Source organism: Micromonospora sp. NPDC051924 (assembly GCF_055586005.1).
Genome location: NZ_JBVJJA010000031.1, coordinates 1 through 55,943, shown reverse-complemented (window position 1 = coordinate 55,943; position 55,943 = coordinate 1). Strand labels below are relative to the sequence as shown.

At 73.4% G+C, this 55,943-nt stretch carries 49 protein-coding genes, 2 tRNA genes and 1 pseudogene (1 of these 52 running past the window's edge); 22 read left to right on the top strand and 30 right to left on the bottom strand.

Features of this window, described 5'->3' with window-relative positions:
- Positions 1–1,552, bottom strand: partial view of a helix-turn-helix transcriptional regulator gene (locus ACZ6S5_RS23375; RefSeq protein ID WP_466003653.1) — the 5' portion only. The gene continues 1,265 nt to the left of window position 1, outside the view; 1,552 of the gene's 2,817 nt are visible here — the first part of the coding sequence; the start codon lies at positions 1,550–1,552; its stop codon lies beyond the left edge, outside the window.
- 152 nt (positions 1,553–1,704) lie between these two features.
- Between ACZ6S5_RS23375 and ACZ6S5_RS23370 the strand changes: the two genes are divergently transcribed.
- The 5 genes from ACZ6S5_RS23370 to serS all read left to right on the top strand — a co-directional run bounded on the left by ACZ6S5_RS23370 (position 1,705) and on the right by serS (position 7,038).
- A complete protein-coding gene (locus tag ACZ6S5_RS23370; RefSeq protein ID WP_466003704.1) occupies positions 1,705–2,136 on the top strand; it encodes a hypothetical protein in 432 nt (143 codons plus the stop codon).
- Positions 2,133–3,281, top strand: a complete 1,149-nt coding sequence (locus ACZ6S5_RS23365; RefSeq protein ID WP_466003651.1) for an alcohol dehydrogenase catalytic domain-containing protein — start codon at positions 2,133–2,135, stop codon at positions 3,279–3,281. Before ACZ6S5_RS23370 ends, ACZ6S5_RS23365 begins: the two co-directional genes overlap by 4 nt.
- 31 nt (positions 3,282–3,312) lie before the next feature.
- The gene (locus ACZ6S5_RS23360; RefSeq protein WP_466003649.1) at positions 3,313–4,500 is read left to right on the top strand and encodes a saccharopine dehydrogenase family protein; all 1,188 of its coding nucleotides are present in this window, start codon (positions 3,313–3,315) and stop codon (positions 4,498–4,500) included.
- A 47-nt stretch (positions 4,501–4,547) separates the two neighbouring features.
- Positions 4,548–5,627 carry a DNA polymerase III subunit beta family protein gene (locus ACZ6S5_RS23355; RefSeq protein ID WP_466003702.1) on the top strand — a complete coding sequence of 360 codons (1,080 nt, stop codon included), beginning with the start codon at positions 4,548–4,550 and terminating at the stop codon, positions 5,625–5,627.
- A 124-nt stretch (positions 5,628–5,751) separates the two neighbouring features.
- Positions 5,752–7,038 carry a serine--tRNA ligase gene (gene serS / locus ACZ6S5_RS23350; RefSeq protein WP_466003648.1) on the top strand — a complete coding sequence of 429 codons (1,287 nt, stop codon included), beginning with the start codon at positions 5,752–5,754 and terminating at the stop codon, positions 7,036–7,038.
- Here the strand turns inward: serS and ACZ6S5_RS23345 are convergent.
- From ACZ6S5_RS23345 to ACZ6S5_RS23330, 4 genes are read right to left on the bottom strand one after another with little or no spacing between them, the layout of a single operon-like run.
- Entirely contained in the window at positions 7,022–7,906 is an 885-nt protein-coding gene (locus ACZ6S5_RS23345) for a cytochrome c biogenesis CcdA family protein (protein ID WP_466003646.1), read from the bottom strand. The two genes, serS and ACZ6S5_RS23345, sit on opposite strands and share 17 nt — an antisense overlap.
- Entirely contained in the window at positions 7,903–8,493 is a 591-nt protein-coding gene (locus ACZ6S5_RS23340; protein ID WP_466003644.1) for a TlpA family protein disulfide reductase, read from the bottom strand. Before ACZ6S5_RS23340 ends, ACZ6S5_RS23345 begins: the two co-directional genes overlap by 4 nt.
- Positions 8,494–8,513: 20 nt before the next feature.
- A complete protein-coding gene (locus ACZ6S5_RS23335; RefSeq protein WP_466003642.1) occupies positions 8,514–9,980 on the bottom strand; it encodes an NADH-ubiquinone oxidoreductase-F iron-sulfur binding region domain-containing protein in 1,467 nt (488 codons plus the stop codon).
- Positions 9,977–11,506, bottom strand: coding sequence for a hypothetical protein (locus tag ACZ6S5_RS23330; RefSeq protein ID WP_466003640.1), 1,530 nt, complete (start codon positions 11,504–11,506; stop codon positions 9,977–9,979). Before ACZ6S5_RS23330 ends, ACZ6S5_RS23335 begins: the two co-directional genes overlap by 4 nt.
- 278 nt (positions 11,507–11,784) lie before the next feature.
- Between ACZ6S5_RS23330 and ACZ6S5_RS23325 the strand changes: the two genes are divergently transcribed.
- On the top strand, positions 11,785–13,230 hold the full coding sequence (locus ACZ6S5_RS23325; protein WP_466003638.1) for an alpha-amylase: 1,446 nt from the start codon (positions 11,785–11,787) through the stop codon (positions 13,228–13,230).
- Positions 13,231–13,311: 81 nt separating this feature from the next.
- Here the strand turns inward: ACZ6S5_RS23325 and ACZ6S5_RS23320 are convergent, their stop codons facing one another.
- The 5 genes from ACZ6S5_RS23320 to ACZ6S5_RS23300 all read right to left on the bottom strand — a co-directional run bounded on the left by ACZ6S5_RS23320 (position 13,312) and on the right by ACZ6S5_RS23300 (position 18,413).
- Entirely contained in the window at positions 13,312–13,935 is a 624-nt protein-coding gene (locus ACZ6S5_RS23320) for a response regulator (protein ID WP_466003636.1), read from the bottom strand.
- A 4-nt stretch (positions 13,936–13,939) separates the two neighbouring features.
- Positions 13,940–15,097, bottom strand: coding sequence for a sensor histidine kinase (locus ACZ6S5_RS23315; RefSeq protein ID WP_466003634.1), 1,158 nt, complete (start codon positions 15,095–15,097; stop codon positions 13,940–13,942).
- 22 nt (positions 15,098–15,119) lie between these two features.
- Positions 15,120–15,923 (bottom strand): ABC transporter permease, encoded by an 804-nt coding sequence (locus ACZ6S5_RS23310; protein ID WP_466003632.1) that lies wholly within the window; start codon positions 15,921–15,923, stop codon positions 15,120–15,122.
- Positions 15,924–15,952: 29 nt separating this feature from the next.
- Positions 15,953–16,843, bottom strand: a complete 891-nt coding sequence (locus tag ACZ6S5_RS23305; RefSeq protein ID WP_466003630.1) for an ABC transporter ATP-binding protein — start codon at positions 16,841–16,843, stop codon at positions 15,953–15,955.
- A gap of 115 nt (positions 16,844–16,958) precedes the next feature.
- Positions 16,959–18,413 carry an MFS transporter gene (locus ACZ6S5_RS23300; protein ID WP_466003628.1) on the bottom strand — a complete coding sequence of 485 codons (1,455 nt, stop codon included), beginning with the start codon at positions 18,411–18,413 and terminating at the stop codon, positions 16,959–16,961.
- Between the two features lie 106 nt (positions 18,414–18,519).
- Here ACZ6S5_RS23300 and ACZ6S5_RS23295 point away from each other — a divergent pair, with 106 nt between their 5' ends.
- Complete coding sequence (locus ACZ6S5_RS23295) at positions 18,520–19,260, top strand: TetR/AcrR family transcriptional regulator C-terminal domain-containing protein (RefSeq protein ID WP_466003626.1); 741 nt, start codon at positions 18,520–18,522, stop codon at positions 19,258–19,260.
- Positions 19,261–19,301: 41 nt separating this feature from the next.
- Entirely contained in the window at positions 19,302–20,150 is an 849-nt protein-coding gene (locus ACZ6S5_RS23290) for an alpha/beta hydrolase (protein ID WP_466003624.1), read from the top strand.
- Here the strand turns inward: ACZ6S5_RS23290 and ACZ6S5_RS23285 are convergent.
- Positions 20,128–22,230, bottom strand: coding sequence for a prolyl oligopeptidase family serine peptidase (locus tag ACZ6S5_RS23285; RefSeq protein WP_466003622.1), 2,103 nt, complete (start codon positions 22,228–22,230; stop codon positions 20,128–20,130). The genes ACZ6S5_RS23290 and ACZ6S5_RS23285 overlap by 23 nt on opposite strands.
- Before the next feature lie 145 nt (positions 22,231–22,375).
- Here ACZ6S5_RS23285 and ACZ6S5_RS23280 point away from each other — a divergent pair, with 145 nt between their 5' ends.
- Positions 22,376–23,539 (top strand): site-2 protease family protein, encoded by a 1,164-nt coding sequence (locus ACZ6S5_RS23280; RefSeq protein WP_466003621.1) that lies wholly within the window; start codon positions 22,376–22,378, stop codon positions 23,537–23,539.
- On the opposite strand, the gene ACZ6S5_RS23275 is transcribed toward ACZ6S5_RS23280, so the two are convergent.
- Positions 23,508–24,149: a maleylpyruvate isomerase family mycothiol-dependent enzyme gene (locus ACZ6S5_RS23275; RefSeq protein WP_466003619.1), complete on the bottom strand. Its 642-nt coding sequence runs from the start codon at positions 24,147–24,149 to the stop codon at positions 23,508–23,510. The two genes, ACZ6S5_RS23280 and ACZ6S5_RS23275, sit on opposite strands and share 32 nt — an antisense overlap.
- A gap of 73 nt (positions 24,150–24,222) precedes the next feature.
- Here ACZ6S5_RS23275 and ACZ6S5_RS23270 point away from each other — a divergent pair, with 73 nt between their 5' ends.
- Positions 24,223–24,663: a MarR family winged helix-turn-helix transcriptional regulator gene (locus tag ACZ6S5_RS23270; RefSeq protein ID WP_466003618.1), complete on the top strand. Its 441-nt coding sequence runs from the start codon at positions 24,223–24,225 to the stop codon at positions 24,661–24,663.
- A 17-nt stretch (positions 24,664–24,680) separates the two neighbouring features.
- Here the strand turns inward: ACZ6S5_RS23270 and ACZ6S5_RS23265 are convergent, their stop codons facing one another.
- The 3 genes from ACZ6S5_RS23265 to ACZ6S5_RS23255 form a co-directional block, all read right to left on the bottom strand.
- Positions 24,681–25,946 (bottom strand): FAD-binding protein, encoded by a 1,266-nt coding sequence (locus tag ACZ6S5_RS23265; RefSeq protein WP_466003616.1) that lies wholly within the window; start codon positions 25,944–25,946, stop codon positions 24,681–24,683.
- A complete protein-coding gene (locus ACZ6S5_RS23260) occupies positions 25,943–26,680 on the bottom strand; it encodes a hypothetical protein (RefSeq protein ID WP_466003615.1) in 738 nt (245 codons plus the stop codon). The genes ACZ6S5_RS23265 and ACZ6S5_RS23260 overlap by 4 nt, the downstream gene beginning before the upstream one ends.
- An 80-nt stretch (positions 26,681–26,760) precedes the next feature.
- On the bottom strand, positions 26,761–27,690 hold the full coding sequence (locus ACZ6S5_RS23255; protein ID WP_466003613.1) for an LLM class F420-dependent oxidoreductase: 930 nt from the start codon (positions 27,688–27,690) through the stop codon (positions 26,761–26,763).
- Positions 27,691–27,788: 98 nt separating this feature from the next.
- Here ACZ6S5_RS23255 and ACZ6S5_RS23250 point away from each other — a divergent pair, with 98 nt between their 5' ends.
- Together ACZ6S5_RS23250 and ACZ6S5_RS23245 are read left to right on the top strand one after the other, a co-directional pair.
- Positions 27,789–28,097 (top strand): ArsR/SmtB family transcription factor, encoded by a 309-nt coding sequence (locus tag ACZ6S5_RS23250; protein ID WP_466003611.1) that lies wholly within the window; start codon positions 27,789–27,791, stop codon positions 28,095–28,097.
- Between the two features lie 2 nt (positions 28,098–28,099).
- Positions 28,100–28,636, top strand: a complete 537-nt coding sequence (locus tag ACZ6S5_RS23245) for an SRPBCC family protein (RefSeq protein WP_466003609.1) — start codon at positions 28,100–28,102, stop codon at positions 28,634–28,636.
- An 84-nt stretch (positions 28,637–28,720) separates the two neighbouring features.
- Here ACZ6S5_RS23245 and ACZ6S5_RS23240 read toward each other — a convergent pair whose 3' ends face one another.
- Positions 28,721–29,914, bottom strand: coding sequence for an FAD-dependent monooxygenase (locus tag ACZ6S5_RS23240; protein WP_466003607.1), 1,194 nt, complete (start codon positions 29,912–29,914; stop codon positions 28,721–28,723).
- Positions 29,915–29,985: 71 nt separating this feature from the next.
- Between ACZ6S5_RS23240 and ACZ6S5_RS23235 the strand changes: the two genes are divergently transcribed.
- Positions 29,986–30,567 carry a TetR/AcrR family transcriptional regulator gene (locus tag ACZ6S5_RS23235; protein ID WP_466003605.1) on the top strand — a complete coding sequence of 194 codons (582 nt, stop codon included), beginning with the start codon at positions 29,986–29,988 and terminating at the stop codon, positions 30,565–30,567.
- A gap of 41 nt (positions 30,568–30,608) precedes the next feature.
- Here ACZ6S5_RS23235 and ACZ6S5_RS23230 read toward each other — a convergent pair whose 3' ends face one another.
- From ACZ6S5_RS23230 to ACZ6S5_RS23220, 3 genes are all read right to left on the bottom strand, one after another.
- Positions 30,609–31,568 carry a TIGR03560 family F420-dependent LLM class oxidoreductase gene (locus ACZ6S5_RS23230; RefSeq protein WP_466003603.1) on the bottom strand — a complete coding sequence of 320 codons (960 nt, stop codon included), beginning with the start codon at positions 31,566–31,568 and terminating at the stop codon, positions 30,609–30,611.
- Between the two features lie 131 nt (positions 31,569–31,699).
- Positions 31,700–32,317, bottom strand: coding sequence for a biliverdin-producing heme oxygenase (locus tag ACZ6S5_RS23225; protein ID WP_466003601.1), 618 nt, complete (start codon positions 32,315–32,317; stop codon positions 31,700–31,702).
- 47 nt (positions 32,318–32,364) lie between these two features.
- The gene (locus tag ACZ6S5_RS23220; RefSeq protein WP_466003599.1) at positions 32,365–33,072 is read right to left on the bottom strand and encodes a helix-turn-helix transcriptional regulator; all 708 of its coding nucleotides are present in this window, start codon (positions 33,070–33,072) and stop codon (positions 32,365–32,367) included.
- A 629-nt stretch (positions 33,073–33,701) separates the two neighbouring features.
- On the opposite strand from ACZ6S5_RS23220, the pseudogene ACZ6S5_RS23215 reads away from it, so the two are divergent.
- The 3 genes and pseudogenes from ACZ6S5_RS23215 to ACZ6S5_RS23205 all read left to right on the top strand — a co-directional run.
- Positions 33,702–34,871 (top strand): annotated as a pseudogene (locus ACZ6S5_RS23215) (quaternary amine ABC transporter ATP-binding protein); the annotation flags it as partial.
- Positions 34,872–34,942: 71 nt separating this feature from the next.
- The gene (locus tag ACZ6S5_RS23210; RefSeq protein ID WP_466003597.1) at positions 34,943–35,836 is read left to right on the top strand and encodes an ABC transporter permease; all 894 of its coding nucleotides are present in this window, start codon (positions 34,943–34,945) and stop codon (positions 35,834–35,836) included.
- A 76-nt stretch (positions 35,837–35,912) separates the two neighbouring features.
- The gene (locus ACZ6S5_RS23205) at positions 35,913–36,800 is read left to right on the top strand and encodes a glycine betaine ABC transporter substrate-binding protein (RefSeq protein ID WP_466003594.1); all 888 of its coding nucleotides are present in this window, start codon (positions 35,913–35,915) and stop codon (positions 36,798–36,800) included.
- A gap of 112 nt (positions 36,801–36,912) precedes the next feature.
- Here ACZ6S5_RS23205 and ACZ6S5_RS23200 read toward each other — a convergent pair whose 3' ends face one another.
- Positions 36,913–37,299, bottom strand: a complete 387-nt coding sequence (locus ACZ6S5_RS23200) for a hypothetical protein (RefSeq protein ID WP_466003592.1) — start codon at positions 37,297–37,299, stop codon at positions 36,913–36,915.
- A 68-nt stretch (positions 37,300–37,367) separates the two neighbouring features.
- Positions 37,368–37,880: a cupin domain-containing protein gene (locus ACZ6S5_RS23195; protein WP_466003590.1), complete on the bottom strand. Its 513-nt coding sequence runs from the start codon at positions 37,878–37,880 to the stop codon at positions 37,368–37,370.
- 169 nt (positions 37,881–38,049) lie between these two features.
- Here ACZ6S5_RS23195 and ACZ6S5_RS23190 point away from each other — a divergent pair, with 169 nt between their 5' ends.
- Complete coding sequence (locus tag ACZ6S5_RS23190) at positions 38,050–38,559, top strand: SigE family RNA polymerase sigma factor (RefSeq protein WP_466003588.1); 510 nt, start codon at positions 38,050–38,052, stop codon at positions 38,557–38,559.
- Entirely contained in the window at positions 38,556–39,416 is an 861-nt protein-coding gene (locus tag ACZ6S5_RS23185) for a hypothetical protein (RefSeq protein WP_466003586.1), read from the top strand. The genes ACZ6S5_RS23190 and ACZ6S5_RS23185 overlap by 4 nt, the downstream gene beginning before the upstream one ends.
- Positions 39,417–39,709: 293 nt before the next feature.
- Here the strand turns inward: ACZ6S5_RS23185 and ACZ6S5_RS23180 are convergent, their stop codons facing one another.
- Positions 39,710–40,297: a TetR/AcrR family transcriptional regulator gene (locus ACZ6S5_RS23180; protein WP_466003584.1), complete on the bottom strand. Its 588-nt coding sequence runs from the start codon at positions 40,295–40,297 to the stop codon at positions 39,710–39,712.
- Positions 40,298–40,444: 147 nt separating this feature from the next.
- Between ACZ6S5_RS23180 and ACZ6S5_RS23175 the strand changes: the two genes are divergently transcribed.
- Both ACZ6S5_RS23175 and ACZ6S5_RS23170 read left to right on the top strand, forming a co-directional pair.
- Positions 40,445–41,464 (top strand): aldo/keto reductase, encoded by a 1,020-nt coding sequence (locus ACZ6S5_RS23175; RefSeq protein ID WP_466003582.1) that lies wholly within the window; start codon positions 40,445–40,447, stop codon positions 41,462–41,464.
- Positions 41,465–41,578: 114 nt separating this feature from the next.
- Positions 41,579–42,466: an LLM class flavin-dependent oxidoreductase gene (locus ACZ6S5_RS23170; protein WP_466003580.1), complete on the top strand. Its 888-nt coding sequence runs from the start codon at positions 41,579–41,581 to the stop codon at positions 42,464–42,466.
- Positions 42,467–43,156: 690 nt separating this feature from the next.
- On the opposite strand, the gene rph is transcribed toward ACZ6S5_RS23170, so the two are convergent.
- Both rph and ACZ6S5_RS23160 read right to left on the bottom strand, forming a co-directional pair.
- A complete protein-coding gene (rph, locus tag ACZ6S5_RS23165; RefSeq protein ID WP_466003579.1) occupies positions 43,157–45,754 on the bottom strand; it encodes a rifamycin-inactivating phosphotransferase in 2,598 nt (865 codons plus the stop codon).
- A 450-nt stretch (positions 45,755–46,204) separates the two neighbouring features.
- Positions 46,205–47,611 carry an aminotransferase-like domain-containing protein gene (locus ACZ6S5_RS23160; protein WP_466003577.1) on the bottom strand — a complete coding sequence of 469 codons (1,407 nt, stop codon included), beginning with the start codon at positions 47,609–47,611 and terminating at the stop codon, positions 46,205–46,207.
- Here ACZ6S5_RS23160 and ACZ6S5_RS23155 point away from each other — a divergent pair.
- Positions 47,610–48,683: a DMT family transporter gene (locus tag ACZ6S5_RS23155; RefSeq protein WP_466003700.1), complete on the top strand. Its 1,074-nt coding sequence runs from the start codon at positions 47,610–47,612 to the stop codon at positions 48,681–48,683. The two genes, ACZ6S5_RS23160 and ACZ6S5_RS23155, sit on opposite strands and share 2 nt — an antisense overlap.
- Positions 48,684–48,799: 116 nt before the next feature.
- On the opposite strand, the gene ACZ6S5_RS23150 is transcribed toward ACZ6S5_RS23155, so the two are convergent.
- From ACZ6S5_RS23150 to ACZ6S5_RS23125, 6 genes are all read right to left on the bottom strand, one after another.
- Positions 48,800–48,876, bottom strand: a tRNA-Ile gene (locus ACZ6S5_RS23150).
- Between the two features lie 145 nt (positions 48,877–49,021).
- A complete protein-coding gene (locus ACZ6S5_RS23145; protein ID WP_466003575.1) occupies positions 49,022–50,566 on the bottom strand; it encodes a M16 family metallopeptidase in 1,545 nt (514 codons plus the stop codon).
- Complete coding sequence (locus ACZ6S5_RS23140; RefSeq protein WP_466003573.1) at positions 50,563–51,510, bottom strand: hypothetical protein; 948 nt, start codon at positions 51,508–51,510, stop codon at positions 50,563–50,565. The genes ACZ6S5_RS23145 and ACZ6S5_RS23140 overlap by 4 nt, the downstream gene beginning before the upstream one ends.
- 43 nt (positions 51,511–51,553) lie before the next feature.
- Positions 51,554–52,795, bottom strand: a complete 1,242-nt coding sequence (locus ACZ6S5_RS23135; RefSeq protein ID WP_466003571.1) for an NAD(P)/FAD-dependent oxidoreductase — start codon at positions 52,793–52,795, stop codon at positions 51,554–51,556.
- Positions 52,785–54,923, bottom strand: coding sequence for an MMPL family transporter (locus ACZ6S5_RS23130; protein WP_466003569.1), 2,139 nt, complete (start codon positions 54,921–54,923; stop codon positions 52,785–52,787). The genes ACZ6S5_RS23135 and ACZ6S5_RS23130 overlap by 11 nt, the downstream gene beginning before the upstream one ends.
- Positions 54,924–55,078: 155 nt before the next feature.
- Positions 55,079–55,151 (bottom strand) — tRNA-Asn (locus ACZ6S5_RS23125).
- A gap of 284 nt (positions 55,152–55,435) precedes the next feature.
- Between ACZ6S5_RS23125 and ACZ6S5_RS23120 the strand changes: the two genes are divergently transcribed.
- Positions 55,436–55,837 (top strand): hypothetical protein, encoded by a 402-nt coding sequence (locus ACZ6S5_RS23120; RefSeq protein WP_466003567.1) that lies wholly within the window; start codon positions 55,436–55,438, stop codon positions 55,835–55,837.
- The last annotated feature ends 106 nt before the right edge of the window (positions 55,838–55,943 follow it).

Genomic DNA, 55,943 nt, shown 5'->3' with positions numbered 1-55,943 from the left:
CCGCGGCCCGGCGTACCTCGTCGTGGTCGCCGGTGAGCCGGGCCAGGGTGAGTTCCACCGCGGTGGCCAGCCGGCGGAACCGGTCCCGGTGCGGCGCGGGCAGGTCGCGGCCGGCGTCGACGGCGCGCCGCAGTTGCCCGGCCGCCGCGTCGACGTCGCCCGCGTACGCCCGCTCGGCGGCGCAGGCCAGCGCGAGTTCCGGGTCCCGGCGGACCGCCTCGGCGGGCGGCTCGGCCGGAGGCGGGCCGGCCGGCACGTCCCGCTCGTACGGCACCAGCTCCGGCCAGCGGGCGATCAGCAGCTCGGTGGCCCGGTTCCACTCGCCTCCGGCGAGCGCGTGCCGCAGCGCCTCCGCCGGCCGGCCGTTGCCCGCGTACCAGCCAGCGGCCCGCAGGTGCAGGTCACGCAGCTCGTCGGCGGGCAGCCGGCCCAGCTCCTCGCGGAGCAGATCGGCCAGCAGCGGGTGGCACCGGTACCAGGGCGGATTGCCGCCGTCCTGCTCGAGGAAACCGCCGGCACGGACCAGGTCGGCGAGCAGCTGGCCGGCGTCGGGACGTCCGGTCACCGCGTCGGCCAGGTCGGCGCAGACCACCGTCGCCACGGCGCTGCGCCGCAGCACGTCCCGGACGTCCGGGTCCAGCGGCCCGAGCACCTCGTCCCGCAGGTAGCCGGCGATGTCCGGCTGGTCGCCCCCGAACCGCTCGACGGCCCGCGCCGGGTCGGCCTGGGCACGTAGCGCCAGGGCGGCGAAGCGCAGCCCGGCCGGCCAACCACCGGTACGCTCCCGCAGCCGGGGCACCGCCGCCGCGGGCACCGGGACGGCGTGCGCCACCAGCAGGTCGGCCACCTCGTCGGCGGTGAAGGCGAGTTCGGCCGGGCCGAGTTCGGTCAGCTCGCCGGCCAGTCGCCACCGGTGCAGCGCCAGCGCCGGTTCGGTCCGCGCCCCGACCACCAGCCGCAGCCGCCCCTCGGCGTGCCGGAGCAGGAACTCCAGCCCGGTCAGCGCCGCCGGCTCGGTGATCCGGTGCAGGTCGTCCAGGACCAGCAGCACCGGACGCTCCCGTGCGGCGAGCGCCGCGGCGAGCAGTTCGAGCTGGTCCGGCCGGGGCGGGAGGTCCGGCACCGGCGGCTGGGCCGGATCGTCCGGCTCGCCCGCCACGGCGGCCCGCAGCGCCGCCGCCAGGTACGCCCAGAACCGCTCCCCGGTGTCCCCGTCCTCCACCGACATCCAGGCCGGCGGTGGCTCGGCCCGGGAGGCGCGGGCCCAGGAGGCGAGCAGCGTGGTCTTGCCCCAGCCGGCCGGGGCGGAGACCAGCGTCACCGGGCCGGCCACCCCCTGGTCCAGCCGGTCCAGCAGCCGTGGCCGCACCAGCACCGGTTCGGGCGGCGCGGGCGCGGCCAGCCGCGACGCCAGCAGCGGCGGGACCGCCGGCCCGGTCCCCCCGCCAGGCTCGATCGCGTCGGTGGGCTCGACCGGGGCGGCCCCGCCCACCGGCGCCGTGACGTCGTCCGGCGCCTCGGCGACCTCGACGCGGTCAGCCTGTTCCGGCATGCGGCCCTCCCCCGTCGCGTCCGCTCCCCCGGTGCGGGGAGCGGTTACCCGGCGCGGACGGTTTCACCCCTTCGGGGCGAGCCCGCTTCACCCGCCGCCACCGGATCCTCGAGGCAGCGGACCCGCGACGACGGGAGGGCCGGGTGGCACGGATGGGACGGCTGACCGGTGCCGGGATCGCCTTCGCGGCCGGCGCGACGGCCGCGCGTGCGTTCGCACGCCGGCGGGAGCGTCCACCCCGCGCCGCCGCGACCGACCCGCGACCCGGCCGCTGGCAGGTGGTGACGGTGGCCGGCCGGCCCGAGGAGGTGCTGCCCCTCGGCCGCTGGCCGGAGCCGCTGCGCCGGCTGGACGGCGCGGTGGAGCTGTACGCCCGCCCGGCGCCCGGCGGGCGCGGCACAGAACTGGCCGCCCGGCCGCTCGGCGGCGACCGGGGTTTCCCCGGCCTGGCCGCCCACCTGGTCGGGGACGATCCGGGCCGGCTCATCCGGCAGGCGTTGCGGGAGGCCAAGCAGCTCGCCGAGACCGGTGAGGTGCTCCGGGCGGACCGGTCCCGGTTCGACCGGCCGGAGGCGTCCGGGTGAGGGCGCTGTGCTGGGAGGGCGCCGACGAGCTGGCCGTCCGCCAGGTGCCCGATCCGGAGTTGCGCAACGCGCAGGACATGATCGTCCGGGTCCGCCGGAGCGTCACCTGCGGCGCCGACCTGCCGCTGCTGGCCGGGCGGATCCCGCACCTCGCCGCCGGGGACGTGCTCGGGCACGAGTTCCTCGGCGAGGTGGTCGAGGTCGGGCCGGAGGTCCGCCGGCACCGGGTCGCCGACCGGGTGGTGGTCTGCGCGGCGGTGTCCTGCGGCGCCTGCTGGTTCTGCCGGCAGGGCCTCTTCGCCTGCTGCGACAACGGTACCGCCGGCGGGCCGGAGACCGAGTCGGCCTGGGGCCAGCCGGTCGGCGGCTGCTACGGCCACCCGGCCCGGACGGGCGGCTTCGCCGGCAGCCACGCCGAGTACGTCCGGGTGCCGTACGCGGATGTCGGGGCGTTCACCGTGCCGGAGGCGGTCAGCGACGACCGGGCGGTGTTCGCCTCGGACGCCGCGCCGACCGGCTGGCTCGGCGCCGAGCTGGGCGAGGTGGGCCCCGGTGACGTGGTGGCGGTCTGGGGCGCCGGAGCGGTCGGCCAGCTCACCGCCGCCGCGGCCCTGGCGCGCGGCGCCGACGGGGTGGTGGTGGTCGACGACCGCGACGACCGGCTGCGCATGGTCGAACGGCACGTCGGGGCCGAGCCGCTGAACTACCGCTACGTGGACGTCACCGCCGAGTTGCGGGAACGCAGCGGCGGCCGGGGCCCGGACGTGTGCGTGGAGGCGGTCGGCATGGCGGCCGGACCACCGCGGCTGCTGGGCCGCCTCGGCGCCGGCGCGGAGCGACCGTTGGCGCTGCGCGAGGCCGTGCACGCCTGCCGCAAGGGCGGCACGGTGGTGGTCCTCGGCACCTGGACCGGGACCGTCGACGCGTTCCCGCTCGGCGCCGTGATGAACAAGGGGCTGACCGTGCGCAGCGCCCGCCAGCACGGGCAACGCTGGATCCCGACGCTGCTGGACCGGATGGCCCGGGACGAGCTGCGTACCGAGCACCTGGCCACCCACCGGCTGCCGCTGGAGCGGGGCGCCGACGGGTACGCGTTGTTCCGCGAGCGGACCGACGGCTGCGTCCGGGCGGTCTTCGCCCCGTGATCCGCGCGGCCGGGGGTGGCACACTCGGCGGATGCGCGACGACCGCCCGTACGACCTTGTCCTCTTCGGCGCCACCGGGTTCACCGGCGGCCTCACCGCCGAGTACCTGGCCCGGCACGCCCCGGACGGGCTGCGCTGGGCGCTCGCCGGGCGCAACCCCGGCAAGCTGGCCGGGGTACGTGACCGGCTCACCGCGATCGACCCGGAGCTGGCCGGGCTGCCGCTGCTCACCGCCGACGTGACCGACCCGGCGTCGCTGCGCGCCGTGGCGGAGAGCGCCCGGGTGGTCGCCAGCACCGTCGGGCCGTACATCCACCACGGGGAGCCGCTGGTCGCGGCGTGCGCCGCCGCCGGCACCGACTACCTGGACATCACCGGCGAGCCGGAGTTCGTCGACCTGATGTACGTGCGGCACCACGCCGAGGCGGTGCGCACCGGGGCCCGGCTGGTGCACGCCTGCGGCTTCGACTCGGTCCCGCATGACCTGGGGACCTGGTTCACCGTCAAGCAGCTCCCCGCCGACGGGCCGGTCGCCGTGGACGGCTACGTCCGGGCCGGCGGCCGGTTCTCCGCCGGCACCTACCACTCCGCGCTCACCGCCTTCTCCCGTACCGGGGAGATGAGCCGGGCGGCGAAGGCGCGCAAGGCGGTCGAGCCGCGGCCCGAGGGGCGACGGGTGCGGGCCGTGCCGGGGAAGGTGGGCCGGGTGAAGGAGTTCGGCCTGTGGGCGGTGCCGCTGCCCACCATCGACCCGCAGGTGGTCCGCCGCTCGGCGGCCGCCCGCCCGGAGTACGGCCCGGACTTCCGCTACCGCCACTTCGCCGCGGTGAAACGGCTGCCGACGATCGTGGCCGCCGGGGTCGGCATGGCCGGCCTCGTCGGGCTGGTGAAGCTGCCGCCCACCCGGCGCTGGCTGCTCGGTCGGCTCTCCTCCGGACAGGGGCCGAGCGCCGAGCAGCGGGCGAAGTCCTGGTTCCGGGTCCGGTTCGTCGGCACCGGCGGCGGACAGACGGTGCGTACCGAGGTGGCCGGCGGCGACCCCGGCTACGACGAGACGGCCAAGATGCTCGCCGAGTCCGCCCTCTGCCTGGCCTTTGACGACCTGCCGTCGACCGCCGGTCAGGTGACCACCGCGGCGGCGATGGGCGACGCCCTGCTGGACCGGCTGGTCCGGGCCGGGATCACCTTCCGGGTGCTCGACGGGGGTGCGGCAGCTTGACCCTCGACCGGGTTGAGGGCCCAGGATCCGACGTCGTGGAGAGCGAACTGCGCAGCATCGGGGAGTTGGCCCGGGCCAGCGGGCTGACGGTCAGCGCGCTGCGGTTCTACGACCGCTCCGGCGTGCTGATCCCGGCGCTGGTCGACCCGGTCACGGGCTACCGCTGGTACACCGACGACCAGGTCGGGCCAGCCCGGCTGGTCGCCGGGCTGCGCCGCGTCGGCCTGCCGCTGGCCGGGATCGCCGAGGCGCTGCGGCACCGGCACGAGCCGGCGGTGGTGCACCGGCTGCTGGACGCGCACCTGCGCCGGCTGGAGGACGGTCTCGCCGACGTCCGCCGTGAGCTCTCCCGGATCCGCACCCTGCTCGACCTGGAGGAGATTCCCGTGACCACCCGACTCGTGCTGTCCCGCGCCGACCTGGCCGCCGCCGTGGACGCCGTCCGGTTCGCCGTCGGCACCGACCCCGACCTGCCGGTGCTGGCTGGCGTGCTGCTGGAGGTGGAGCCGGACGGCGTCCGGCTGGTCGCCACCGACCGGCACCGGCTGGCGGTGGCGCGGGCGGGTGGGAAGGTCGACGGACCGCCGGTGCGGGCGCTGCTGCCGGTGGACGCGGTCGACGAGCTTCGCGCCCTGCTCGACACCGGCGTGGGCATCACCCCGGAGGCGCACCTCCTCGTCGCCCCGGACCGGGTGGAGGTCTCGGTCGCCGGGCGCCCGGCGACCGCCGCCGCGCTGCCGTACGACTTCCCGGACTACCGCCGGCTGCTGCACGGCCAGGTCGGCGGCGCGCCGACGTACCGGGTCCCGGTCGACGTGGCCGCGCTGCGCGGCGCGCTCACCGCCGACGGCGCTCCGGTGCTGCTGCGGGAGTACAACGGGGCGAGCCACGAGGTGACCGTGCTCGGCCTGGACGACCGGGGCGGCCTGCGCCTGGTCGGGCCGGACGAGGCGGCGGATCCGGACGCGGTGCGGGTGGGGGTGAACCGGGAGTACCTGCTCGACGCCCTGGACGCCGGGGACCGGGGTCAGCTGGTGCTGGAGCTGGACGGGCCGATCGCCCCGCTGGCGCTGCGCCGCCCGGACGACGCGGACGCCTTCTCCGTCCTCATGCCGGTCCGCCTCTGACCCTGCCGCGCGGCTGGAGCGCGCGGCGGGGGCGGGCTGTCCGGGCCGGCCCGGGCCGGCGGGGCCGCGACGGTAGCATCTGGGGGTCCCACCTGACTGCCTGGACGGAGGCGTACGGAGCAGCATGCTCGACATGGAGTTGATCCGGAAGGATCGCGAGGCGGTGGCGACCGCGCTGGCGAAGCGTCTGGATCCCGCCGAGGTCAACCGGGCGCTGGACGAGATCCAGCGGCTCGACCAGGAACGTCGCGCCCTGATCACGGAGATCGACGCCGAGCGGCAGCGCCGCAAGGCGGAGGCGCGCGCGTACGCGGAGGCGAAGCGGTCCGGCGCCACGCCGGAGCCGGTCGCGCCGGAGGCCGAGCGCAAGCAGCTCGCCGAGCTGGAGTCCCAGCTGGACGAGGTGCAGTCCCGGCTGCGCTCCACCATGAGCGAGCTGCCCAACCTGCCCGCCGACGACGTGGTCGCCGGCGGCAAGGAGGCCAACCGGGTCGTCCGGACCTTCGGCGAGCCGCCGGCCATCGACAAGGTTCGCGACCACGTGGAGCTGAGCCGCGCGCTCGGCCTGGTCGACCACGAGCGGGGCGTCAAGCTCGGCGGCTCGGGCTTCTGGATGTACACCGGCATGGGCGCCCGGCTGGAGTGGGCGCTGGTCAACTGGCTGATCGAGCAGAACATCCAGGCCGGCTACGAGTTCCTGCTCCCGCCGCACCTGCTGCTGGACAGCGCCGGCTTCGCCGCCGGGCAGTTCCCGAAGTTCTACGACGACGTCTACCACCTGGACAAGCAGTCGGCCCCGCGCGGCCAGTTCCTGCTGCCCACCGCGGAAACGGCGATCCTCGGGGCGTTCCAGGACGAGATCCTGGAGACCGCGAAGCTGCCGCTGAAGGCGTTCGCCTACACCCCGTGCTACCGCCGCGAGGCGGCCGGTTCGCACTCGGACGAGCGTGGCACGGTGCGCGGCCACCAGTTCAACAAGGTGGAGATCTTCCAGTTCACCCTGCCCGAGCAGGCCGACGCCGCGCTGGAGTCGATGGTCGCCCACGTGGAGGGCCTGGTCGGGAAGCTGGGCCTGCACTTCCAGACCAGCCTGCTCGCGGCCGGCGACGCCAGCGCCGCGATGAAGAAGACCCTCGACGTCGAGGTCTGGATGCCGAGCACCGGCAAGTACAAGGAGGTGTCGTCGGTCTCCTGGGGCGGCGACTACCAGGCCCGCCGGGCGGCCATCCGTTACCGGGAGCCGGGCGGCAAGCAGACCCGCTTCGTGCACACCCTGAACGGTTCCGCGCTGGCCACCAGCCGGCTCTTCCCGGCCATCCTGGAGCAGTTCCAGCAGGCCGACGGCTCGGTGCTGGTGCCGGAGGTGCTCCGCGACAAGCTGGGCGTCGACCGGCTCACCCCGGTCCGCTGACCGGCTGACGAGCAACCACGGCGGGGGTCGGCGGAGCCGGCCCCCGCCGCCGTCTGCGCCGGCCCGCCACCACCAGCAGCACCGCCAGGGCGGCCGCCAACAGCGCCGGACCGGCCGCGTCCAGCCCGGCGACCAGGGACCGCTGCACGCGGGCCGCGGCCAGCACCACCGGGTCGCCGAACGCGTCGTGCCGGCCCCGGGCCAGGCGCACCTCGTACCAGCCGTACCAGGCGACGTAGCCGCCGGCGACCAGCAGCACCAGGCCGCTCAGCCGGGGCACCCACGCGCCGGCGCCGCGCAGCCGGGCCACCACCCGGCCGCGCAGCAGCGCCACGCCGAGCGCGGCCACCGCGACCACCAGGGCCATCCCCAGCGCGTACGCCCCGAAGAGCGCCAACCCGCGCAGCGGGGAGCCGGCCCGCAGGCTGGTCACCACGATCGCCAGGAACGGGGCGATCGCGCAGCTCAGCGAGGTCAGCGCGTACGCCATGCCGAACAGCGCCATGGACGGCAGCGAGCGGGTCAGCCGGGGCGCGCGGGTGAACGGGCGCGGGCCGGGCAGCCGGCGCCCGGCGAGCAGCCAGCAGCCGGCCACCGCCAGCAGCACGCCGAGGGTCACCGTCGTCCACGGCAGGCGGGGGCGCAACCAGTCCGCGAGGGGCGCGACGGCCAGCCCGAAGGCACCGAAGACCAGCACGTACCCGAGGGTGAGCCCGGCCGTCGCGGTGAGCGCCCGGCCCACCGCGCCGCGACCGTCGGCGGGGCCGGCGACCAGCAGCGACAGGTACGCGGGCAGCATCGCGAAGCCGCACGGGTTGACCGCGCCGAGCAGGCCCGCGGTGAGCGCGAGCAGCAGCGCGCCGCTCATCCGCGGGCCAGCGCTTCCACCTGCCGGGTCAGCGACTCGCCGTCGAGAAAGCCCCGCCGCACCACCCGGCCGTCCCGGTCGATGACCACGAAGGTGCTCTGCTCGACCACCTCGAACCGCCGCCACAACGTGCCGGCCCGGTCGTCCAGCTGCGGGGTGCCGGCCAGGTCGAACTCGGTGACGAACTCCTTCATCGCCGGCTGCTCGCCCAGCCCGGCGACCCCGACGACGGGCACGGTGTCCCGGTACCTCGGGGCGATCTCGGCGACGGTCCACGCCTGGCTGGCGCAGGTGGCGCACCAGGGCGCCCAGAACCAGAGCACCACCGGCCGCCCCGCCAGGGCGGCGGCGGAGAACTCCGTACCGTCGAGGGTCTTCGCGGTGAACCGCAGGGTCTCCGGAACCGTCGCCGGGACGGATGGCGGTGCCGAGGTCGGCGCGGCCGACGCGGCGGCGACCGCACCGACCGGCGCGGGCCGCTCGGGGCCGACCGCGCAGGAGGCCGCGCCGGCCAGCGCGGCGACCAGCACGGCGGCCGCGCCGAGACGCCGGGCCGGGCGGTCTGATCGCGGGGTGGTTCGTCGCATCCGCGTCTCCTCTCGGTCGGCTACTCGGCCTTGACCAGCCGGAGCGCGAGTTCGGGGCAGACCTTGACCGCCTTGAGCGCGCCCTGGCGCAGCCAGGTGGGCACCGGGGTGGGCGGGAAGGCGGGGTAGCCGTTGCCGTCGAGCCGGATGAAGTCCGGCACGACGTGGGCGCAGAGCCCGTGCCCGTCGCAGCGGGACCAGTCGAGGGTGAGCTTCTGCGGGTTCGCGTCGGGCGCGCCGGGCAGTCCCAGCACGCCCTTCACCCGCTTGCCGCAGCCCTCGCCGGTGGCGTGCAGCCGCAGGTCCTCGGCGAACACCTCCATGGCGGAGAGGGCGAACCGGGCGGTGCCGTCCGGGTGGCTGCACGCGCCGCGCCCCTTCACGTCGCCGGCCGCGGCCCGGACCACCTCGATCGGGGCGCTGCCGGAGACCGCGAGGTCGACGGCGCGGGCCAGGTCGGGCAGGCCCATCCTGCACGGCCCGCACTGCCCGGCGGACTCGCCGGACAGGTAGCGGACCACCTGGGCGGCCTCGCCGAGCGGGCAGGTGTCCCGGCCGAGCGGCACGATGATGCCGGCGCCCAGGGTCCCGCCGACGGTGGACAGGCCCTTGCGGGACACCTCCGCGCGGTCCGCCGCCTCCGGGGTGATCCACTTGCCGTGGTAGCCGCCCACCAGGATGCCCGGCCCGTCGGGCACCTCGCACAGTTCGAGGATCTCCCGCAGCAGGGTGCCGGCGGCGCACTCCACCACGGCCGGGCGCCGCGCCGCCCCGGTGACGGTGAGAAGCACCGTGCCCGGCTCGTCGTCGGTGCCGAGCGCGGCGTACTCGTACGGGCCGAGCCGCGCGGCGACCGCGAGCTGGGCGTACGTCTCGGCGTTGGAGAGCAGGGTGGGCAGCCCGTTCACGCCCGAGTCGCTGGACCGTTTCTTGGTGCCGGGCGGGATGTGCGGCAGTCCGTTGATGCCGTTGACCAGCGCCCCGCCCTCGCCGGAGATGAACCGGTGCGGCACGGTGACGATGCTGGTCGGCACCGGCATCCGCCGCTCCTGCAACGCCTCGGTCAGCGACGGCCGGCCGATCTCGTCGTCGGCCACCCCGATCACGATCTCCTCGGCGTCCAGCGCGTACGCCGCGAGGGCCGCACCGTCGAGGACGAGGTGCGGGGCCCGGGTGAGCAGTACCTTGTCCTTCCAGCTCGCCGGCTCGCCCTCGGTGGCGTTGACCACCACCACCGCGGTGAGGTCCTGCCGCTCGCAGGATTCCAGCACCGCGCGCAGCTTGCCGGCGAACGGGAAGCCCGCGCCGCCCTTGCCCTTGAGGTCGATCGCCTCGGCGAGCCGGAGCAGTGCGGCCGGCTCCATCGGCCCGATCGGGCCGTGCACGTGCTCGTGGGCCATCAGGTCGAGCCGGCGGAACTCGGCGAAGCCGGCGGTGAGCCGGGGCTCGCCGACGCAGGCGACCGGCGGCACTGCGGTCCGCATCATTTGGCCTCGCCCCGCAGCCCGGCCCAGTACGCCCCGTCCACCGCGTCCGCGCTGGCCCGCCGCCGCCGGCTGGACCGGCTCTCTCCGGAGGCGCGCAGCGCCCGGCGGGAGGCCAGGTCGACCAGGGTCGGGGTGTCGTCGACGAAGGCCTCCTCGGGGGCGTAGCGGGCCGGCGGGCGCCAGTAGTCCGGCTCGTCCGGCACGTCCTCCTCGACGCTGTGCCGGCCGCCGCCGCTGCGCGGTGCCGCCGAGATCGGGCTGCCGGACGCCGGGCCGCCCGAGATCGGGTCGGCCGAGACCGGCTCGCCGGAGACGGGCTGGCTCTCCCACCGGCGTGGGCTGTCCCACGGCTCCTCGGGCTCGTTTCTGCGGCGCGGCGGGGCCGGATACCGGGCGGCGTCGGGTGGGGTGGAGTACCGCGTACCGGAGTCGGGCGGGGCGGAGTGCCGGCCGCCGGCGTCCGGCACGGCCGAGTAGCGGGTGGCAGCGTCCTCGTCGGCCCGGGCCCGCCGGCTGACCCGCTCCTCCTCGTCCCGGTAGCGGCGGGTGGGACGCTCGTCGTCGCGGCGGCGGGCCGCCGGGACCCGCTCGCGCAGCGAGCCGGGCGCCGGCACCACCGGTACGGCGAACCGCTCCGGGTCGCGCCGCCGGGCGGTGCCGGCCGGCGCGGTCCAGGTGGCGGTGGTCTCCGCCCAGCTCGACTCGCGGCCCGGGGCGCGGCTCTCCTTCTCCTCCCGGCCGGCGCGCCGGCGAGTCAGTCCGGCGAGCAGACCCCGGCCCTCCGCCTTGCCGGTCATCGCCTGGTTGAGCGCGGCGGCCTGGTGCTGCTCCCGACTGCGCCGGCCGACGTGGACGGAGAGGCGGACCAGCAGCGCCACCACCACCAGCAGCACGCAGGCCAGGTAGCTGAGGACCACCCAGGTCTTCGCGGCGCGGCCGGCGTTGAGCCCGTGGACCAGCGCGAACGGCCAGGAGACGTACGCCATCGAGTGCAGCGCGCGCCAGAGCCACCTGGGGCCGACGTCGGCGAAGCGGACCCGGATCAGCCCGGTCCAGAGCACGCTCACCATGAGGAAGGCGGCGACGGTGCCCAGCCCGACGTAAAGGCCACTGCCGCCGATGAACGGCACGACGGCGTCGGTCGGGGCGGCCCGGCTGATGGCGATCTTGGTGACGATGTGGAAGACCAGCCCGGCCACACCGAGGATGCCGGTGGCCCGGTGCGCGGACTGGAGCAGCACCCGGTGCCGGATGAGCAGCACCAGCCGGTCGGTGGCGAGCAGCCCCAGCATCACGGTGAGGCTGAGCGAGACCAGGGCGACCACCCCGGCGAAGAACTCGGTGAAGAAGAATCCGTACGCGTACATGGTGGTGCCCGCGCCGGCCAGTTCGAGGCCGGCCCAGCCGAGGGCCAGCACGGACGCACCGAGCGCGACCATCGCCGGCTTCGACATGCTTCGGGCACCTCGGCTGCTGCTGGTGGTGCGGACGGTCGCGGCCTTCTCGTTCTGCTGTGCCCGGGCCATCTGCTCCTCGATCTCTCGCGGCGCCTGCTCCCCCTCCAGTACGGACCGACGTCCTGAACGGATGAGTCCGGTGGCGAAATTCTCGGCCGGTCCGTCGAACCGCCCCGACCCGCCGCGCGGGTAGCCGCATCTGGCACGAAGCGCAACGACGTATTTCCATCCGTTGACAGCCGTTGCAACACGCTTGTAACCTTGCCGAAAATTTCAGCCGGTCCTGCAAGAACCCGGCACCGCAACCCCTCCCCCCACACCCCGCCCCCGCACCCCCAGGAGTTCCGATGCATCGACGCCGATGCCGCTCGGCGGCCCTCGCCCTCGGCCTGGCCGCCGGCCTGCTCGTCCCGACCGCCGTGGCGGCACCCCCGGCCGCCGCGACCACCCCCGGCAGCAAGAAGGTCATCGTCCAACTCTTCGAGTGGAACTGGACTTCGGTGGCCAGCGAGTGCACGTCCACGCTCGGCCCGAAGGGCTACGGCTTCGTCCAGGTCTCGCCGCCACAGGAGCACGTGAAGGGCAACCCGTGGTGGGTCGCCTACCAGCCGGTCAGCTACCGGATCGAGTCCCGCAAGGGCACCCGCGCCGAGTTCCAGGCGATGGTGAACACCTGCCACAACGCCGGCGTGAAGGTCCTCGTCGACACTGTGGTCAACCACATGTCCGGTCAGGACAACGGCGGCACCGGCTGGGCCGGCACCACGTACGGCCACTACAGCTACCCGGGCAACTACGGGTGGCAGGACTTCCACCACTGCGGCCGCAACGGCAACGACGACATCGTCAACTACGGCGACCGGTACGAGGTACAGAACTGCGAGCTGGTCAACCTCGCCGACCTGGCCACCGAGACCGACTACGTGCGCACCCGGCTCGCCACGTACATGAACGACCTGCTGTCGCTGGGCGTGGACGGGTTCCGGCTGGACGCCAGCAAGCACATGCCGGCCGCCGACATCGCCGCTATCAAGGGCAAGCTCTCCCGCTCGGCGTACCTCGTCCAGGAGGTCATCTACGGCGCCGGAGAGCCGATCCAGCCGACCGAGTACACCGGCAACGGCGACGTGCACGAGTTCCGGTACGGCAAGGACCTGGCCCGGATGTTCAACAGCGAGCGGCTGGCGTACCTGAAGAACTTCGGCGAGGCCTGGGGCTACCTGCCGGGCAGCCAGGCGGTGGTCTTCACCGACAACCACGACACCCAGCGCGACGGCGGCGTGCTCACCTACAAGGACCGCGGCGAGTACGCCCTGGCGAACGCCTTCATGCTGGCCTGGCCGTACGGCACCCCGGCGGTGATGTCGAGCTTCACGTTCAGCAACAAGGACCAGGGCCCGCCCTCGGACGCCAACAACAAGACCTTGAACACCACCTGCTACTCCGGCTGGGAGTGCGAGCACCGCTGGCGGGTCATCGCCAACATGGTCGGCTTCAACAACGCCACCCAGGGCGCGGCGGTCGCCAACTGGTACGACAACGGCTGGCAGCACATCGCCTTCAGCCGGGCCGGCAAGGGCTACCTGACCCTCAACGACGAGGACTTCGCGATCACCGGCCGCTCCTACTACACCGGCCTGCCCGCCGGCCGGTACTGCGACGTCATCCACGGCGACTACAGCAACGGCTCGTGCAGCGGGCCGGTGATCACCGTGGACTCCAGCGGCTGGTTCGCCGCGAACATAAACGCGCACGACGCGGTGGCCATCCACATCGGCGCGAAGCTGCCCTGACCCGGGCCGCACCCCGACGGCCCCGCGTGGACCGGCTCGATCCGGCCGGTCCACGCGGGGACGGCGGACGGTCTGACCGCCTCAGCCGCCGAGCAGCCAGCCGTTCTCCTCGGCCACCCGGACCGCGTCGGCCCGGTTGCGGGCGCCCGTCTTGCCGATCGCCGCGGAGAGGTGGTTGCGGACCGTCCCCTCGGACAGGTGCAGCGTGGCGGCCAGCTCGGCGACCGTCCCGCCGCCCCGCGCGGTACGCAGCACCTCGGTCTCCCGCTCGGTCAGCGGGCTCGCCCCGGTGGCGAGGGTCTCCGCCGCCAGGGTCGGGTCGACGACCCGCAGCCCGGCGTGCACCCGGCGGACCGCGTCGGCGAGCTGCCGGGCCGGGGTGTCCTTGACCACGAAGCCGTTCGCGCCGGCCTCCATCGCCCGGCGCAGGAAGCCGGGGCGGCCGAAGGTGGTCACCACCAGCACCCGGCAGTCCGGCACCGCGGCCCGCAACGCCCCGGTGGCGGCGATCCCGTCCAGGCCGGGCATCTCCACGTCGAGCAGGGCCACGTCCGGCCGGGTGCGGCGCGCCTCGGGGACCACCTCGTCGCCCCGCCCCACCTCGGCGACCACGGTCAGGTCCGGCTCCAGCGACAGCAGCGCGGCGAGCGCCCCCCGGACCAGGGCCTGGTCGTCGGCGAGCAGCAGCCTGATCGGTTCGGTCATCCGGTCATCCTCCGTGCCGCTCGCCGGGCCCGGCCGGCACGGCCACCCGGAGCAGGAAGCCCCGGCCACCGGGGCGGTGGCCGACGGTGACGGTGGCGTCCAGCCGCCGGGCCCGCTCGCGCAGCCCGACCAGGCCGTGCCCCGCGTCGCCCGGCTCGCCGGCCGGCCCCCGGCCGTCGTCGCGGACCTCGACCGCCGCCGGCCCGACCCGGATCTCGCAGCGCCGCGCCCCGCTGTGCCGGACCACGTTGGTCACGCCCTCGCGGACCGTCCAGCCGAACAGCTCGTCCCGCTCCGGGGGCAGCGACGGCACCGTCTCCGGCAGTTCCGCGGCGATGCCCGCGGCGGCCAACGCCGAGCGGGCGCCGGCCAGCTCCGTCGCCAGGCTCGCGCCCCGGTACGCCCCGACCGTGCCGCGCACGTCGGCGAGCGCCTGCCGGGCCAGCCGCTCCACGTCGGCGATCTCGGTGGCCGCGCGGGCCGGGTCGAGCTCCAGCAGCCGCCCGGCCAGCTCGGCCTTGACCGCCACCACGGTCAGCGAGTGCCCGAGGATGTCGTGCAGGTCCCGGGCGGTACGGGCGCGCTCCTCGGCCACCGCGAGCCGGCGGATCTCCTGCTGGGCGGCCTGGAGTTCGGAGTTGCGCTGGGTCAGCCGGGTCACCCCGAACATGGCGAACGAGGCGAGCAGCACCGCGAAGACGACGGTGCCCTCCGCCTCCCAACCCGGCACCAGCGCGGCGGTCACCGGCGGCGTCAGCGCCGCCAGCACCACCACGACCAGCGCCTGCCGGTTCGGCAGCAGGAACACCGCCGCCGCGGCGACGAAGACCAGGGTGGTCAGCCAGTCGCCACCGGTGCCCGGGATGCCGGCGAGCCCGAGCCCGACCAGCAGCGCCAGGGCCACCCAGGCCGGGACGAGCGGGATGCTGCGGTGGGCCAACCGGTGGGCCCGGGCCCACTGGAAGACCCACACGTAGCAGACGCCGAAGGCGACCAGGGTCGTCGCCCCGACGACCCGCCGCCACACCTCGGCCTGGTGCAGCGCGGCGAGCAGCGGGATGTTGAGGAAGAAGAGCCAGACCGCGGCGAGCAGCCAGCCGGTGAACCGCCAATGGGTCACCGGCTGCTGCGCGCGCTCCGCCGGCAGGGCCACGGTGAACACGCTAACCTCCGCCGCCCGCGGGTCAGACCCGGCTGGTGTCGCGACGGAACAGCCGGGCCGCGCCGAGGCCGAAGAAGGCGGTCCAGGCGGCCACGTTGCCGACCGCCACCCAGTCCAGGCCGTCGCCGGTCAGCGGGGACCGGGCGAGCTGGCCGACGCCGTACACCGGGGTGAACTTGGCGATCTGCTGCATGACGTGCGGCAGCATGTCCAGCGGGAAGAACAGGCCGCCCAGCATGGCCAGGATCGCCAGCACCGGGCCCATGAACTGCATGACGTTCTCGGCCGGGGCGAGGTAGCCGACGAAGAGGCCGAAGGCGGCGAACACCAGCGAACCGAGCCACGCGGTCAGCCCGGACTCGATCCAGACGTGCACCGGCAGCTTGACCCCGGAGGCGGCGCCGACGGCGAACTCGACCAGCACACCCAGCAGGCCGAGCACCATCGCGGTGGCCACCTTCGTCGCCACGTACGCCGCCGGGCGCAGCGGGGTGAGCCGTAGTTGCCGGCTCCAGCCCAGCGCCCGCTCGGTGGCGACCGCCGCCCCGGCGCTGGTGGTGGCGACCATCGCGGCGTAGACGGCGAGGCTGATCATGATCCAGCCGGTCACCGGCAGGCCGTTGTCCAGGTTCTGGCCGCGCTGCGGCAGCCCGAAGAGCAGGAAGAAGACCGCCGGCATGACCAGGATGAAGACCAACGTCCGGCGGTTACGCAGGACCCGGCGGATCTCGATGCCGAGTACGGCGGTGGTGAACCCGCCCAGGGCGGGCGGCCGGCGGTCCCCGGTCGGGGTCGAGGCGGTGGTGGGTGAGGCGGTGACAGTCATCTCGGGCTCCGGTGTCAGCGGGTCGGCGGTCAGGCGGTGGTGGTCAGGGCGAGGAACGCGTCCTCGAGGTTGCGCGAGGTGATCTCCAGGTCCCGGGCGGCGGTCCGGGTCAGCAGGTGCCGGGCGAGGACGTCCGAGTCCTCGGTGTGCACCAGGACCGCGTCGCCGCGTACCTCGACCGCCTGCACGCCGGGGAGCGCGGCCAGCGCGGCCTGGTCGGCGCCGGGCAGGGTGGCCCGGACGAGCCGGCCGGCGGCCAGGTTTTTGATCTCGGCGGTGGTTCCGTCGGCGACCACCCGGCCCTGGCGGACCAGCACGATCCGGTCCGCGTACGCGTCGGCCTCGTCGAGATAATGGGTGGCGAAAAGGACGGTCCGGCCGGACCGGGCGTCGGCCCGGATCGCCCGCCAGAAGTCCCGTCGGCCCTCGACGTCCATCCCGGTGGTCGGCTCGTCCAGCACCATCAGGTCCGGGTCGGGCAGCAGGGCCAGGGCGAACCGAAGCCGCTGCTGCTGGCCGCCGGAGCACTTGCCCACCGGCCGGTCGGCGAGGTCGGCGATGCCCGCGCGCTCCAGCACCTCCGCCACCGGCCGGGTGCGGCCGTAGAAGTGCGCCGTCATCCGTACCGTCTCGGCGACGGTGAGGTCCTTGAGCAGCCCGCCGCTCTGCATCACGGCGGCGACCCGGCCGAGCCGGACGGCCTCGGCCGGGGTGCCGCCGAAGAGCCGGACGGTGCCGGCGTCCGGGCGGGCCAGGCCGAGCAGCATGTCCACCGTGGTGGTCTTGCCGGCGCCGTTGGGGCCGAGGAAGGCCACCACCTCCCCCGGCTCGATCCGGAGGCTGAGTCCGTCGACGGCGGTCACCGGGCCGAAGGTCTTGGTGAGTCCGGCCAGTTCGACGGCCGGTGCGGTGTCGGTCATGACCATGATGGTCCGGCCCCCGGCGTCCGGTTCCCCGGAGCGGGCGTCACCTTCGGGCCATGACATTTGTCAGGCCCCGCCCGGGCGGGCGGACGCACCGCCCGGGCCGGGTCCGTCAGTGCCCGCCGCCGACCCGCGCCCGGCGGGGCAGCAGGAAGGCGCCGAGGAGCGTGACCAGCAGCAGGCCCAGCTCCGCGACGAGGGTGAGCCGTACCGCGTGCGACACCCCGTGCCCGATCGCGTCGAAGAAGACGGTGCCGAGCAGGGCGACACCGAGCGCCCCGCCGAGCTGCTGGACGGCGGTCAGGGTGCCGGAGGCCGAGCCGGTCTCCTCCTCGGCCACCCCGGAGAGCACGATGTCGAAGAAGGGCGCCATCACCAGGCCCATGCCGAAGCCGACCGCCAGCAGCGCGGGGGCCATCCGCCAGGGGGTGACGTGGTCGCCGACCAGGTGGAGGGTGAGCAGCATCCCGGCGACCCCGGCCAGCACCACCACGAGTCCGAGGTGGATGAGCCGGCGGCCGAGCCGTTGGGCCAGCCCCGCCCCGGCGATGACGAACGCGACCACCATGCCGAGCGCCTGCGGCACCCCGGCCAGCCCGGCGCGCAGCGGCGACCAGCCGAGCCCGAGCTGCAGGTAGAGGCTGAACACCAGCGAGAAGCCGGCGAGCGCGGTGAAGAAGGCCAGGCCCGCGACGAGCCCGCCGGTGAACGCGCGGCGGCGAAACAGGGTGGGCACCACCAGCGGGTCCCGCCCGGCGCGCTGCCGGCGCAGCTCGTACCCGGCGAAGACCGCGAAGACCGCGGCGGCCCCGGCCAGCATGGCGAAGGCCCACCAGGGCCAGCCGTGCTCCCGGCCCTGCACGAGCGGATACACCAGGAGCAGGGCGCCGAGCGAGACGAGCCCGACCCCGGGCAGGTCGAGGCGGCTGGCGTGGGTGACGCGGGACTCGGGCAGGAAGCGCGCCGCACCGACGGCGGCGAGCAGGCCGAGCGGGACGTTGATGAGGAAGATGGCGCGCCAGCCGGTGCCGGCGAGGTCGGCGTCGACCAGCCAGCCGGCCAGGATCGGGCCGCCGACGGCGGAGATCCCCATGACCGGGCCGAACGCGCCGAAGGCGGCGGCGAGCTGCTTCGGCGGGAACATCTCCTTGATCAGTCCGAGGCCCTGGGGCAGCAGCACCGCCCCGAACAGGCCCTGCGCCACCCGGGCGGCGATCAGCGTGCCGGGGCCGGCGGCGAGCGCGCAGGCCGCGGAGGCGGCGGTGAAGCCGAGCACCCCGATCAGGAACATCCGGCGCCGGCCGTACAGGTCGCCGAGGCGGCCGCCGGTGACCAGGCCGACGGCCATGGCCAGGGTGTAGCCGGCCCCGATCCACTGGATCACGGTGGGCGAGCCGCCGAGGTCGGTGCGGATCGCCGGTCCGGCGAGGTTGGTGACCAGCACGTCGAGCAGGTCCATCACCTCGGCGGCGAGGATCACCGCCAGGGCGTACCAGCGCCAGGGGTGGCCGGCGGGCTCCGTCCCTGCCTCGTCCGGCGGCGCCGGTGAGGCGAGTTCGGTCGTCATGACGTCCTCCGATGCTTCGAACACTGTTCGTTGACGAACACTGTTCTATCAACGAACAGCGTTCGCAGCAAGTACGATGTTCGAGTCCCCGATCCGGAGGTCGTCCGTGAGCGAACAGCCCGCCCCGCCCTGGCGTACCCGACCCCGCGGCCGCGCGCCCCGACAGGCGCTGAGCCAGCCGGCGGTGGTCGACGCCGCCCTCGCGGTGATCAGCCGGGAGGGGCTGGGCGGGCTCAGCATGCGCCGGGTGGCCCAGGAGCTGGGCACCGGGCCGGCCTCGCTCTACGCCCACGTCTCCGGGCGCGAGGAGCTGCTCGAGCTGCTCGTGGACCGGGCCAGCGCGGAGATCACCGTCCCGGCGCCCGATCCGGACCACTGGACGGCACAGGTGCGGGACGTGGCCCGGCAGGCGTACCGGGTCTACGCCACGCACACCGAGCTGGCGCTCGCCTCGCTGGCCACCATCCCCAGCGGGCCGAACGCACTGCGGGTCACCGACGGGCTGCTCGCCATCCTGCGGGCCGGCGGCGTGCCGCCGCAGCCGGCGGCCTGGTTCCTGGACCGGCTCTTCCTCTACATCGCCGGGGACGCCTACGAGGGCGCCCTGTACGCGGAGAAGGTGCGCGCCTCCGGCCAGGACCAGCGGACCTGGTGGACCCGGCTGCGGGCGCAGCTCACCGACTACTACCGGAGCCTGCCGCCCGGCCGCTACCCGCACCTGCAGGAGCACCTGGCGGAGCTGATGAACGGCGACGGCGACATCCGCTTCGAGTTCGGGCTCGACCTGCTGATCCAGGGAGTCGCCGCGCACGTCCCCGCCGGGAGTGAGCGCGACCGGGCTGGGTAACCAGCGCACTCGTCCGACGTCACGGAACGGGGGGCCAGACCATGGGGGTACCGACGGGACGGGTCGACACGATCGTGCTGATCCACGGACTCTGGATGACCTCGCGCAGCTGGGAGAAGTGGGTCGACCGGTACGCGGCGCGCGGTTTCCGGGTGCTCACCCCGGCGTGGCCCGGGATGGACCGGGAGGTCGAGGAACTGCGGGAGGATTCCACGCCGATCGCCAATCAGCGGATCACCGACATCGTCGACCACTACGCGGCGATCATCCGGGACCTGCCCCGGCCGCCGATCATCATGGGGCACTCGTTCGGCGGCCTGATCACCCAACTGCTGGTCGACCGGAAACTCGGCGCCGCCGGCGTCGGCATCCACCCCGCCCAGATCAAGGGCGTGCTGAAGCTGCCGCTCGCCACGTTGCGCTCCTCATACTCGATCCTGCACAACCCGGCCAACCGCCATCGCGCGGTGCCGTTCACCCGGGAGGACTTCCGGTACTCCTTCGGCAACACGATCAGCCAGGAGCAGTCCGACGCGGCCTGGGAGCGGTACGCCGTACCCGGCGCCGGTCACGTGCTGTTCGAGGCGGCGTTCGCCAACCTGAACCCGGACGCGACCACCGAGGTCGACAAGAGACGGAGCGACCGGGCGCCGCTGCTGCTCACGGCCGGCGGCGAGGACCACGTGGTGCCCCCGTCGGTGGTGTCCAGCAACGCCAACCTCTACCGGGGCTCGACCGCGATCACCAGCTACCAGTTGTTCCCCGGCCGGTCGCACTTCGTCGGCGGTGAGCCGGGCTGGGAGGAGGAGGCGGACTACGCGCTGGAGTGGGCGGTCGAAGCAGCCAACGAGTTCTCCCCCACCGTGGTCAGCGAGGCCCCCCGCCGCTGAGCGAGGAGCTGTCGCGCTCGGCCACCGCCGCTGCAACCTGGCGCGGCGGGCGTGCTTCCCCGGTCAGCTTCTGCCAGAGGAACTCGAGGGTCAGCGCCCAGATGAAGGCATGCTGCTCGTTGTTCGCCGCCGCGCCGTGCCCGCCCTCGACGTTCTCGTAGTAGGCCACCTCGTGGCCGGACGCGCGCAGCCGGGCCGCCATCTTACGGGCGTGCCCCGGGTGCACCCGATCGTCCCGGGTCGAGGTGACGAACAGGACCGGCGGATACCGCCGATCCGCGCTGACGTTGTGGTACGGCGAGTACCGGCGTAGCCAGGCCCAGTCGGCGGGCCGGTCCGGGTCGCCGAACTCGGCCATCCAGGAGGCCCCGGCCAGCAGCCGGTGGTAGCGGCGCATGTCCAGCACCGGCACGTGCGCGACGACCGCGCCGAACAACTCCGGGTGACGGGTCAGCATCACGCCCGTCAACAGCCCGCCGTTGCTGCCACCCTCGATGCCGAGTTGCGCCGGCGTGGTGATCCCCCGGGCAACCAGGTCGGTGGCCACGGCGGCGAAGTCCTCGTACGCCCGGGTCCGGTTCTCCCGCAGCGCCGCCCGGTGCCACGCGGGCCCGTACTCCCCGCCGCCCCGGATGTTCGCCACCGCGTACGTGCCGCCCCGGACCAGCCAGCCCCGGCCGATCCCGCCGCTGTAGTGCGGGGTCTGGCTGACCTCGAAGCCGCCGTAGCCGGTGAGCAGGGTCGGGCCGGCGGGGGCTCCGGGGTCGCCCACCAGGAAGTACGGCACCCGGGTGCCGTCGGCCGAGGTGGCGAAGAACTGGCGTACGGCCAGGCCGGCCGCGTCGAAGAACACCGGCTCCCGCTTCAGCGTCTCGACTCCCCCGCCGATCCGCCCGAGCCGCAGCGTCGCCGGTCGCAGGAACCCCTCGGCCGCGAGCAGGTAGTCGTCCCCGGTGTCCGGGTCGGTCTCCACGACCGAGCTGTGGTCGGACTCGGTCACCCCGGCCAGCGGCTCCCGCCGCCAGCCGTCCGGGCCGGGGGTGAGCACCTCCAGCCGGCTCCGCACGTCGGCGAGGGTGGCCACGATGAGGTGGTCGCGGGTCCAGACGTGGTAGCTGAGCGCGGTGCGCGGATCCGGCCGGAAGAGCACCGTCAGGTCCCGCCCGCCGTCGAGGAAGTCCTCGAACCGGGCCGCCAGCAGCGCCCCGGCCGGGTGGGTGACCGCGCCGACGGTCCACGGCGAGCGCAGCCGGATCAGCAGCCACTCCCGCTGCACGTCCCACTGGGCGTCCTCCGGCACCGCGATCCGGCGCCGCTCCCCCGCTCCGGTCAGCAGGTAGCTCTCGGTGCGGTAGAAGTCCAGGCTGCGGCCCACGAAGTCGCGCTCGAACCCGGGGGTGTGGTCGTGCGAGGCGTACACGCCCAGATCGTCCACCTGAGCCTCGTGGACAATCTCGGCCGCCGACAACGGTGTGCCGCGCCGCCACCGCTTGACCAGGCGCGGGTAGCCGGACGTGGTCAGCGAGCCCGGTCCGAAGTCGGTGGCGACGTAGAGCTGGTCGGCGTCGATCCAGCAGACCGCGCTCTTGGCCTCCGGCAGCGTGAAGCCGTCCGCGACGAACACCCGGCGGACCAGGTCGAACTCGCGTACCACGACCGCGTCGGCGCCGCCCCGGGACAGGCTGATCAGGCAGCGGTCGTACCCGGGCCGGAGGACCGTCACCTCCTGCCAGACCCAGTTCTCGCCCTCCCGCGCGGCCAGCGCGTCGACGTCCAGCAGCACGTCCCACTCGGGCTCCGAACGGCGGTACTGGTCGAGGGTGGTCCGGCGCCAGAGCCCGCGCGGATGGCTGGCGTCGGTCCAGAAGTCGTACCAGAAGTGGTCGCCCCGCCAGCCGGGGTAGGGAATCCGGTCCTCCGCGTCGAGCACCTGCCGGATCTCGGTCCGCAGTGCGGCGAACCGCTCGCTCCCCGTCAGCGCGGCCAGGGTCTCCGCGTTGCGCTTCCGCACCCAGGCGGCCGCCTCCGCCGCGTCCAGGTCCTCCAGCCAGAGGTACGGGTCGTCAGCGTCGTCGGTCACCCTCGCCAGTGTTCCCGACGCGTCGAGCCGAGCCAGTCGGACATCCGACCCAGTGACGTCGTCCCGGGGTGCGGATGTGTCTCGGCTTCGCCGGAGGGCCGTTGTGCCCTGGCATGGGGGACGGATACCCGGGTATGACGGACGCATGAGGGCGAGCTTCCGGCTTGGCCGGATCGCGGGCGTTCCCGTCGGGGTCAACTGGAGCGTCCTGGTCATCTTCCTGCTGATTGCCTGGGCGCTGTCGGCCAGCCTGTTCCCGCGCTCCTACCCGGGTCACTCGGGCGTCGCGTACGTCGCGGCCGGGCTGGCCGCCGCGGTGGTCTTCTTCTTCGGCCTGCTCGCCCACGAGGTGGCGCACGCCGTGGTCGCCAAGCGCAACGGGATCGGCGTCGAGGGGATCACGCTGTGGCTGTTCGGCGGGGTGTCCGAGCTGAAGGGCGAGGCCAAGGACCCGGGCGCCGAGCTGCGGATCGCCGGGGTGGGCCCGCTGGTGAGCCTGGTGCTCGGGCTCTTCTTCGCGGCCGTGGCCGTGCTGCTCGCCGTGGCCGGGGTGCACGGGCTGCTGCTCGGCGCGCTGTCCTGGCTGGCCGGCATCAACGTGCTGCTGGCGATCTTCAACGTGCTGCCGGCCGCGCCGCTGGACGGTGGGCGGCTGCTGCGGGCCGCGGTGTGGAAGGCCACGGGTGACCGGACCAAGGCCTCCGTGGTGGCCGCCCGCGCCGGTTGGGTGCTGGGCATCGTGCTGATCGCCTTCGGGTTGTGGCGGTTCCTGGTCGGCGCGGGGATCGGCGGGCTCTGGCTGGCCCTGATCGGGTGGTTCCTGATCGGCGCGGCCGGCATGGAGGAGCGGCAGGCCCGGATGGGCAGCGCCCTGCGCGGGGTACGGGTCGCCGACGTGATGACCCCGCAGCCGCAGACCGCCTCCGGGGACATGACGGTGGCCGACTTCGTCGACCACTATCTCTTCGCGTACCGGCACTCGGCGTTGCCGCTGACCGAGGAGGGGCGGCCGATCGGCCTGGTCACGCTCGACCGGGTACGCGGCATCCCGGCCGACCGCCGCGCCTCGACCACCCTGGGCGAGGTGGCGTGCCGCTCCGACGAACTGGTGCTCGCGTCCCCGGACGAGCAGCTCAACGAGCTGCTCCCCCGGCTCAGCGAGTGCGCCGACGGCCGCGCCCTAGTGGTGACCGACCAGCGGCTGGTGGGCATCGTCTCGCCCAGCGACATCAGCCGGGCGGTGCAGCGCGGCAGCATGCGCGACCAGACGACGGGGGTCAGTGGGGCGAGGGGGACAGCCGGGCGGTGAGTTCCGGTACGCCGGGACCGGTCAGCTCGCCGACGGCCGCGTGCCGCCCGGTGAGCAGGAGCAGCAGCGCCGCGATCGGCCCCGCCACCCGGGCGCCCTGACCGACCGACCAGTCGTGGTCGACGGCGGTGAACGCGAAGCCGTCGAGCCGGCGGCGGGCGTGGAAGGGCCAGCCCATGGTCCAGACCCGGGTCGCGGCGGTAGCGGCGGCCTCCGTCGGCATGGGGCGACTGCGGCCGAGCGGCACGGCGATGTCCTGGCCGTGCACCAGGATGTCCAGCAGCGGCTCCAGCTCGGTCACCATCGGCGCCGTGCGGCGGGAGCCGACCATGCCGCGCAGTCGGGCGGCGTGGTGCTCGGCGGGGAGTCGGGCCTCCCGCACCGCGGTGTCGTGGACCATGCGGTCGAAGTTCCCGCGGGCCCGGAGCATCGCCAGGGTGGCCGTCAGCATCCCGGTGTCGGCGAGCGTGAGGTGTGCGGCGACCTCGCGGACCCGCCAGCCGACGCAGAGCGAGGGCACCTCCCACTCCTGCGGCGAGAGGTGGTCGAGGAGGTCGGCCAGGCTGGCACGCTCGTCGTCGATGGTCCGCCAGATGTCGTCCCGGTGCATGCCCGCTCCCTGAATTTGGTACGATCCTCTGACCAATATTCGTCAGATTATCTGACCAAGTCAAGGGGGTGTCGTGTCCGCCGACGACGAGCTGAATCTGGGGCTGCTCTGCTTCATCGCGTACCGGGCCATGGAGACCCGCGTGTTCGACGCCGTCGCCGCCGCCGGGTTCGACGATCTGACCGTGGCGCAGGGCCGGGTGTTCGCGCGGATCGGCCCGGACGGCACCCGGGTCACCGAGTTGGCCGAGCATGCCCGGGTCACCAAACAGACGGCCGCCTTCCTCGTCGACCAGCTCGAACGGGCCGGCTACGTCCGCCGGGTGCCCGACCCGTCCGACGCGCGCGCCCGGCTGGTGACCATCACCGAGCGCGGCGCGGCCGCCGTCGCGGCGGCGCGAAAGGCCGAGGCGGAGGTCGAAGCCGAGTGGACCCGGCACCTGGGCCGGGGGGCCACCGCCCAACTCCGCGGTGCCCTCACCCGGCTCCGGGAGATCACCGACCCGTACCGGTGACCGCGCGGGACCCTCCGTCAGGTACGCGGGAAGTACCGGTCCAGCTCGGCGGTGCGGAACTTCCCGGCGGGGTCGAACTCGCGCAGCAGGGCGCGGAAGTCGTCGTACCGGGGATAGCCGGCGGCCGGGTCGCGGTCGAAGAGCTTGCCCCAGTGCGGTCGCGGTGCGAACGGCACCAGCCGCTCCTCCACCTCGGCCAGCACCGGCGCCACCGCCGCCGGGTCGCCGATCCAGGTGAAGTGGAACGCGACGCTGTCCCGCTCGTAGTTGGGGCTGAGCCACAGGCCGTCGGCGGCGATCGTGCGCAGCTCGCAGATCTGCAGCACGGCGGCGATCCGCTCGGCGGCCGGGTCCAGCGCGGCGAGCGCCGCGCCGGCGTCCGCGCGGCCGACGTGCCACTCGGACTGGAGTTCGTCGCCGCTGCTCGGGGTGAACCCGAGCCGGAAGTGCGGCAGCCGCTCGTGCCACGGCCCGGCCTCGCCGAGCTGGACCGTGCAGTTCTCCGGGGGCATGCCGGGCACCGGATGGGCCGGCACGTCGGCGGCGACGGTGCCCAGCCAGTCCGCCGGAGGTGGCGGCTGGTCGGCGTGCTGCTTGAGCCACACCTGGTCGAGCCGGGGCGAGCGCCAGTCGGTGAAGACGCTCGCGCTGTACGCGCCGTCGAGCGCGGCGTCCAGGGCCTCCCGCGGCAGGCCGAGCCGGACGTACTGCCGGATGTCGAAGGTGGGCACCACGTCCAGGGCGAGCCGGGTGACCACGCCCAGCGCGCCGAGGTTGACCACCATCCCGGCGAACCGGGGGTCGGCGCGGTCCACGGTGAGCACGTCCCCGTCGGCGGTCACCAGCTCCAGCTCCGCCACGCCGGTGGCCAGGTTGCCGTTGGCCCGGCCCGAGCCGTGGGTGGCGGTGGCGACCGCGCCGGCCACCGAGATGTGCGGCAGCGAGGCGAGGTTGGCCACCGCGTACCCCTCGGCGTGCAGCCGGGTGGCGACGTCGCCGTAGCGCAGGCCGGCGGCGACGGTGACGGTGCCCCGGTCCCGGTCCAGCGCGACGGTGGACGGCAGCCCGGCGAGGGAGACCAGGTCACCGGTGGTGTCGCCGAGCCGGTTGAACGAGTGCCCGCTGCCGACCGCCCGGACCCGGTCGGCGCGGGCCACCAGCCGGCGCAGCTCGTCCAGCGTCGACGGCCGGTGGCGGGCCCGGGCCGAGTAGCGGACGTTGCCCGCCCAGTTGCGGTCGGCGACGGGCGGCGGGGCGGGGACAGCAGCGGCGGGGTCGGTCACGCGGGGGTCGTCCGATCGGTCGGCGTGTCGGTGTCGGTCAGGGCGGCGCAGAGGGCGTCGAGCGCCGCGTCCACCTGGGCGATGTCGTACCCGCGCAGGGCCACCAGTAGTCCGGCGGCCCGGGCCTGCTCGATCTCCGCCCGCGCCGCCCGCCGCTCCGCCGGCCCGCCCTGGGCGAGCGCGTCCTGGGCCCGCCCGACCAGTCGGTCCACCTCGCGGACGTCGTAGCCGCGCAGCCCGTGGGTGAATTCGAACGCCGCCGTCGCGAACTCACCGGCGGACAGGGTACGCGCGTCGGTGAAGCGCCCGCCCGACCAGCGGGTCAGCGCCGCCACCACCTCGTCCGGGTGCTCCCGCACCTGGTTGAGGTCGAGCAGCTCCACGGCCGGACGCCGGTCGCGCGGGTGCCGCGCGGTGATCGGCACGCCGGCCGGGAAGCCCGTCCCCGGCACCCCGACCAGCCGGGCCGCCTCGTCGACGGCGAGCGCCTCGAACTGCTCCCAGCGGTACGTCCCGCGCAGGCCGGGCCGGCGCACGTCGAGGCACTCGGGCCCGATCACGAAGCGGAACGGCCGCAGCGCGCCGACCAGCACCCGGCCGGCGATCAGCACGACGCCGAGGGCGACCAGCATCCGCAGCAGCGAGCCCTCGACGGCGACCGCGAGCACCATCACCCCGGCCGCCACGCAGATGGCGGCCAGCGGCAGGTTGCCTCGACTCCGGTGCAGCTCCACGTCCCACCCCCGTCGTCGGCGCCGTCGTCCGGGTGCATCATCCGTCAAGGTGTCAAGCCACGGTTGCCCCGGTGCACGGCTCAGAGCTGGCGCATCACCTCGGCGGCTACCAGGTCCAGGTGGTCCAGGTCGGCCAGGTCGAGCACCTGGAGGTAGACCCGCTGGCTGCCGGCGGCGGCGTACCGGCCGAGCTTGTCGACGATCTCGGCGGGGGTGCCGGCAGCGCCGTTCTCGCGCAGCTCGGCCGGTTCCCGGCCGATCACCGCGGCGCGGCGGGCCACCTCGGCCTCGTCCCGCCCGCAGCACAGCACCAGAGCGTTGGACCAGACCATGCCGGCCGGGTCCCGGTCGATCTCGGCGCAGGCGTCCTTCACCCGCTGGAACTGGGCCACCGAGTCCTCGACCGAGACGAACGGCAGGTTGAACTCGTCGGCGTAGCGGGCCGCCAACCGGGGCGTCCGCTTCGGGCCCATGCCACCCAGCAGGATCGGCGGGCGCGGCTGCTGCACCGGCTTGGGCAGCGCCGGTGAGTCGCTGACCGGGTAGTACTTGCCGGGGAAGTCGAAGGTCCCGCCGGCCGGGGTCGCCCAGAGCCCGCTGATCACCGCGAGCTGCTCCTCCAGCCGGTCGAAGCGCTCGCCGACCGGCGGGAACGGGATGCCGTACGCGCTGTGCTCCTCGGCGTACCAGCCGGCGCCGAGGCCCAACTCGACCCGGCCGCCGCTCATCTGGTCGACCTGCGCCACGGTGATGGCGAGCGGGCCGGGGAGCCGGAAGGTGGCCGCGGTCATCAGGGTGCCGAGCCGGATCCGTGAGGTGTCCCGGGCCAGGCCGGCGAGGGTGGTCCAGGCGTCCGTCGGGCCCGGCTCCCCGCTCACCGAGCCCATCTTGAGGTAGTGGTCGGAGCGGAAGAACGCGCCGAAGCCCGTCTCCTCGGCGCGGCGCGCGACGGCGAGCAGCTGGTCGTAGCTGGCACCCTGCTGGGGTTCGGTGAAGATCCGCAGTTCCATGCCCCGAGCATAGGAAGACCGGCGGGACCGCGCGCCTCGGGCAGTGGACCGGCATGTATTCCTTGACAGGCATATGACCTGACCGGCATATTGGCAGGGTGTCCGTCGACGCGTTCGCCGTGCTGGCCGAGCCCACCCGCCGCCGCATCCTCGACCGGCTGCGCCGGGCGGAGAGCAGCGTCGGCGATCTCGTGGACGCGCTGGGGATGAGCCAACCGGCCGTCTCCAAGCATCTGAAGGTGCTCCGCGAGGCCGGCTTCGTCACCTGCCGCACCGCGGCCCAGCAGCGCATCTACCGGATCGACACCGGCCCACTGCGGGCCGTGGACGACTGGCTCGGGCCGTACCGGCGGATGTGGGCGGCGCACCTCGACGCCCTGGAGCGCCATCTCGACAGTCAGGAGTGACGATGGATCGCGACAGCTTCCGGCCCGGACCGCTCGCCGAGGTCGCCCGCGTACCGGCCGGTGACCGGTGGGACCTGGTGTTCGTCCGGGACCTGCGGCACCCGCCGGAGAAGGTGTGGGCCGCGCTGACCGAACCGGACCGGCTCGCCCAGTGGGCCCCGTTCCTGGCCAGCCGCGACCTCGGGACCCCCGGCGAGGCCACGCTCAGCACGGTCGACGGCGAGCAGACCTATCCGGAGCAGGCGACGGTGCGGCGCGCCGAACGGCCGTCGCTGCTGGAGTACACCTGGGGCGACGGGCTGCTGCGCTGGGAACTGACCCCGACCGGGACCGGCACCCGGTTGGCCCTGCGGCACCGGATCGACAACCCGGACCTCGCCCCGATGATGGCCGCCGGCTGGCACCTCTGCCTCGACGTCGCCCGCCACCTGCTCGACGGTGACCCGGTCGGCCCGATCCGCGGCGGCGAGTCGAAGGACTTCGGCTGGGAGGACCTGCGCGCCGCGTACGCCGAACGCCTCAACGCTTCCGAGTCCTGACCACCCGCACGGCCGGCCGTTGAGCCGGCCGGCCGTTAAGAAGGGGCCCCTTCACCGCACCAGGCGTTAATAAGGGGCCCTTCCTTACGCGACGTCCGGCAGGGTGATCGCGGTGGCCGCCTCGCGGATCGGTTCGGTCACCCGGCGGATCATCCGCTCCCGGCCGGGCAAGCGCGGCATCAGTCGCAGCATCAGCGTCTGGAACCGGATCTGCGCGGCCGAGCCGAGCACCATGCCCTTCAGGTTCCGCTCGGCGAGCCGCTGGTTCGCCTCGACGAACGGTCGCATCCGGCGCTCGTACGCGCCGAACCCGGCCGCCGGGTCGCCGCCCGCCTCCGCCAGCGCGGCGGCCAGCACGTACGCCCCGACCAGGCCGAGGCTGGTGCCCTGCCCGGAGGCGGGCGAGGCCCCGTACCCGGCGTCCCCGACCAGGCCGATCCGGCCGGTCGACCAGCGGTCCATACGGACCTGGCTCATCGCGTCGAAGTAGAGGTCCGGCGCGTCAGGAAGCGCGGCGAGCAGTTCCGGCACCCGCCACCCGGCCCCGGCGAAGGCCCGGGCCAGTGCGGCCCGCTGCCCCGCCACGTCCCGGTGGTCGGGCGCGTCGGCCGGCGACGGGAAGAGGAAGAGCGCCCGCGCAGCCGGCGCACCGGCGGTCCGGTAGACGCCGACGGTCCGCCCCGGCGCGGGGTGCATCAACTCGACCCGCTCCTCGCCGAATCCGGCCGGCACGGTGCAGATGGCGATGTGGTGCCCGAGCGGACGCAGGTACGCCGAAGCCGGGCCGAAGGCCAGCCGCCGCACCGCCGAGTGCAGCCCGTCGGCCCCGATCACCAGGCCGAAGCGGCGGCTCGTCCCGCCCGCGAAGTCGACCTCCACGCCGTCGGCCGTGGGGCGCAACGCGCTGATCGAGTCGTCGAAGACGTAGTCCACGTCGCCGGTGGCCGCCAGCAGGATCCGGGCCAGGTCGCCGCGCATGATCTCGACGTCGTCCCCTTCCCGGCCGCCGAAGAGCGCGGCGTCCATGGTGGCCAGTTGGCGGCCGTCGGCGGCGACGAAGCGGGCCAGCCGCATCCCGGTGTCGCGCCGGCTCACCTGCTCACGCAGCCCCATCCGGTCCAGCACGGTCAGGGCCGCGCCCCGGACATCCACCTTGTAGCCCCCGTCGCGCACCGCCGGGGCGCGCTCGACGACGGTCGGCCGGAAGCCGTGGTGGCGCAGCCACCAGGCGAGCGCGGTGCCGGCGACACCGGCGCCGGAGATCAGCACATCGGTCATGTCCTCACGGTACAAGCGTGTTAGACATTTGTGCAAGACGTTTGTTCAAGGACTCCGGTAGGCTGCCCGGTATGGGAAATCGGGAGGACCTGCTCGCCGGGGCGAAGCGCTGCCTGATGGAGAAGGGCTACGCGGCCACCACGGCCCGCGACGTCGCCACCGCCGCCGGCACCAGCCTGGCCGCCATCGGCTACCACTTCCGCACCACCAGGGCGCTGCTCAACGAGGCGCTCTTCGAGGCGATGGCGGAGTGGGGCGAGGAGCTGAACCGCGCGCTGGCCCACGACGCCGGGCCGAATGCGACACCCGAGCAGCGGTTCGAGGCGGCCTGGGAGCGGATCATCGAGTCGTTCGCCCGGCTGCGACCGCTCTGGGCCATCCAGTTCGAGCTGATCGCCCAGATGGACCGGTCCCCCGAGCTGCGCGAGGCGTTCGCCGGCGTCACCCGGCAGGCCCGGCTCGGCCTCGCCGAGGTCTTCCACCGGCTCGACCCGGGCACCGACGAGGCCGCCGCGCTGGCGCTCGGCGCCTTCCACCAGTCGCTGATCGGCGGTGTGGCGGCCCAGTGGCTGGTCGACCCGGAGACGGCGCCGACGGCGAAGGAGCTGACCCGGGCGCTGCGTGCCGTGACGGCGGAGTTCGGTCAGGGCTGACCTAGACCGGCCTCCCCGACAACGGCGCCCGGCTGCTGGGCTCAGCCGAGCTGCGGCACGACCTCGCGGGCGAACAGCCGCATCGGCGCCAGGTCGGTCGGCTCGTGGAAGTAGAGGATGAAGTACTCCATGCCGGCCTCGACCAGCCGACCGAAGACCTCGACCAGCTCGGCGGCGGTGCCAACGGCGCTGCCCGCGGCGGTCTCCACCCGGTCCCGACCGGCCAGCCGCCCGGCCACCTCGGCGTCCGTGGCGCCGGTGAAGACGGAGAAGGAGGCGGTCTTCAGGATCGCGGCGTAGTCGCGGCCGAGGTCGGCGCAGTGCCCGGCCAGCACGTCCAGCTTGTGCCGGTAGAAGCCCGGGTCGGTGTGGTCGGTCAGGTTGCAGGCGTCCGCGTACCGGGCCACCGTCCGCAGGGTGCGCTTCTCGCCGCTGCCGCCGATCAGCAACGGTACGGGCGACGGGCCCGCCCCGGTCGGCACGTTCTGCGCCCCGCGTACCGAATGGTACCGGCCCTCGACGGTGGCGACCGGCTCGCGCAGCATCGCGGTGACCACCGCCGCCGCCTCGTCCAGCCGGGTCAGCCGCTCCCCCGTCGACGGGTACGGCTGCGGGAAGCCGTACGCGTCGTACTCGCGCTGGTCCCAGCCGGCGCCGAGGCCGAGGAAGGCCCGGCCGGCGCTGGCCACGTCGAGGGTGGCGGCCATCTTCGCCAGCAGCGCCGGGTTGCGGAAGCTGTTGCACGTGACGATCTGGCCCAGCCGGACCCGGCGGGTCTCCCGGGCGATCGCGGCCAGGCTGGTCCAGCATTCGAAGGTGGTCTCCGGCGCGCCGGACACGGCCTGCACGTGGTCGTAGAGCCAGACCGAGTCGCAGCCCAGCTCGTCGGCCTCCCGGGCCACCCCGACCATCGCCTCGAACTGCGCCACCGGGTCGGCCAGGTGGGTCAGGTCCGACCGCCAGCCCTGGGGCAGCACCACGCCCCACCGGATCCCACTCACCTGCGCCTCCTCGTCTCCCGGACGGTCCGGGCCGAGGGACGAGGGTAGCGGCGGCGGCCCGGCGGGCGACCGGGGCGGGTCGCCCGCCGGGCGGCCGGTCACACGTACGGCCGGGTGGATCGGCGGCCGGGTCAGGCGGCGCGGCGGTCGAGGAGCGAAGCGGCGGCCCGGCCGACGAAGGTGAAGGTCTCCCGGGCGGCCTCGGTCGCCTCGCGCAGCTCCGCCGGGGACCAGTCGCGGCCGGCCAGGGCGAGCCGGAAGTCCCGCCAGTCGCGGCCCGGCGCCCGGCCGCTGCGCCGGAAGAAGCCGGTCGCCGTGCCCTCCGCGAGGTCGAGGCGGCGCTCCACGGCGGGGGCGATGACGCTGCCGCCCAGCGCGCTGCCGAGCAGCACGTACCGGCCGCCGACCGCCCGGGCGGTGGTGTCGAAGCGGACTTCGGACCCCCGGGGCGACCGGTCGGGGTGGACGCCGAGGGCGGTCAGGTCGGCGCGGAGCAGCGCGGTGGACTCGCCGAGCCGGGCGTCGAGCGGCAGCCCGGACCAGTCCGCCGCGGCGAGGGCCCGCTCCAGCGGCGCCCAGGCGGCGAGCATCGCGGCGAGGACGGCGCCGAGGTCGGTCCGGGTGCGGATCCGGCCGGGCAGGTTCAGCTGGCGCTCCAGGGCGAGGTGGTGCTCCCGGGTGCCGTCGCGCAGCGCGGCCAGCATGGGCGACACCGGCTCCGTACGCCGGGGCTGAACCTGATTCGACATCCGGCAAGTATGCCCGGCCGGACGAAACGGGCGGACCGGCGACCGGTTCAGCCGAGCAGCGCGGGCGGACAGGCGCGGCCCAGCACCATGCCGCCCTCCCATCGGGTCGCCACCCCGAAGGAGTCCAGCAGGCGGGAGACGTCGCTGGTCACGGTGCGGGGCGACACCCCGAGCCGGCGGGCGATGGCGGCGTCCTTCGCGCCCTGGCTGAGCAGGGCGGCGACCTCCAATTGCCGCTCGGACAGCGGCAGCACGCCCGGTGCGTCGCGGATCGGCACCGCCTGCCGCTTCGTCTCCCACCACAACTGGCACAGTTCCATGATCAGGTCCTGGTCCCGGCAGAGCCAGGCCGTCGCCTGCTGGTCCGGGGTGGGCGGGCCCGGGAACAGCGCCAGGCGCTCGTCGATGACGATCCCGGTCGTCCGCACCGCCGGCGCCACCCAGGTGTCGGGGTGGACGGCGGCGACCAGCGACAGGTAGTCGTTGGGGTTGGCGATCATGCAACCCTGGATGCCGCGGGCCCGGGTGTGCAGGTTCGGCTCCCGTTCCCGGCGCAGCGGATCGAACACCGCCCGGGTGCTGAGGTTGTAGACCACCGACCTGGTGGCCCGCTCCAGGGCCGGCAGCCGCCCGATGATCCGCCCCAGTCCGGCGGCGAAGAGCCGTACGGCGGCATCGGGGTCGGCCGGATCCGTGGCCAGGACCCGCGCGTACACCGCCCGCTGCAACGCCCTGCGCGCGTACAGCCAGTTCATCCGTGCCGGACGGTCTCCCGCCCGTTGTCAGCGTCGGCTCACCCACTGCGGCACCCTTCCGGACTCCTCCGCGGGCCAGCCTGACACAGCACCGCAAGCCCGCTCACCGGCGGCACGATCGCCCCGCCCGGCCCTGTCCCGCCGCGGGCGATCGGGATGCGCGGCGAATACGTTCCGGTCGCCGAATCCACGCACGGCGATCCCTCGGCGGCAACAGCCGGGATCCGGAACTCCGATGGACCGAAGTGGCGGAATCCCGCGGCGGAGTCGCATGGAAATACGATTTTCGATAGATGTCTTCATATTCGGGGACGAACAGCGGCAGGCACCCCGAGTCGACGAGGCCCGGCGAGAGCGGACCAACGGCGCGGGAGGCGAGGAAACTCCCCGCTCGCGATCCGGAGGAGCACGTACCGGACGTGCACCGACGACCGAATTCGACCACAGATTTTTGTGTGCAGATCCACATTCCCCGCAGTACCGACTAGCTTTGCCGCGATGACGTCGGTAGGTTTCTCGGCCGGCCCCCATGGCCCAATTAATGTGACCGATGTTGATATCGACGGACGAGACGCGAAGATGGTCACCGATGGCGCGATCCGCCAACGGTTTCTGTCGGAGAGGGGATCGTGTCCGCGCTCGCAGTGAAGTCGCTCTACAAAATATTCGGCAATCGAGCTGACGAAGCGGTAAGACGCCTGGCGACCGGCGCGCCCCGCGCCGAGGCCCTGGCCGGGCTGCCGGCCACGGCCGCCGTCATCGACGCGACCTTCGAGGTACGCCCCGGCGAGATCTTCGTCGTGATGGGCCTCTCCGGCTCCGGCAAGTCGACCCTCATCCGGATGCTCAACGGCCTGCTCCGTCCCACGAAGGGCAGCGTGCGGGTCGACGGGGTCGAGCTGACCACGCTCAAGCCCGCCGCGCTGCGCAAGCTGCGCCGGGAGAAGATCAGCATGGTCTTCCAGCACTTCGCGCTCATGCCGCACCGGACGGTGCTGGAGAACGCCGGCTACGCGCTGGAGGTCGCCGGGCTGCCCAAGGCGGAGCGGCGCGAGCGGGCCATGGACGCGCTGCGGATGGTGGGCCTGGAAGAGTGGGCGGACAAGCTCCCCCACGACCTTTCCGGCGGCATGCGGCAGCGGGTCGGGCTGGCCCGCGCGCTCGCGGCCGGCACCGACATCCTGCTGATGGACGAGGCGTTCTCGGCACTGGACCCGCTCATCCGCCGGGAGATCCAGGACCAGCTCCTGGAGCTGCAGGCCGAGCTGGGCAAGACCATCATCTTCATCACCCACGACCTCAACGAGGCGATGCGGCTCGGCGACCGGATCGCGGTGATGCGGGACGGGCGGATCGTCCAGATCGGCACCGCCGAGGAGATCCTCACCGACCCGGCCAACGGGTACGTGGCGCAGTTCGTCGCCGACGTGGACCGGACCCGCATCCTCACCGCCGCGTCGGTGATGGAGAAGCCCCAGCACGTCCTGGACGTCAACGCCGGCCCCCGGTTGGCCGCCAAGGCGTTGCGGGAGAGCCAGACCTCGGTGGTCTACGTGACCGGGCCGATGAAGAGGTTCCTCGGCACGGTCACCGAGGACGAGGTGCTGCGCGCGCTCCGCGAGGGCCGGCCGAGCCTCGACGGGTACGTCTCCGTCGAGCGGGTCCGCACGGTCACCGAGGACACCGCGGTCGCCGACCTCTTCGCCGACTGCGCGGAGAGCCAGCACCCGGTGGCGGTGCTTGACGAGCGCGACCGGCTGACCGGGGTGATCCCCCGGATCACCCTGCTCAGCGCGCTGGCCGCGGCCACCCCGGACGAGCCGGCCGCGGTGGACGAGGTCGACCTCGTCGGCCCGAAGGGAGAAGCGGCATGAGTATCACGCAGTCGCCGCTCGACAGCTGGCTGCCCCGCGTGCCGCTGGGCGAGTGGACCGAGTCCGCCGTCGACTGGGCCACCGGCGCCCTCGGCCCGTTCTTCGACGGGGTCGCCACCGTGGTCGACGCCCTGGTCCGCCCGCTCAGCGACCTGCTCACGGGCGTACCGGCGGTGGCGGTCGTGCTGGTCCTGGCCGCGCTCGGCTGGTGGCTGCGCGGCTGGAAGTTCGGCCTCGGCACCGCGGTCGGCCTCGGCCTGGTGGCCGGGATGCCCTACTGGGAGGAGACCATGAGCACGCTCGCGCAGGTGCTCGTGGCCAGCGTGCTCGCCCTGCTGCTGGCGATCCCGCTGGGTGTCTTCGTCGCCGAGAACAAGCGGGCCTCCGCGCTGGCCCGGCCGGTGCTGGACCTGATGCAGACCATGCCGGCGTTCGTCTACCTCATTCCGGCGATCTTCTTCTTCGGCATCGGCACCGTGCCGGGCGTGCTGGCCACCCTGGTGTTCAGCATGCCGCCCGGCGTGCGCCTGACCGAGCTGGGCCTGCGCCAGGTCGACAAGGAGATCGTCCAGGCCGCCGAGTCGTTCGGCGCGCCGCCGTGGATGGTGCTGCTGCGCACCAAGCTGCCGCTGGCCCTGCCCACCATCATGACCGGGGTCAACCAGGTCATCATGCTGGCCCTGTCCATGGTGGTCATCGCCGGCATGGTCGGCGCCGGCGGTCTCGGCGACGTGATCATGTTCGCGCTCTCCCAGGTCGAGGTGGGCAGCGGCTTCGAGGGCGGGATCGCCGTCGTGGTCCTGGCCGTGGTGCTCGACCGGCTCACCGACTCCGTGGGCGACCGGTTCCCGTCCGCGCGGGCGCAGCGCCTCGCGCGGCAGGCCGCCTGACCGTCGCCCCTCGCCGGCACCCCTGTTCCCGCGTACGCGGGTCCGCCGGCAACCCCGAAACAGGAAGGGATTACCTGTGTTCACGACCCTGAAGCGGGTCCTCGCGCTCGCGGTGACCGCCACCCTGGCCCTGGGCGGCGCCGCCGCCTGCGGGAACTCGTCGGACGGTGCGTCCGGCAACGGCAAGAAGATCACCATCGGCTACATGGCCTGGGACGAGGCGATCGCCGCGTCCCACCTGTGGCAGCACATCCTGGAGGAGAAGGGCTACCGGGTCCAGCTCAAGAACCTGGAGGCCGGTCTGGTCTACGGCGGTCTCGCGGGCGGCGACATCGACCTGTTCCTGGACGGCTGGCTGCCGCAGACGCACGCCTCCTACCTGGAGAAGTACGGCGACAAGTTGGAGAAGCTCGGCGTCTGGCACGACGACGCCAGCCTGAGCATCGCCGTGCCGAAGTACGTGCAGGGCGTCGACTCGCTCGAGGACCTGGCCGCCAAGGCCGGCACCTTCGGCGGGCAGATGATCGGCATCGAGCCGGGCGCCGGCCTGACCAAGGCCACCCAGGAGAAGGTGCTCCCCGGCTACGGCCTGGACGGCGCGATGAAGCTGAAGACCTCCTCCACCCCGGCCATGCTCGCCGCGCTCGACGGCGCGATCGCCGACCAGAAGCCGATCGTGGTCACCCTCTGGCACCCGCACTGGGCGTACGCCAAGTACGAACTGAAGGACCTCGCCGACCCGAAGGGCACCCTCGGCCAGGCCGAGCAGATCAACACCTTCGCCCGCAAGGGCTTCGGCAAGGACTTCCCCGACGTGACGGCGATGCTGAAGAAGTTCAAGATGGACGGGCAGCAGCTCGGGTCCCTGGAGGACCTGATGTTCAACACCCACAAGGGTGACGAGGAGAAGGCCGTGACGGAGTGGCTGAAGGCCAACCCGGACTACCTCAAGACGCTCTCCTGAGCACCGCATGACCACGAGGGGCCCCGCCGGTTCGGCGGGGCCCCTCGTCGTTCCCGGCGCGCGGTCCCCCGGGCCCGGGCAGGTGGGGGTGGGTACGGCGGCGGTGCCGGGGTCACGAGCCGGCCAGTCGTCGGCGGAGCAGGTGGGCGGCCAGGCTGACCGCCCCGCCGCCGGCCGCCGTGCCGACCAGCACCAGCACCGCGCCCACGGCCCACAGCCCGCTGCCATCAATCGACGCGGCGTGCACGGCCCAGGGAACGGTGAAGGCGATCGCCATCACCGGCGCGACCAGCCACGGGCCGAGCCACCAGCCACCGGCGGCGGCGACCACGGCGAGCGTGAGCACGCACCCGGCCACCTGCCACACCGCGTACGGGCCGCTGGTCGCGCCGGTCACCGGGTCGACCCGGTAGCCGGTGTCCCAACTGAGCCAGGCGAGCCAGGCGCCGGCCGTCGCCGCCGCCAGGAGCAGGCTGCCGAGCAGGGTACGTGTCGTCATGGGCCCTGATCCTTCCGCCCGCGCCGGCCGGGTGCATGAGTCTTCGTACTCATCGACCCGGCCGGAGATCAGCCGATCGTCCCGGCCGGATACTGGTCGTGGCGGGCCCACAGCTCGGCCCACTCCTGCTCGGAGAGTTCCCGGCCGGCCGCGGCGATGTCGGCCAGCTCCGCGAAGTACGCCTCCCGGGGTGCGCCGGGACTGAACAGGACCAGCATCGACGCGGCGGCACCGGATTCGTTGGCGAAGGCGTGGACGCCGCCCGGCGGCACGTACAGGTAGTCCCCGGCGGTGGCGTCGGTCCAGCGGTCACCGTCGTAGAGCGAGACGGTGCCGTCGAGGATGAAGAACGACTCGGCGAAGGTGCGGTGGTAATGCCCGCCGGGCCGGCCGTCGCGGGCCGGGACGGCGGCCATGTCCCAGCGGTAGAGACCGAACCGGCCGTCGGTGGTCGCTCCGGTGGCGAGGTGCGACACCCGGGTCCGGACGCCGATGGCGAGGTCCGGCGGCGCGGCGGCGCGGCGCACCGTGGCGGTCACGGCTCCGGCGGGGCCGGCGTACGGTGACGGTGGGTAGGACATCGTGCCTCACCTCGCGTGGTCTGAGCTCGGTCGGACCGACGCTACGGACCGGCCGACCCACCGGCGAGGGCCAATCGCGCGCCGCTCCGGTGCGCCAATTTCGTGCCCACGCGCAACCTCCGGAGCCGGTCCTGGCGTGACTATCTCGCATCGGGGATAGGAGGTTTGCATGAGCGATCGCGATATGGCGTTCGCGGAATATTTCGCCGCGAGGTCGGATGCGATGCGTGGCACCGCGTACCTGCTCTGCGGCGACTGGCACCGGGCAGAGGACCTGGTCCAGACCGCGTTCACGAAGCTCTACCTGGCCTGGAAGCGGGTCTCCCGGCACGAGGTGCTCGACGCCTACGTACGGCAGATCCTGGTCCGGACCTTCCTGGACGAGCGGCGGCGGGGCTGGTGGCGGCGCGAACGGGTGGGCGGTGAGGACGCCGAACGGCCGACGCCGCCCGAATCGCCGGAGAACCGGTTGGTGATGCTCCAGGCGCTCGCCGCCCTGGCGCCCCGCCAGCGGGCGGTCCTGGTGCTCCGCTACTGGGAGGACCTATCGGTCGAGGAGACCGCCGCGCTGCTGGGCTGCACGCCCGGAACGGTGAAGAGCCAGGCGGCCCGTGGCCTCGAGAATCTGCGCGGCCTTCTACTGCCCGCATACAGCACGATGGAGAAGGGGGAACGATGAACGGGGAAGAGTTGCGCGAGGCGCTCCGCCACGAGATGGCGGCCACCGCCCCGCCGCCACCGCTGGACACGGCCGCCGCGCTCGGCGCGGCACGACGGACCCGCGCGCGCCGGCGTACCGGATGGGCCTGCGCCGGGTCCGCGGCGGTGGTGCTGGCGGTCGCCAGCGTCGTGGCGGTCGGCACCGCGGGGGCCGGCATCCCCGGTACCGGCGGCGTGAGCCCGGCGGGCCCCGGGCCGCGGCCCAACCCGAACCCGTCGGACAGGGACACCGCCGAGGCGTGGCCGACCGGGCCGGACGGCCGCCCGCAGGAGGACCGCACGGCGAGGGCCGGCACCCGGTACGACCAGGCGGTCCGGCTGCTCAACGAGCTCATCGCCGTGGTGCCGGCCGGGTACGTGGTGCCGGAGAACGCGGCGAACCAGTCCGTGGACGACGATCCGCCGCGCAGCAGCCAGGCCCAGTTCGAGGAGAAGGTGAAGGGCGTCGACGTGTGGCGCTACACGTCCGCCGCCGCCGTCGGCAAGGGGGACCGGACCGGGCGCGTGCTCGTCGAGGTCTACACCCGCGGGAACAGGCTTCCGACCGAACCGTGTGCGCTGACCCGGCAGTTCTGGGGCATGCAGGGCCAGTGCCAGGTGGTGACCGTCGGCGACGCCAAGGTCGGGGTGGTCGTCCGTCCCACCGTCGACCGGCGGTTCGAACAGTGGTCGGCCTACCGGCACCCGGACGGGTCGGTCACCTTCGTGGCGCAGAGCCCGATATTCGGCAGCCCCCAGCACGGGCTGGACGCAATGCCGTTCACCGTGCCGCAACTGGCGGCCCTCGCCATGGACGAACGGTTCCACCTGCAGTGACCGGGTGACGGCCGACGCCGTCCGTTGCGCGGGCCTTCTCGCCGGGGGCCGTCAGGGGATCCGACCCCGGCGGCACCCGGCGAGGGCTGCCCCGGTATTCCGAGCCGGACACCGAGGGCTGGGTGCGCGGGAAGGTGGCCCCGGTGCTCGACGCGGTCGGCGGCCGGCCGCTCTTGATCGGTAAGTCCCTGGGAACGATCGCGGCGACCGTGCGGTGGCCGCCGGGCCGCGTGACAACATGCGCCCATGAGCTGAGGGTTCGCGCGGCACCTGACGGCCTCGCGGCCGGCTCCCTACTGGACGCGCAGCCCGGCGATGAGGAGTCCGACCAGGCGACGCGCGTCGTAGCGGGGGTTGTTGTCCGCGCCGATGCAGAGGTTGCCGACGCCGCGCAGCAGTTCGTAGGCGCCCACGTCGGGGCGGATCTCGCCCGCGGCGGCAGCGGCGTCGAGCAGCTGGGCGCACACGGGGACGAGGCGGTCGAGGAAGTAGGCGTGCAGGGTCTCGAAGGCGGCATCGTCGGACTGCAACGCCTCGGCGAGGCCGTGCTTGGTGACCAGGAAGTCGACGAAGAGGTTGATCCAACTGGCCAGGGCGGCGTACGGGGTGCCGCTGTTCGCCAGCAGTGCCGGCCCGGCCTCGGCGCACGCCTCGACCTGGTGCCGATAGACGGCCACGATGAGGTCGGCCCGCGTCGGAAAGTGGCGGTAGATCGTGCCGACACCGACGCCGGCCCGGGCGGCGATGTCGCGAACGGGCACGTCGACGCCGGCGGCGACGAAGGCCGCGGCGGCCGCGTCCAGCAGGGTCTCCTTGTTCCGCCGGGCGTCGGCCCGCTTCCGCCGGCCTGACGACCCCGCTCCGCTGTCGATGTCGACCACCGCGCCGCCACCTCCGTCACTCCGCTTGGCAAACGGAACCGTGTTCCGTATTGTGTTTAGCGGAACAAGGCTCCGCTTGTTCAGCATGCCAGAACGGGCGAGCCGGCACCAAGCCACGCGCTTCACCCCCTCAAGGAGGGACAAATCATGCAGTACCGCACCTTGGGCCGCACCGGTGTCCAGGTCAGCAGCCTCGTGCTCGGCGCGATGAACTTCGGCAGCCTGGGGCGTACCACCCAGGACGAGGTCACCGCCATGGTCGACGCCGCCCTGGCGGGCGGGATCAACCTCATCGACACCGCCGACATGTACGGCCAGGGCGAGTCGGAGGAACTGGTCGGCAAGGCCATCGCCGGCCGCCGCGACGACATCGTGCTGGCCACGAAGGCGAGCATGCCCATGGGCGACGAGCGCAATCATCAGGGCAGTTCGCGCCGCTGGCTCGTCACCGCGCTGGACGACAGCCTGCGCCGGCTCGGCGTCGGCCATGTCGATCTCTACCAGATCCACCGGTGGGACCCGAGGACCAGCGACGAGGAGACCCTGTCGGCGCTGACCGACCTGCAGCGCGCGGGAAAGATCCGCTACTTCGGCTCCTCGACGTTCCCCGCGTACCGCATCGTCCAGGCCGAGTGGGCCGCCCGGGAGAACCACCTGGGCCGGTACGTCACCGAACAGCCCAGCTACTCGATCCTGCAGCGCGGCATCGAGACCCACGTCCTGCCCGTGACCGAGCAGTACGGACTCGGCGTGCTGGCCTGGAGCCCGCTGGCCTCGGGTTGGCTGTCGGGCGCGATCCGCAAGGGCCGGGAAATCACCACCAGCCGCTCAGCCTTCATGCCGCAACGCTTCGACACCGCCATCCCCGCCAACCGGGCCCGGCTCGACGCCGTCGAGCAGCTCGCCACGGTCGCCGACGAGGCCGGCCTGACCATGATCCAACTCGCGCTCGGATTCGTCACCGCACACCGCGCCGTGACCAGCGCGATCATCGGCCCCCGCACCATGGACCACCTGCGCTCCCAGCTCGCCGCCGCGGACACCGTGCTCTCCGCCGACGTGCTCGACGCGATCGACGCGATCGTCGCTCCCGGCGTCGACCTCGCCCCGCACCAGAAGCACGACACCCCGCCCGCGCTGCTCGACGCGGCGCAACGACGCCGCTGATCGCTCGTCGCGTCCGGGGCGGCAGGCGGGCAGTGGCGCGCCCCCTGCCGCCCCGACGCGTCGCGACGGCCGCGTCGACCCGTGACCCATTTCGCGGAAAGGACGAACGGACTCATGCCGCAGACACCCCGACCCCGTTTCGGGATCATGACCGCCCCGGCACAGGTCGGCTACGACGACGTCCTGCGGGTCTGGCGGGAGGCGGACTCGATCCCGGAGATCGAGCACGCCTGGCTGTTCGACCACCTCATGCCGATCGGCGGCGACCCGAACGGACCGGCCTACGAAGGCTGGACGCTGCTCGCGGCCCTCGCCGCGCAGACCCGACGACTGCGCCTCGGCCTGCTCGTGACCAGCAACCGGTTCCGGCCGCCCGCGATGTTGGCCAAGATCGCCACAACCGTCGACATCGTCTCGGGCGGACGGCTCGACTTCGGTATCGGCGCGGGTTCACGACCCGGACACCCGCTGGCCCGGCGCGAGTACGACGCGCACGGCCTGCCCTTCCACGACTCCGCCCACGCCGTCGGAAGCCTCGCCGAAGCGTGCGCGGTCGTCCGCCGGCTGTGGACCGAGACCGAACCGTTCGACTTTCACGGCACCTATGTCCGCCTCACCGGGGCGTTCGGCAACCCCAGACCCGTCCAGCGCCCCCACCCGCCGATCCTGGTCGGCGGACGCTCCGCCGCCGTGCTGCGCGTCGCCGCCAAGCACGCCGACCTGTGGAACATTCCCGGCGGCGATCTCGACGACGCCGTCCGCCGCAGCGCGCTGCTGGACCGCTACTGCGCCGAGATCGGTCGCGACCCCGCCTCGGTCACCCGCTCGATCCAGCTGCCGGTCTCCTACGACCGGCCCGGCACCACCCGGGACGCGATCGGCGGAGCGATCGACGCCGGCTTCCACCACATCGTGCTCGGGCTGCCCGCGCCCTATCCCGCCGACGTCGCACGGTGGGTCGCCGACGAGCTCATCACGACGTCGGACCAGACGGGCGCGTGACGGGCCCGGCCCCCTCCACACTCTGGGGCTACGCGCACTTTCGGCTCATGTCGGGCCGTGGCCCGCCGCGGAGGAGCGCCCCCATCGACGTCCTCATCGCGAGACTCGTTGAGCGACCAAGGTAAGACCTACGGGGCCTTCATCGAGGCCGGACTGAAGGCGGAGCGGGAACGTCGTACCGCTTGCGATGCCCGTGGCGTCTCCCTGGTCACCACTTCCGGTGGCCTCGTTACGCTGCTGACAGCAGTAGTGGCATTCGTCCGGGTTGGTTGGGACCACGAGTTCCCGAAGAGCGCCCTTGGGCCCTTGGTGTTTGCACTCGTCTCGCTGACGGCGGCAGCCGCGGCTGGGATCTTGGCTAGCTGGAACAGGTTTTACGAGGTTCCCTGACCCGCCACATTGGACAGGATGCTCAACGATCGATGGGCGCTTGACACCGAGGTGGCCGCCCGCAACTTTGTCGGCACGATGCAGGTGCTGACGATCAGTGGTCTTCGCGAAGGCAACAACTGGAAGGCCAGGTGGGTGTCTATCGGCCTCGTCGCCCAGGTCGTCGCGCTGCTGGCCTTGAGCGTGGTCGTGTACATGCTGCTGCGGGCTACGCCTGAGGAACCGCCCCGACACCGAGGCCGTCAAGCGTTTCTCCATGCCTCACGTCCATCGCGTCGTGCGCTGCCTCGATGTGGTCGGTCAAGGCAGGATCTCGACGTACCCGTCGCTTCCATGGACGCGGATCCGCTGCCCGTCCCGGATAAGCCGGGTGGCATCTACCACACCGACGACGGCAGGCAAGCCGTACTCCCGGGCGATCACTGCACCATGGGTCATCAGGCCGCCCACCTCCGTCACCAGTCCCGTGACCGCGACGAACAGGGGCGACCAGCTGGGATCGGTATAGGCCGTGACCAGGATGTCGCCCGCCTCGAGATCGGCCTCCGCCAGGTCGAGGATGACGCGGGCCCTTCCCTCGATGGTCCCGGCGGAAACCGGTAAGCCGATCAGGGCACCGACCGGCACGTCGTCGCGCCGGTACGCGCCGGCGACGGCCTCGCCGTCAGATGTGAGCACCCGGGGCGGCGTGAGCGCGTGGTACGACCGGAACGCGTCCTTGCGCTGCTGGATGAGCTGGTCATCCACGCTGTTCGAGCGCACGACGTCGTGGAACTCCTGGAACGTGAGGTAGAAGCTGTCCTCCTTCTCAGGGAGCACGTTGGCCTGCACGAGGCGCTCGGCCTCTTCCAGCAAGGCCTGCTTGTAGACGAAGTAGCGGCTGACGATGCCGTACTTCGGGTACTCCCGGTAGCCGATGAAGGTCCGGACCCGGTCGATCATCCGCTTGGTCTCGTCGGCTTTCCGCTCTCCGTCGGGCAGGGCCCGCAAGCGTGAGAGCACGTCCTGTTCCTTCTTCTGTGCCTCCTGCCGCCCTTGCTCGAAGCGCCGCGCGGCGGCGCCCGGCTCGAAGTTCCTAACGTTGTCGAGGATCAGGGGCACGAGCGTGGTGGGGCGCTCGCGCCAGCGCGGCCTCGTGATGTCGATCTCGCCGACGCAGCGCATGCCGTATAGGTCGAGGTAGGCCTCGATGGCGTCGCGCGCTTCGGTCCCGCCCGCGAGCTTCGGCAGGTCGTCCAGGAAGCCCTCGTCCTCGACGCCCTGCAGGAACGCCACCACCTCCGGGTGCGGGCGGATCACATCGGCGACGTCGAGCAGCGCCAGTCCCATCTCCGAGGTGACGTTGTCAGGGGCGGACAGGGTGAGCGTGTCGGCCCCGTTCTTCTCGCCCAGCCAGTCCTGCAGCTGGTCGTTGAGCCACCAGGTGGCCTCCATCCCCGCCATGATCGCCTGCATGCTCAGCGGATCGCTGAGGACTCGCTTGTGCTCCTGGAACGCCTCCAGCAGGAAGTCGAACAGCGCCGGTCCGGTCTTGGTCCGGATGTCGCGCCGCAGGGCGGCGATGGACGCCTGGCTGCGCTCGATCAGCTCGGTGACGATGGCTGGATCGGTCTCGATCGGGGCGGACGCGCCGCCGGCCGGCGGCCCACCGGGACCCGCGTCCGGGAGCGACGGGACGAAGTCGTCGCGGTCGAGGACGGTCTCCAGCGCGTCCCTGGTCAGCGGATCGGATCTCCCCGCGGCGTTCAGGAGGCCGGCGCGGCTCGCAGGCGAGGCCAGGCCCCGGGTGGCGTCGACGAACAGCCTCCCGCCGGCCTCGTGCATCGGCGCCATGGCCGTCAGCTGCCACACGGAGACTCCCAGGGGCTTCATGGGATCGGTCATCATCTGTTGGTGGCCGACTGAGATGTAGACGTGGTTCGCTGCGTCGCGGGCCGCGGGGATAGGGAACAGCGTGGTGATCGGCCGGCTCTGGACGATCTGGAAGTCTTCGCCGACCAGGCACCATTCGATGTCCTGCGGGCGGCCGAAGTGCGTTTCGATCCGCCGGCCGAGCTGCACGAGCCGCACGACCTGCGCGTCCGTCAATGCCGGCTGCTCCTGCCGCTGCGGGCCGATCGCCACTTCCTGCGTACCGCCAGCCGGCAGGGCGTGAACGGCACGCTGCTTGGCGGCGACCGCCTTGGCGACGATCTCGCCGTCGCGCACCTTGAAGACGTCCGGGTTCACCAGGCCGGAGACCAGGGCCTCACCGAGACCGAAGCTGGCGTCCACGGTGGCGACCTTCCGGTTGCCCGTGACGGGGTCAGCCGTGAACAGGATGCCGGCCGCATGCGGGAAGACCATCTGCTGCACGACCACGGCCATGTGGACCGTACGGTGGTCGATGCCGTTCCGCTGGCGGTAGGTCACGGCCCGCTCGGTGAACAGCGACGCCCAGCACCGGCTGACGTGCTGGAGGATCGCCGCCGGCCCCACGACGTTGAGGTACGTGTCCTGCTGGCCGGCGAAGGAGGCCGTCGGCAGGTCCTCTGCCGTCGCGCTGGATCGGACGGCGTAGGCGGCTTGCTCACCGAACTGGGCGAGCGCGCGGGTGATCGCCGCCGCCAGATCGTCGGGGATGGCGATCCCTTCGATGGTCCGGCGGATCTCCGCGCTGAGCGTGCGGATCGCCTCCCGGTCGTCCGGGTTCAGGCGCGACAGCTGATCGAGCCGATCGTCGACCGACGGCGCTTCCGCCATGATCCGCCGGAAGGCGTCCGTCGTCACGCAAAAGCCAGCCGGCAAGCGGATGCCTTCGATCCGAGACAGTCCGCCCAGGTGCGCGCCCTTGCCGCCAACGACCGCGACCTGCATCTCGTCAACGTCTCGAAGATCCAACACGTACTGCTCGATCATTGCGATACCTCCGAGGCAGCCGTGCGTCGGCGGCCGCTCCGCCCAGTCGGGCGGGGCGCACACCCGCACCACGCACGTCATGCCCCATTTCCGCAGGTTGTGGCCTCGGCCGACGATTCTGCGCCACAACACGGGTCTTGCCGCAAGCCCCCCGATGCGCTATACGTTAAAAGTGGCAGGGAGAGAGATCTCCTTGCCTTTGCCTTAGCCGTCCGCGGCACCGCCGCGTTCGCCGCGGGTGGGATCGACGGCCAGTCGCCGCGTTGCCGAGCCAGACCCCGCTGCTCCCCAAGGGGTGACGGGCGAACTTCTGGTCCAGGCGGATGTCTACGGGCCCAACACGTCGCGCTCATGACGCTGGTGACCCGGGAGTTCAAGTCCGCCTATCCCGCCTGGCCGAACGGTGCGGTTAGGCGAGCCGGAGGAGCGAACCTCTGGGCAGTAGGCAGGCTAAGAACGTGTCGCTTCTTGTCTGACGGCGCGAGCGAGGCGGCGGACGGCCTCGTCCATGAGGTCGGGTGGGGCTGCAGCGTAGGTCAGGCGCAGCTGCGACGCCGGGGGTTCGGCCGCATACCAGGGGCGGCCGGGGAAGACGATGACGCCTTCGCTGGCAGCTGCGACGGCCAGGGCGACGTCGTCGGTGCCGTCGGGCAGGCGGGCCCATAGGTGCAGGCCGCCGCGTGGGATCGTCGGTGGGGCGAGTTTCGGCAGGTGCCGGCGCAGTGCGGTCAGCAGCGCCTCGCGCCGTGTCCGCAGCGCGGTGCGCAGGTTGCGGCGGTGCCGTGTCCAGGCCGGGGCGGTGACGAACTCCAGCGTGGCCTGCTGCAGCGGGCCGGCGACGAAGAAGTCGTCGAGCAACCTGGCCGAGCGCAGCCGGGCACCGGCTGGGCCGCGGGCACCGATCGCGGCGACACGTAGGCCGGGAGCGGCGGACTTGGTCAGTGAGCGCAGGTAGATCACGTGCCCGTCAGAATCATCGGCAGCCAGCGGTGGCGGAGCCTCTCCATCGATGGTGAGGTCGCGGGCGTAGTCGTCCTCGATCAGGAACGCTCCGGCGTCGCGTATGGCATCGGCGACCTCGGCTCGGCGGTGAGCAGCCAGGGTCGCACCGGTCGGGTTGGCGTAGAGCGGTTGGCAGTAGAACAGTCGGGCGCCGGTGCGAGCAAACGCGGCGGCGAGTTGGTCGGGAAGTACGCCGTCGGCGTCGGCGGGCACCGGTACCACCCGCAGCCCAGCCGCCCGGGCTGCGGCCAGTGCCCCCAGGTAAGTCGGAGACTCGACGAGCAGGGTGTCGCCGGGTGCGGCGAGAGCGCGCAACGCGGATGACAGCGCAGCCTGCCCGCCCGGGCAAATCACCATGTCGTCGGCGCGCAGCCGGGCCCCGGCCTCACGGGCGAACCAGGCGCGTAGGTCCTCACGCCCCTCGGCCGGTCCGCGCTGCCACGCTGCGGGCTGCCGGGCGGCGCGGGTGAGCGCGGCGCCGAGCGCCGCAGCCGGCTGCAGATCCGCGTCCAGGTAACCGCCAGACAGCGGAATCGCTCCCGACCGCGGTAACGCCAATAACGCCTGCATCTCCTTCTCGCCTGGTCGGCAGGGGCCAAGCGCGACGGTTTGCCAGGACAGGTCGGGGGCGCGTCGCTCGTCCGGTGAGGCGGCCACGAAGGTGCCCTTCCCCGAACGCGTCTCGATCAGCCCTTGCGCTACCAGCTGTCGGACCGCCTCGGCGACGGTCACCGGCGAGGCCTGGTGCCGGGCGGTCAACTCGCGCACCGAGGGCAGCCGAGTTCCGGGGTCCGAGACGGCCACGAGCCCGCGCAGATCTTGGATAACGCGGTCCACTGCGTTACCGTTGTTCATGAAGGACAAGAGTAGCGCTACTGTCGCAACAACGGTAACGGCGGGTCGGGTCATCGGCCTCACCCTCGGCGCGCTGGGCGTGCTCGCCTTCAGCATTTCGCTGCCCGCCACCCGCGTCGCCGTGCAGCAACTCGACCCGTGGTTCGTGGCCTTCGGTCGGGCCGTCGGTGCGGCGCTACTGGCATGGGCGTACCTACGTTTCACCGGCGCGCCGCGACCCACTCGTAGCCAGTGGCGGCGGCTGTCAATCGTCGCCCTTGGCGTCGTCGTCGGCTTCCCGCTGTTCACCTCGCTGGCACTGACGACCCAGACCTCCGCGCACAGCGCGGTCGTCATCACCGTGCTGCCCGCCATGACTGCCGTGTTCGCGGTACTGCGGGCCGGCGAGCGCCCACCGCTGCTGTTCTGGGTCGCCAGCGCCGGCGGGCTGGTGGCGGTGCTCGCCTTCCTGACCACCAGCGGAGCGGTGCACGGCGCACTCTCGGCCGCCGACCTGTTCCTGCTCGCGGCGGTCGTCCTGTGTGGGCTGGGATACGCCGAGGGCGGCGCGCTCGCCCGGGAACTGGGCGGCGCCCGGACGATCTGCTGGGCGCTGCTGCTCTCGCTGCCCGTCACCCTGCTCATCACGCTCGTCGCCGCCTCGGCCCACCCACCGCGCGCCGACGCCGCCGCTTGGTCGGCGTTCGGATACCTCACCGCGATCTCCATGTTCCTGGGCTTTTTCGCCTGGTACGCAGGTCTAGCCCGAGGTGGCATCGCCCAGGTCGGCCAGATCCAGCTCGCACAGCCGGTACTCACCCTGCTCTGGTCCGCGCTACTGCTCGGAGAGACCGTCACCCCTGCCTCGATCGGGGTGGCGCTGGTCGTGCTGGCCTGCGTCGTACTGATTCAGCGCACCCGCAGCGCGCGCGCAACAAACCTGGACGCCATCGCTGACGCGGTGCATCGCACCCTTCCACCCCCATGCGCGGGACCGCTCCCGGCACAAGGCACCCCCACGAGCGGCCGACCACACCCGTCAGCCCCTGAGCGTGCCGACCTAACGGACCGGGCCACACTCAACTCTGCATGACGGGGCGTTGATCATCGGCCAGCTGCTACCTGGACGACTGGGACCTGTCGCACATCACGTGGCAGAGCTGCGTAGCAGATCAGTCGCCGGCAGCACAGCTGAGCAGGGCGTTTCCGTGGTGGGGCGGGCGGGACTCGAACCCGCGACCGAGGGATTATGAGTCCCCTGCTCTAACCCGCTGAGCTACCGCCCCGCTACCGCGCCGGATCGTAACCCGCCAGATGGATCACCGGCCACCACCGAACGGCCCGCGCCGCATGATCGGCCGACACGATGGGCAACGCGAGGATAACAGCGTGCAGCGGACCGGCCACCGCGGCGGTCCGCGGGCCGGAGCGTCACCGCCCCGGATCGAGCAGGGTGGCGGACAGCCAGGCGGTGACCGTGTTGCCGGCCTCCCGTGCCGAGCGGACCATGCGGCTGAGGCGACCCGACTGCGGAGGCGGAGGCGGGATCACACCGCTGGGCCGGGCCGGCATGGCGACGTGCCGGTCCGCGGGCACCGCCTGGTCGACCGCGGCGAGGTCCGGCACGGGTTCGAACAGGTTCGGTTCGACGTGTACGACGATGCCGTCGTCGCCGATGAGCCGGCGGGCCCCGTCGGGCCAGACGAACAGGGCGGCACAGTCGACGTACCGGACGGTGGCCAGGGCCTCGCCATCGACGCCGGTGACGCCGTCGGCCCCGACGATCAGCTCGCTGTGGCCGTCCCTCCCCTGGTGGAGTATGCCCTCGACGGAGTCGTCGGAGGAGGTGGGCGCCGCGGTGAAGCCAGCCCAGTCGGCCCGGAGCCCTTCGGGCACCAGCAGCAGCGCGGAGGCCGCCGCCTCGCGGGCCACCTCCCGCAGGTCGTCGACGGTGACGGCGGCGAGCTCGGCCCGCAGCTCGTCGAGGTCGCGCACGGGTGCGCCGGTCAGGAGATCCCGGGCGCACCCCGGGAGCCGGTCGGCATCCGCCTCGGGGTGGGCGAGCGCATCGAGACGCCGGGCCACCGCGACGTCCCGGTCGGCCGGCGCGATCCGGCCCACCCGGAGGGTGGCCAGCGTGTCGACGAAGCCGCCGAGCAGGGCGTCCTGCTTGTCGGGGGACGAGTCGGCGAACGCCCGCAGGCTCGCCGTCCCGTCGCCGCGGGGCTGACAGCCGGCGGCGACCTGGTAGGACAGCCCGTCCTCCTGCCGCAGTGAGCGGAACAGTTCCCGCTCCAGCACACTCGCGTAGATCGCGGCGGCGGCCCGCCGCCGGACCACCGCGTCGAGGGCGACCAGCCCGACGCCGTCCGAGAAGTACGCCGGTGTCTGCGGCAGTGCCGACGACGGCGCGGGCACGGGCCGCGGTTCGCCCTCGGGCAGCGGCAGCCGCAGCCCTCGGGGCACCTCGTCGCCGGTGAGGAAGAGGACCGCGTTGCCCCGGGTGAACCGGCTCGCGGCCCACTCCCGGACCTCGTCCCCGGTGACCCCGGGCAGGCCGTACTCGGGATAGCCGACCAGCCCGTGGTCCCGCGCACCGTGTCGCCACAGGGCCAGTCGGTCCAGGCCGCCGCGCGGGCGGCCGCCCTCCTCCACCCGCATGATCTCGCGCTCCACGTCCAGCCGGTGCGTGGGCGGTTCACACAGGTTGCGGCAGACGGTGTGCAGGAACGTGACGATCTCCTCCGGGCCGCCGCGCACCACGAAGCTGCTGAACAGCGCCTCCGTCGTTCCGTTGGCGTCGTGGTCCAGCGGCCCGAGCGGGCTGAGCGCCAGGTGCTCCAGCAGGTGGGTGATCCCGCGCCGGGCCAGTGTCTCGTCGGCGACGCCGACCCGGAACACGAGCCCGGCCCGGACCGGCCCGGCCGCCGGCGCGAGCAGGGTGGGCACCCCGTCGACCTCGAGCTGCCGGATCACCGGTCCCCGCCCTTCGCGTAGGCCTCCGTGCGGGCCTGCCCGAACCGGGCCACCGGGTCGCCGAGGTAGCGGAAGACCGACGGGGTGCCGTACGGGCCGAGCGCGTCGAACTGTTCCCGGGCCGCCCGGTGCTCCGCCATCAGGTGGAAGACCAACGCGAAGGTGCTCCGCACGCTCACCCAACCGGTCGTGTGCGTGAAGTCGGCATGCCGCACGGACCGGTCGGCGGCGGCGTGGATCTCCTCGGCGACGTCCGGCGACCGCAGGTAGTCGCGGAAGCCGCGCAGGTCGGCGCACTCCATGATCCGTTCGAGGTGGGCCTGCGCGACGAGGACCGCCTGCGCGGCCCCGGGCGGCGCCGCTTCGGTGCAGCTCCGGGCGAACGTGTCGACCGCCGACCAGTCGCCGCCCCACTTCGGACAGAGTTGTTGCAGCAGCGCCGTCTGCGCGGGAAGGTGGTGCGGCTGGTGCCGGGCGAGTCGGTCGTACCGGCGGCGGGCCTCCGCCAGCCCGAGCTCCAGCCCTCGCGCGGTGGTGATGCGCTGCGTCCAGGCCGTCACGTCGTCCGGCCACTGTGCCGTCACATCGATCAGGATCTGTTCGGCGCGGCGCAGGTGGTCGTGGAACCGGGCGAACCGGTCGGCGCTGACCCGGTCGGCGGTCGCCCGGGTCCGGATCCGCCAGCCGGCCTGCAGCAGGGCCGCCCCGAGCAGGGTGCGGGCGAGCGGGCTCTCCGGCTCGTCCCGCAGCCGCAGTTGCAGGAGGCTCTCCACCCCGCCCCACTCCCCCGCGACATCCGCCAGGTGGCTCGCGGTCGCGGCGTCCGCGTCGGCGAAGACCTTCCGCAGCGCCGGCCAGTCGTGGTCGCGTAACGCCAGGCGCAGGGCCGCGACCTCGGGGTACGCGGCTTCCGGATCTCGGTCGAGCGGTGGCGGGAGGGGCACGGCGGGATCCTAGATGATCAACCCGCCGTCGGTGGGCCCTGTGTCAGCCCGCGGCGCGCAGCTCCGCCAGCACCGCGCCGGCGGTACGCCAACCGCTGGCCAGTGCGCCCTGGATCGACGGGGTGTCCCGGTGGTCCCCGGCGACGAAGAGCCCGTCGCCGAGCGCGACCGGCTTGCGCAGCCGGCCCTGCGGGGGCGGCGCGGCGGGCAGCGCCGCCGGGACGGAGACGGTGGTGAGGTGGGTCCAGTCCGCGGTGGAGCGCCCGTAGAGGCGGTCCAGTTCGCGCCGGACGGCCGGCTCGGGCGGGGCCTGCGGGCCGACCACCGAGGTGGCCACCAGGTGCCGCCCGGGCGGCGCGTACGTGGGTGCGGCGTTGCTCAGCACCACCGTGTTGGCGACCAGTTCGCGGCGTTCCCCGTCGAGCAGCAGGATCGGCTCGGCCAGGGGCGGGGTGTCGGTGCTGTGGTAGTAGGTCGTGTAGCTGTGCATGCGTACCCGGCCGAGCGTGGGCAGCAGCGTGGTCGCCGCGGGCGGGTCCACGGCGACCACGACGGCGCGGCAGGCCCGATCGCCGTCCCGGGTGCGGACCCGGCCGGGCGCGACCTCGGTGACCGGGCTGTCCAGCTCGATCAGGTCGGCCGGCAGCGGGCCGGCGATCGCCTGCGGCAGCGCGGCCATCCCCCGGGCGGGCAGGCCGATCCGGCCGCGGGCGAACGCCCGCAGCAGCACCGCGAGCACGTGGCTGGAGGTCGCCAGCTCCCGGTCGAGGAGTACGCCGGAGAGGAACGGCCGGAGCAGCTCCTCAATGATCGTGTCGGAGAGCCCGGCCCGGCGCAGGGCCACCTCGCTGGTGGTCTCGCGCGCGTTGAGCAGCCGGCCGACCGGCAGGATGGCGCAGCCGGCGGCCAGGGCGGCGAAGCGCAGCCGGTCGGCGACCGAACCGATCCCGGCGGCGACGGTGCCGGGCGCGCCGGCCGGCTCGCGCAGCGGGTTGACCAGCCGCTCGAGGCGGTCGCCGCGGCGGACGAGCACGCCCGCGGTGAACCAGCCGAGGTCGAGCGCGCCGAGGTCGAGCAGGCCGCCCAGCCGCGGGTATGCGCTGTTGAGCACCTGGAAACCGCGATCCAGCAGGTAGCCGTCGACCTCGTCGGTGGCCACCCGGCCGCCGAGCCGGTCGGCGGCCTCGAGCAGCCGCCACGGTACGCCGGCGCGGTGCAGCCGGCGGGCGACGGCCAGGCCGGCCAGGCCGCCGCCGACGATGACGACGTCGGTCTCACCGGACACGTTCCACCTCCGGGCCGGTCCGGTCGCCGTCGCGGTTGTTCCTCGCGAGCCGGCCGGGCCACCAGATCTTCGGCCCGATGTCGTACGCGAGCGCGGGCACCAGCAGCGACCGGACGACGATGGTGTCGAGCAGCACCCCGGCGGCCACCGCCACGCCCAGCTCGACGAGGACCACCAGCGGCAGCACGGCGAGCGCGGAGAACGTCGCGGCGAGCACGATGCCGGCGGAGGTGATCACGCCGCCGGTGACGGCGAGCCCGGCGAGCACGCCGGCCCGGGTGCCCCGGCGGACGGACTCCTCGCGAACCCGGCTCATCAGGAAGATGTTGTAGTCGATGCCGAGGGCGACCAGGAAGACGAAGGCGAAGAGCGGGAACGACTGGTCGACGCCGGGGAAGTCGAGAACGTACCGGAAGATCAGCGCGCAGAGGCCGAGCGTCGCCAGGAACGACAGCACCACGGTGGCGATCAGCAGCAGCGGGGCGACTAGGGCGCGCAGCAGCAGGGCCAGGATGACCGCGATGACCAGCAGCACCACCGGGATGATGACGTTGCGGTCCCGGGTGGCGGCGTCGGCGGTGTCCACGTTGATCGCGGTGAAGCCGCCGACCACGCTGTCGGAGCCTTGCACCCGGTGCACCGCCGCGCGCAGATCGCGGATGGTCCGCTCGGCGCCGTTGCTGTCCGGCGGGTCGGCCAGGGTGACGTTGAGCTGCACCCGCCCGTCGACGACCTTGGGGGGCGCGTTCGGGTTCGGCGGCCCGGCCGCGCCCTGCTGGGTGAGGGGCAGGACCGAGGACACTCCGCGTACCCCCTGGGCCACCTGGGCGACCTGCCGCGCGGTGGCCTGGTTGGTGAAGATGGTGGCCGGGCTGCCGGTGCCGGCCGGGTAGTGCCGGGCGATCGCCTCCTGGCCGGCCACCGAGTCGGTGCGGTTGGTGAACAGGTCGGACTGGCCGAGGGTGGTGGCGCCGAGTTGGGTGACCCCGATCGCGAGCGCGGCCAGGACGACCGCGGTGACGATCCAGACGGTCCGGGCCCGCCGGGCCACGAAGCCGGCGATCCGCCCCCAGATGCCGTGCTCGGTCCGGGGGTCGGCCTGGTCGAAGCGGGGCCGGCGCGGCCAGAACGCCCAGCGTCCGCCGAGCAGCAGCAGGGCGGGCAGGAAGGTGAGCATCACCAGCAGGGTGGCGGCGATGCCGACGGCGGCGACCGGGCCGAGTGCCCGGTTGGAGTTGAGACTGGACAGCAGCAGGCAGAGCAGGCTGACGATGACGGTGGCGCCGGAGGCGACGATGGCCGGGGCGGCCCCCTTCCACGCGGTGCGCACTGCGTCCCAGGGCCGTTCGTGCCGGTGCAGTTCCTCGCGGTAGCGCGCGATCAGCAGCAGCGCGTAGTCGGTGCCGGCGCCGAAGACCAGCACGGTGAGGATGCCCTGCGCCTGCCCGTTGAGCTTGATGACGTCGTTCTTGGCGAGGTGGTAGACGAAGACCGAGGCCAGCCCGTACGACATGCCGGCGGCGAGCAGGGGGAAGATCCAGAGCACCGGGCTGCGGTAGACGATCAGCAGGATGATCAGCACCACGACCAGGGTGACCAGCAGCAGCGGCCCGTCGATGGCGGTGAAGACCTGGATCAGGTCGGCGAGCAGTCCGGCGGGTCCGGCCACGTCGACGGTGAGCCCGTCCCGGCTGGGGCCGACGATCTCCCGCAGCTTGTCGACGACCGCGCGGATCTGCTCGCCCTCGGAGCTGTCGATCGGGACGATCACCTGCACGGCCTGGCGGTCCTCGCTGACGATCGGTGGCGGCAGCGGGCCGACCACGCCCGGGACCTGGGCGAACCGGGCGGCGTCCGCCTGGACGCGCTGCTGGTCGGCGGGGGTGATGCCGGAGGTGCGTTCGTAGACGACGAGGGCCGGGGTGGTCTCCCGCTCGACGAAGCCGGCGGAGAGGTCCTGGGCCCGGGTCGCCTCCGCGTTGGCCGGGAGGAAGGAGGCGTTGTCGTTGGTGGCGACGTCGCCGAGTTTGCCGGAGTAGGGCCCGGCGATCGCGCCGACGACCAGCCAGCCGAGTACGACCGCCAGCGCGATCAGCGTGGCCGTCCAGCGGCTCCGTCCTCCGGCCATCTCCACCCAACCTTGAATCGACGCACGAATCGACGCATCGGGAGTCTAAGTCGACAGCGACCATCCTGCCGGGCGGAAGCAGGCGCGGGGGCGAAAACCAGTGCCACGAGAAACGCCCGTCGGCCTGGGCCGACGGGCGTCGTGTGGAGCGGAAGCTCCCCCGATTGGACTCGAACCAATAACCTGCCGGTTAACAGCCGGCTGCTCTGCCAATTGAGCTACAGGGGATCGTGCACCGCCCGGCTGCCGGATCTCTCCGCGCCGTGCGACGGGGACAAGAGTACAGGACATCGGGGGGTGGTGCGCCAGGGGGTTACCGCATCGACCCGGACGCCCCCTGGAGCCGCCAACCCGCCGACAATACGGACAAATCGTCATCTCGGCACAAGGAGGCATGAGCGGAGAGCAGGATGGGTAGTTAGCCGCCGACAGAGGACGCAGGCGCGAGATGGTCGCTCCCGCCGGGACCACCCGGTGGGGACGGCGGCGCGTCAGGTACGAAAGGAGCCGCCATGCGCGGAAAGATCATGTTCCTTGGCGGGCTGGCTGCGGGATTCGTCCTGGGCGCCCGTGCCGGCCGGGAGAAGTACGAGGAGTTGGTGGTCCGGGGCCGCAAGGTGCTCGACCACCCGACCGTCCAGGAGGCGGCGGGGGTCGCGCAGGCCCAGGCGACCCGGCTCTACGCCGAGGGCAAGGACAAGCTGGGGCAGACCAAGCTCGGCGAGAAGCTGGGCAGCGGCAACGGCAGCAAGCCGGGGCTGACCGCGGCCGACAAGCCGTTCGCCGGCACGCCGGCGGCCGTCGGCGCCAAGTCCGGCTCGACCGGCACGGGCTCCACCAGCGCGACCGGCTCGACCACCACCAGCACGAGCACCAAGTCGTCCGGCACGGGCACCAACGGCAGCACCCTCTGACACATCCGGCCAGGGGGGGGGGGGGGGGGGGGGGGGGGGGGGGGGGGGGGTGGGGGGGAGGGGGGGGGGGGGGGGGGGGGGGGGGGGGGGGGGGGGGGGGGGGGGG

Bases quoted from the DNA above. Each gene is read 5' to 3' on its own strand.
- ACZ6S5_RS23300 (WP_466003628.1), bottom strand. From the start codon at position 18,413: ATGACGACCGAACTCGCCTCACCGGCGCCGCCGGACGAGGCAGGGACG.
- ACZ6S5_RS23225 (WP_466003601.1), bottom strand. From the start codon at position 32,317: ATGTCGAATCAGGTTCAGCCCCGGCGTACGGAGCCGGTGTCGCCCATG.
- ACZ6S5_RS23210 (WP_466003597.1), top strand. From the start codon at position 34,943: ATGAGTATCACGCAGTCGCCGCTCGACAGCTGGCTGCCCCGCGTGCCG.
- ACZ6S5_RS23130 (WP_466003569.1), bottom strand. From the start codon at position 54,923: ATGGCCGGAGGACGGAGCCGCTGGACGGCCACGCTGATCGCGCTGGCG.
- ACZ6S5_RS23245 (WP_466003609.1), top strand. From the start codon at position 28,100: ATGGATCGCGACAGCTTCCGGCCCGGACCGCTCGCCGAGGTCGCCCGC.
- ACZ6S5_RS23325 (WP_466003638.1), top strand. From the start codon at position 11,785: ATGCATCGACGCCGATGCCGCTCGGCGGCCCTCGCCCTCGGCCTGGCC.
- serS (WP_466003648.1), top strand. From the start codon at position 5,752: ATGCTCGACATGGAGTTGATCCGGAAGGATCGCGAGGCGGTGGCGACC.
- ACZ6S5_RS23235 (WP_466003605.1), top strand. From the start codon at position 29,986: ATGGGAAATCGGGAGGACCTGCTCGCCGGGGCGAAGCGCTGCCTGATG.
- ACZ6S5_RS23255 (WP_466003613.1), bottom strand. From the start codon at position 27,690: ATGGAACTGCGGATCTTCACCGAACCCCAGCAGGGTGCCAGCTACGAC.
- ACZ6S5_RS23195 (WP_466003590.1), bottom strand. From the start codon at position 37,880: ATGTCCTACCCACCGTCACCGTACGCCGGCCCCGCCGGAGCCGTGACC.
- ACZ6S5_RS23330 (WP_466003640.1), bottom strand. From the start codon at position 11,506: ATGGCCCGGGCACAGCAGAACGAGAAGGCCGCGACCGTCCGCACCACC.
- rph (WP_466003579.1), bottom strand. From the start codon at position 45,754: ATGATCGAGCAGTACGTGTTGGATCTTCGAGACGTTGACGAGATGCAG.
- ACZ6S5_RS23185 (WP_466003586.1), top strand. From the start codon at position 38,556: ATGAACGGGGAAGAGTTGCGCGAGGCGCTCCGCCACGAGATGGCGGCC.
- ACZ6S5_RS23345 (WP_466003646.1), bottom strand. From the start codon at position 7,906: ATGAGCGGCGCGCTGCTGCTCGCGCTCACCGCGGGCCTGCTCGGCGCG.
- ACZ6S5_RS23175 (WP_466003582.1), top strand. From the start codon at position 40,445: ATGCAGTACCGCACCTTGGGCCGCACCGGTGTCCAGGTCAGCAGCCTC.
- ACZ6S5_RS23160 (WP_466003577.1), bottom strand. From the start codon at position 47,611: ATGAACAACGGTAACGCAGTGGACCGCGTTATCCAAGATCTGCGCGGG.
- ACZ6S5_RS23310 (WP_466003632.1), bottom strand. From the start codon at position 15,923: ATGACTGTCACCGCCTCACCCACCACCGCCTCGACCCCGACCGGGGAC.
- ACZ6S5_RS23370 (WP_466003704.1), top strand. From the start codon at position 1,705: ATGGGACGGCTGACCGGTGCCGGGATCGCCTTCGCGGCCGGCGCGACG.
- ACZ6S5_RS23155 (WP_466003700.1), top strand. From the start codon at position 47,610: ATGAAGGACAAGAGTAGCGCTACTGTCGCAACAACGGTAACGGCGGGT.
- ACZ6S5_RS23120 (WP_466003567.1), top strand. From the start codon at position 55,436: ATGCGCGGAAAGATCATGTTCCTTGGCGGGCTGGCTGCGGGATTCGTC.
- ACZ6S5_RS23305 (WP_466003630.1), bottom strand. From the start codon at position 16,843: ATGACCGACACCGCACCGGCCGTCGAACTGGCCGGACTCACCAAGACC.
- ACZ6S5_RS23190 (WP_466003588.1), top strand. From the start codon at position 38,050: ATGAGCGATCGCGATATGGCGTTCGCGGAATATTTCGCCGCGAGGTCG.
- ACZ6S5_RS23200 (WP_466003592.1), bottom strand. From the start codon at position 37,299: ATGACGACACGTACCCTGCTCGGCAGCCTGCTCCTGGCGGCGGCGACG.
- ACZ6S5_RS23320 (WP_466003636.1), bottom strand. From the start codon at position 13,935: ATGACCGAACCGATCAGGCTGCTGCTCGCCGACGACCAGGCCCTGGTC.
- ACZ6S5_RS23275 (WP_466003619.1), bottom strand. From the start codon at position 24,149: ATGCACCGGGACGACATCTGGCGGACCATCGACGACGAGCGTGCCAGC.
- ACZ6S5_RS23360 (WP_466003649.1), top strand. From the start codon at position 3,313: ATGCGCGACGACCGCCCGTACGACCTTGTCCTCTTCGGCGCCACCGGG.
- ACZ6S5_RS23340 (WP_466003644.1), bottom strand. From the start codon at position 8,493: ATGCGACGAACCACCCCGCGATCAGACCGCCCGGCCCGGCGTCTCGGC.
- ACZ6S5_RS23335 (WP_466003642.1), bottom strand. From the start codon at position 9,980: ATGATGCGGACCGCAGTGCCGCCGGTCGCCTGCGTCGGCGAGCCCCGG.
- ACZ6S5_RS23240 (WP_466003607.1), bottom strand. From the start codon at position 29,914: ATGACCGATGTGCTGATCTCCGGCGCCGGTGTCGCCGGCACCGCGCTC.
- ACZ6S5_RS23220 (WP_466003599.1), bottom strand. From the start codon at position 33,072: ATGAACTGGCTGTACGCGCGCAGGGCGTTGCAGCGGGCGGTGTACGCG.
- ACZ6S5_RS23280 (WP_466003621.1), top strand. From the start codon at position 22,376: ATGAGGGCGAGCTTCCGGCTTGGCCGGATCGCGGGCGTTCCCGTCGGG.
- ACZ6S5_RS23290 (WP_466003624.1), top strand. From the start codon at position 19,302: ATGGGGGTACCGACGGGACGGGTCGACACGATCGTGCTGATCCACGGA.
- ACZ6S5_RS23170 (WP_466003580.1), top strand. From the start codon at position 41,579: ATGCCGCAGACACCCCGACCCCGTTTCGGGATCATGACCGCCCCGGCA.